The sequence below is a fragment of the Actinomycetota bacterium genome, from assembly GCA_013152275.1.
Taxonomy (GTDB): domain Bacteria; phylum Actinomycetota; class Acidimicrobiia; order Spongiisociales; family UBA4744; genus BMS3Bbin01.
In genome coordinates this window covers 57,672-108,827 of sequence record JAADGS010000090.1, presented here as the reverse complement: position 1 = coordinate 108,827, position 51,156 = coordinate 57,672, and the positions used below count along the sequence as shown (strand labels likewise).

At 62.7% G+C, this 51,156-nt stretch carries 44 protein-coding genes and 1 pseudogene (1 of these 45 cut by a window edge); 35 read left to right on the top strand and 10 right to left on the bottom strand.

Annotated elements, in window-relative coordinates; all coding sequences use genetic code 11:
- On the bottom strand, positions 1–846 hold an 846-nt coding region (locus tag GXP34_14100; GenBank protein ID NOY57098.1), incomplete at its 3' end, for a LamG domain-containing protein.
- 709 nt (positions 847–1,555) lie between these two features.
- Between GXP34_14100 and GXP34_14095 the strand changes: the two genes are divergently transcribed.
- Positions 1,556–3,292 (top strand): hypothetical protein, encoded by a 1,737-nt coding sequence (locus GXP34_14095; GenBank protein ID NOY57097.1) that lies wholly within the window; start codon positions 1,556–1,558, stop codon positions 3,290–3,292.
- A gap of 77 nt (positions 3,293–3,369) precedes the next feature.
- Here GXP34_14095 and GXP34_14090 read toward each other — a convergent pair whose 3' ends face one another.
- From GXP34_14090 to GXP34_14075, 4 genes are all read right to left on the bottom strand, one after another.
- Positions 3,370–4,218, bottom strand: coding sequence for a 3-hydroxybutyryl-CoA dehydrogenase (locus GXP34_14090; GenBank protein NOY57096.1), 849 nt, complete (start codon positions 4,216–4,218; stop codon positions 3,370–3,372).
- A gap of 83 nt (positions 4,219–4,301) precedes the next feature.
- A complete protein-coding gene (locus tag GXP34_14085) occupies positions 4,302–6,122 on the bottom strand; it encodes an ABC transporter ATP-binding protein (protein NOY57095.1) in 1,821 nt (606 codons plus the stop codon).
- Positions 6,123–6,227: 105 nt separating this feature from the next.
- Positions 6,228–8,234, bottom strand: a complete 2,007-nt coding sequence (feoB, locus tag GXP34_14080; protein ID NOY57094.1) for a ferrous iron transport protein B — start codon at positions 8,232–8,234, stop codon at positions 6,228–6,230.
- On the bottom strand, positions 8,221–8,682 hold the full coding sequence (locus GXP34_14075; protein NOY57093.1) for a ferrous iron transport protein A: 462 nt from the start codon (positions 8,680–8,682) through the stop codon (positions 8,221–8,223). Before GXP34_14075 ends, feoB begins: the two co-directional genes overlap by 14 nt.
- Before the next feature lie 159 nt (positions 8,683–8,841).
- Between GXP34_14075 and GXP34_14070 the strand changes: the two genes are divergently transcribed.
- Positions 8,842–11,286, top strand: a complete 2,445-nt coding sequence (locus GXP34_14070; GenBank protein ID NOY57092.1) for a leucine--tRNA ligase — start codon at positions 8,842–8,844, stop codon at positions 11,284–11,286.
- 22 nt (positions 11,287–11,308) lie between these two features.
- On the top strand, positions 11,309–12,292 hold the full coding sequence (gene lgt / locus GXP34_14065; GenBank protein ID NOY57091.1) for a prolipoprotein diacylglyceryl transferase: 984 nt from the start codon (positions 11,309–11,311) through the stop codon (positions 12,290–12,292).
- Here the strand turns inward: lgt and GXP34_14060 are convergent.
- Together GXP34_14060 and GXP34_14055 are read right to left on the bottom strand one after the other, a co-directional pair.
- A pseudogene (locus tag GXP34_14060) lies at positions 12,157–12,462 on the bottom strand (hypothetical protein). The gene lgt and the pseudogene GXP34_14060 overlap by 136 nt on opposite strands.
- A 15-nt stretch (positions 12,463–12,477) precedes the next feature.
- Entirely contained in the window at positions 12,478–13,281 is an 804-nt protein-coding gene (locus tag GXP34_14055) for a polyphosphate kinase 2 family protein (GenBank protein ID NOY57090.1), read from the bottom strand.
- A gap of 71 nt (positions 13,282–13,352) precedes the next feature.
- On the opposite strand from GXP34_14055, the gene GXP34_14050 reads away from it, so the two are divergent.
- Positions 13,353–13,898 carry a ComEA family DNA-binding protein gene (locus GXP34_14050; GenBank protein NOY57089.1) on the top strand — a complete coding sequence of 182 codons (546 nt, stop codon included), beginning with the start codon at positions 13,353–13,355 and terminating at the stop codon, positions 13,896–13,898.
- Complete coding sequence (locus tag GXP34_14045) at positions 13,895–16,042, top strand: ComEC/Rec2 family competence protein (GenBank protein NOY57088.1); 2,148 nt, start codon at positions 13,895–13,897, stop codon at positions 16,040–16,042. The genes GXP34_14050 and GXP34_14045 overlap by 4 nt, the downstream gene beginning before the upstream one ends.
- A 4-nt stretch (positions 16,043–16,046) precedes the next feature.
- Here GXP34_14045 and GXP34_14040 read toward each other — a convergent pair whose 3' ends face one another.
- Positions 16,047–16,865 (bottom strand): hypothetical protein, encoded by an 819-nt coding sequence (locus GXP34_14040; protein NOY57087.1) that lies wholly within the window; start codon positions 16,863–16,865, stop codon positions 16,047–16,049.
- Positions 16,866–16,985: 120 nt separating this feature from the next.
- Between GXP34_14040 and GXP34_14035 the strand changes: the two genes are divergently transcribed.
- The 3 genes from GXP34_14035 (at position 16,986) to GXP34_14025 (ending at position 19,374) form a co-directional block, all read left to right on the top strand.
- On the top strand, positions 16,986–17,441 hold the full coding sequence (locus tag GXP34_14035) for a hypothetical protein (GenBank protein ID NOY57086.1): 456 nt from the start codon (positions 16,986–16,988) through the stop codon (positions 17,439–17,441).
- A 125-nt stretch (positions 17,442–17,566) separates the two neighbouring features.
- A complete protein-coding gene (locus GXP34_14030) occupies positions 17,567–18,382 on the top strand; it encodes a dihydropteroate synthase (protein ID NOY57085.1) in 816 nt (271 codons plus the stop codon).
- Complete coding sequence (locus GXP34_14025) at positions 18,379–19,374, top strand: hypothetical protein (protein ID NOY57084.1); 996 nt, start codon at positions 18,379–18,381, stop codon at positions 19,372–19,374. Before GXP34_14030 ends, GXP34_14025 begins: the two co-directional genes overlap by 4 nt.
- Before the next feature lie 141 nt (positions 19,375–19,515).
- On the opposite strand, the gene rpsT is transcribed toward GXP34_14025, so the two are convergent.
- Positions 19,516–19,785, bottom strand: a complete 270-nt coding sequence (rpsT, locus tag GXP34_14020; protein NOY57083.1) for a 30S ribosomal protein S20 — start codon at positions 19,783–19,785, stop codon at positions 19,516–19,518.
- Positions 19,786–19,883: 98 nt separating this feature from the next.
- Here rpsT and lepA point away from each other — a divergent pair, with 98 nt between their 5' ends.
- The 23 genes from lepA to GXP34_13905 all read left to right on the top strand — a co-directional run bounded on the left by lepA (position 19,884) and on the right by GXP34_13905 (position 45,325).
- Complete coding sequence (lepA, locus tag GXP34_14015; GenBank protein NOY57082.1) at positions 19,884–21,671, top strand: elongation factor 4; 1,788 nt, start codon at positions 19,884–19,886, stop codon at positions 21,669–21,671.
- The gene (gene hemW / locus GXP34_14010; protein NOY57081.1) at positions 21,661–22,830 is read left to right on the top strand and encodes a radical SAM family heme chaperone HemW; all 1,170 of its coding nucleotides are present in this window, start codon (positions 21,661–21,663) and stop codon (positions 22,828–22,830) included. The genes lepA and hemW overlap by 11 nt, the downstream gene beginning before the upstream one ends.
- A gap of 9 nt (positions 22,831–22,839) precedes the next feature.
- A complete protein-coding gene (gene hrcA, locus GXP34_14005) occupies positions 22,840–23,838 on the top strand; it encodes a heat-inducible transcription repressor HrcA (GenBank protein ID NOY57080.1) in 999 nt (332 codons plus the stop codon).
- A 29-nt stretch (positions 23,839–23,867) separates the two neighbouring features.
- The gene (gene dnaJ, locus GXP34_14000) at positions 23,868–24,938 is read left to right on the top strand and encodes a molecular chaperone DnaJ (protein ID NOY57079.1); all 1,071 of its coding nucleotides are present in this window, start codon (positions 23,868–23,870) and stop codon (positions 24,936–24,938) included.
- Positions 24,938–25,615, top strand: coding sequence for a 16S rRNA (uracil(1498)-N(3))-methyltransferase (locus GXP34_13995; protein NOY57078.1), 678 nt, complete (start codon positions 24,938–24,940; stop codon positions 25,613–25,615). The genes dnaJ and GXP34_13995 overlap by 1 nt, the downstream gene beginning before the upstream one ends.
- Positions 25,616–25,667: 52 nt before the next feature.
- Positions 25,668–26,144 carry a transcriptional regulator gene (locus GXP34_13990; GenBank protein NOY57077.1) on the top strand — a complete coding sequence of 159 codons (477 nt, stop codon included), beginning with the start codon at positions 25,668–25,670 and terminating at the stop codon, positions 26,142–26,144.
- A 156-nt stretch (positions 26,145–26,300) separates the two neighbouring features.
- A complete protein-coding gene (locus GXP34_13985; protein NOY57076.1) occupies positions 26,301–27,581 on the top strand; it encodes a MiaB/RimO family radical SAM methylthiotransferase in 1,281 nt (426 codons plus the stop codon).
- Positions 27,550–27,888, top strand: coding sequence for a histidine triad nucleotide-binding protein (locus tag GXP34_13980; protein NOY57075.1), 339 nt, complete (start codon positions 27,550–27,552; stop codon positions 27,886–27,888). Before GXP34_13985 ends, GXP34_13980 begins: the two co-directional genes overlap by 32 nt.
- A gap of 128 nt (positions 27,889–28,016) precedes the next feature.
- Complete coding sequence (locus tag GXP34_13975) at positions 28,017–28,847, top strand: ABC transporter ATP-binding protein (GenBank protein ID NOY57074.1); 831 nt, start codon at positions 28,017–28,019, stop codon at positions 28,845–28,847.
- Positions 28,848–28,879: 32 nt separating this feature from the next.
- A complete protein-coding gene (locus GXP34_13970; GenBank protein NOY57073.1) occupies positions 28,880–30,784 on the top strand; it encodes a long-chain fatty acid--CoA ligase in 1,905 nt (634 codons plus the stop codon).
- The gene (locus GXP34_13965; GenBank protein NOY57072.1) at positions 30,781–31,653 is read left to right on the top strand and encodes a branched-chain amino acid ABC transporter permease; all 873 of its coding nucleotides are present in this window, start codon (positions 30,781–30,783) and stop codon (positions 31,651–31,653) included. Before GXP34_13970 ends, GXP34_13965 begins: the two co-directional genes overlap by 4 nt.
- Before the next feature lie 9 nt (positions 31,654–31,662).
- The gene (locus GXP34_13960; protein ID NOY57071.1) at positions 31,663–32,706 is read left to right on the top strand and encodes a branched-chain amino acid ABC transporter permease; all 1,044 of its coding nucleotides are present in this window, start codon (positions 31,663–31,665) and stop codon (positions 32,704–32,706) included.
- Between the two features lie 13 nt (positions 32,707–32,719).
- Complete coding sequence (locus GXP34_13955) at positions 32,720–33,895, top strand: ABC transporter substrate-binding protein (GenBank protein ID NOY57070.1); 1,176 nt, start codon at positions 32,720–32,722, stop codon at positions 33,893–33,895.
- Between the two features lie 59 nt (positions 33,896–33,954).
- Positions 33,955–34,749 carry an ABC transporter ATP-binding protein gene (locus GXP34_13950; GenBank protein NOY57069.1) on the top strand — a complete coding sequence of 265 codons (795 nt, stop codon included), beginning with the start codon at positions 33,955–33,957 and terminating at the stop codon, positions 34,747–34,749.
- 18 nt (positions 34,750–34,767) lie between these two features.
- Complete coding sequence (locus GXP34_13945) at positions 34,768–35,970, top strand: phenylacetate--CoA ligase (protein ID NOY57068.1); 1,203 nt, start codon at positions 34,768–34,770, stop codon at positions 35,968–35,970.
- Between the two features lie 154 nt (positions 35,971–36,124).
- Positions 36,125–37,117 (top strand): PhoH family protein, encoded by a 993-nt coding sequence (locus tag GXP34_13940; protein ID NOY57067.1) that lies wholly within the window; start codon positions 36,125–36,127, stop codon positions 37,115–37,117.
- Entirely contained in the window at positions 37,110–39,686 is a 2,577-nt protein-coding gene (locus GXP34_13935) for an HDIG domain-containing protein (GenBank protein NOY57066.1), read from the top strand. Before GXP34_13940 ends, GXP34_13935 begins: the two co-directional genes overlap by 8 nt.
- Entirely contained in the window at positions 39,686–40,150 is a 465-nt protein-coding gene (ybeY, locus tag GXP34_13930) for an rRNA maturation RNase YbeY (GenBank protein ID NOY57065.1), read from the top strand. Before GXP34_13935 ends, ybeY begins: the two co-directional genes overlap by 1 nt.
- A gap of 67 nt (positions 40,151–40,217) precedes the next feature.
- Positions 40,218–41,384: an HlyC/CorC family transporter gene (locus GXP34_13925; GenBank protein NOY57064.1), complete on the top strand. Its 1,167-nt coding sequence runs from the start codon at positions 40,218–40,220 to the stop codon at positions 41,382–41,384.
- On the top strand, positions 41,381–42,265 hold the full coding sequence (locus tag GXP34_13920; GenBank protein ID NOY57063.1) for a GTPase Era: 885 nt from the start codon (positions 41,381–41,383) through the stop codon (positions 42,263–42,265). Before GXP34_13925 ends, GXP34_13920 begins: the two co-directional genes overlap by 4 nt.
- Positions 42,266–42,390: 125 nt before the next feature.
- A complete protein-coding gene (gene recO, locus GXP34_13915) occupies positions 42,391–43,110 on the top strand; it encodes a DNA repair protein RecO (GenBank protein ID NOY57062.1) in 720 nt (239 codons plus the stop codon).
- Complete coding sequence (uppS, locus tag GXP34_13910) at positions 43,103–43,831, top strand: di-trans,poly-cis-decaprenylcistransferase (GenBank protein NOY57061.1); 729 nt, start codon at positions 43,103–43,105, stop codon at positions 43,829–43,831. The genes recO and uppS overlap by 8 nt, the downstream gene beginning before the upstream one ends.
- 171 nt (positions 43,832–44,002) lie before the next feature.
- A complete protein-coding gene (locus tag GXP34_13905) occupies positions 44,003–45,325 on the top strand; it encodes a glycine--tRNA ligase (GenBank protein ID NOY57060.1) in 1,323 nt (440 codons plus the stop codon).
- 82 nt (positions 45,326–45,407) lie between these two features.
- Here GXP34_13905 and GXP34_13900 read toward each other — a convergent pair whose 3' ends face one another.
- Positions 45,408–46,811 carry a glycosyltransferase family 1 protein gene (locus GXP34_13900; protein ID NOY57059.1) on the bottom strand — a complete coding sequence of 468 codons (1,404 nt, stop codon included), beginning with the start codon at positions 46,809–46,811 and terminating at the stop codon, positions 45,408–45,410.
- Positions 46,812–47,024: 213 nt separating this feature from the next.
- Here GXP34_13900 and GXP34_13895 point away from each other — a divergent pair, with 213 nt between their 5' ends.
- The 4 genes from GXP34_13895 to GXP34_13880 form a co-directional block, all read left to right on the top strand.
- Positions 47,025–48,755, top strand: coding sequence for an ABC transporter substrate-binding protein (locus tag GXP34_13895; GenBank protein NOY57058.1), 1,731 nt, complete (start codon positions 47,025–47,027; stop codon positions 48,753–48,755).
- A 91-nt stretch (positions 48,756–48,846) separates the two neighbouring features.
- Positions 48,847–49,770: an ABC transporter permease gene (locus GXP34_13890; protein ID NOY57057.1), complete on the top strand. Its 924-nt coding sequence runs from the start codon at positions 48,847–48,849 to the stop codon at positions 49,768–49,770.
- The gene (locus tag GXP34_13885) at positions 49,763–50,704 is read left to right on the top strand and encodes an ABC transporter permease (GenBank protein NOY57056.1); all 942 of its coding nucleotides are present in this window, start codon (positions 49,763–49,765) and stop codon (positions 50,702–50,704) included. Before GXP34_13890 ends, GXP34_13885 begins: the two co-directional genes overlap by 8 nt.
- 80 nt (positions 50,705–50,784) lie before the next feature.
- A protein-coding gene (locus GXP34_13880; protein ID NOY57055.1) for an ABC transporter ATP-binding protein crosses the window boundary here: on the top strand, positions 50,785–51,156 show its beginning. Its footprint extends 567 nt past the window's final position; the window shows 372 of its 939 coding nt (coding positions 1–372); its start codon is at positions 50,785–50,787; its stop codon lies beyond the right edge, outside the window.

Sequence of the window (51,156 nt, the reverse complement as noted above, 5' to 3'; positions counted from 1 at the left end):
GTGCAGCCTGCGTCGTAGTTTTGGGTGATCTCGGTGGGGGTGAGGGCTTTGTCGTAGAGGGCGACGAGGCAGAAGGTGCCGAGCCAGGGGCGATCTTGGGTGAACTCGTTGGCGAGGGCGAGACCATAGTTCGGGTCCCAGTTGGAGAAGTCTCCTGCCACGGTCCCGGTGGCGGTGAGGGTGCCGTCGAGGTAGACGGCGGCCGGACGCGTCGCGGGTGTAGACGACGTGAACCAACCGGTTGGGCAGTGTCGCGGTGTCGGTGCGGATGGCCGGCTGACCGCTGGCATCGGTGCTCGTGGTACGCAGGCGCGCCTCGATACGGTCCCCGGTGGTGCTCCACACACCCTGACCCAAGGTCATGTTGCGGTTGTAGAGGTCGAGGGAGATCGTCACGATGCGTGCCGGACCGTTCTGGGTGAGGTTCGCAGGGTCGACCCAGGCTTCGACCGTGATCTCGTTGGAGGCCTGCACGGCATTGATGATCTTGGTGGCCGCCCCCGGCGAGGAGATGATGGTGGCTGCATCGACGGTGAGTCCGTCCGGTCCCCAGGTCACACCGCCCGGATCCTGAATGTCCAGATCGAGGGCCGTCCCGAAGCCGGACGTGTCACCCACCGACGACCCGGACCCTTCCCCAAACTCATACAAAGCGACAAGACCATCAGCCACCCTCGGGGAGGCCGAGGCACTGAGGATGGGGGGACCGAGGAGGGCGAGGAGCGAAGCAACGAGAGAGAAGGCGACGAGGAGGATCAGGGTGCGTCGGCCACCGGAGAGAAAGGCTGCCGGCCGTTCGCTGACCCGGCGGCCTCCGGCGCGGTGCCGGCCCACGGTGCGACTCACGGTGCCGTTCCGTGATGGCGGCGCGACGCGCCAAAGCCGGTGTGTGTGACGGTGCTCATACGGGCCTCCCGAGCCCTCGTAATCCGTTCCCCCGACGGTCTAGCCAGAAACATAGTCGGTTCCATTGATACGTGCGCCGCGGATTCGACCCACTCGCGCAGAGCGGCCGGACGGCGTGATGCTGTTGCGGATCGAGAGACGTCTGAGAACACATCTGCGAACGCGTCGACGCGGCACAAGTGGCTTCTCGAGTTCCGAGGCAGTCATTGGGAGTTGAGGGCGTTCACGGTCGTTGAGTCGAAGTGCAGATGGCTCAGGTCCACAAGGTTGGCCGTCGTTGGCCAGGACCGTGCATCGGCCCATCGGCGAACAGGCATGTTTCTTCGGTTGCCCTGCTGTAAACGGGGGAGCGGCCCTCGGTGGCGAGAACGGCCGCTCAGGCCCATCCGCCGTCACCTGCTGCCCGGGTTGCCCGTCTCGAGATCGTCCGGGTATTGCAGAATCCCCTTTGTCGTTCAGGGTTCCCGCGATCGGCCCATCGTTCGGGCATGTGTGTGCGAGGCTCGGGTTGGCAGCCACTCCCGAGTGCCAAACCTCTCAGGTCTCGGACCGTGATGGTCGATAAAGGGCCATAGTGAGAAGTCGAGGCGGTTCAGGGCACGCGGGGAAGAGGCGTCTTCCCGGCTGGCGTCCGGCGATTGTGGTCTTCATGGTGGTGGCCGTCCTTTCGTTGGTCGCCACCGTTGTGACTCAACAGCTCGTGGAGCGTCAGATCGAGGCCCGGTTGGCGTTGAACGGTGAAGCGCTCGTCGCCTCGATCCAGGAAGGTGTCGAGGATGTCGAACACTACCTGGCAGCTCTCGGAGGGTTGTTCCAAGCCAGCCAGGACGTGACTGCCGACGAGTACCGACGGTTCACCTCCAACATGGGGTTGCAGGCCGGGATGGCGGGAATAGCCTATATGCCGATTCTGCATGGGGCAGATCTCGGGGCATTCGAGGAGCGGATGGCGGCGAGGGTTCCTGGCTACCGGGTGTTCGAGATCGATGCCGAGGGGAACCGGGTTCCGGTGCAATCCCGGAACGTGTACTTCCCGATCCAGTACTTTGAGCCGTCCGACGCCCTCGGGCGTCCTCAGGGTCTCGATGCAGGGTCGCCTCCCGGGCGACTTCCGTACCTGATGGAGGCGTACACGAGTGGGAGAACCGTCGCCACACCGCTCGTGCCGTTGGCGACGACCGGCCAAGAAGCGTTCATCGTTTACAAGCCGGTCGTGGGTATGTCGGGAAGGGTCGAAGCGCTGGTCGCCAGCCCGGTTGTGCTTGCCGATCTGATGTCGGATTGGGTACCGGGCGGCCTCGCCGACGTGCTCGAGTGGACGGTACGCGACATCACCGATCAGGTGCCGAACCTCACAGGGTCGGATTCGCCCGATCTGCACCTCCAACTACTGCCTCCCTTGAGGGAAGGTATGGTCCACACCGATACGATTCAGGTGGCCAGTCGCATCTGGCAAATCGACGCGACACCCGCGGCCGGCTCACCCCTCCTGGCCGACCGCTACGAGGCCCGTTGGATTCTGCTCGCCGGCCTCGCGATCGCCATGATGGCCGCCGCCGCCGTCTACGCGTTCTCGCACAGATCCGAGGCGATGCGCCAGGTGGAGGCGCTGACCGAGGTACTCGACGCCAAGGACCAGTTCATCGCCAGTGTGTCCCACGAGCTGCGCACCCCCCTCACCGGTGTGTTGGGTTTCGCCGAAGTTCTGCGTGACCAGGCGGCGAGACTCTCCCCCGACGAGCGGGCCGAGATGGCTGCGGCCATAGCCGATGAGGCGTCTGACCTGGCAGCGATCATCGATGACCTTCTCGTGATGGGGAGGGCGGAGCACGGAACGCTCACGGTGGTCGCGGTGCCGGTCGATCTACGAGCCCAGGCCACGCAGGTCCTCGAAGCGCTCAACCTGGCCGGCGAGATTCCCGTCGAGGCCACTCGCCCTGACGCTCGTGCGGTGGCCGACCCGGGGCGAGTTCGCCAGATCATCCGCAATCTCGTCACCAACGCCGTTGCCTACGGCGGCCCCAATATCAGAGTGGTCATCGAGCCGGTCGGCGGAATGCTCGCCGTCAAGGTCATCGACGACGGAGCCGGGATACCGCCCGAACACTCGGAGAAGATCTTCCAGCCGTACTATCACTCTCACGCCACTGCAGGCAGACCGGACTCGATCGGACTCGGCCTGAGCGTCTCCCGGATGCTGGCACAGCGCATGGGTGGCGATCTTTCTCACCGGCTTGTCGACGGCGAGACCATCTTCCAGCTCACCCTGCCCGTGACGGCACCGCAACGCGACGATCCGAATCCCGCCGTCACCGCGCGTGCTCCGATGATTCGCAAGCCACGAGATCGATCTGCCTCTGCGCGGCCACGAACCTATCAGTCGTGAGCCTTCCGCCGGTCCCACCACCCTCGTTTTCGTGACGTCTCGACGGGATTATTCCCGCGAAGCGTCACGAGAACGGGTCAGGAGTAGTCGTAGAAGCCCTTTCCGCTCTTCTTGCCGAGCAGGCCTGCCTCGACCATCCGTACCAGCAACGGTGGAGCTGCAAACGAGGGGTTCTTGAACTCCTCGTAGAGCACGTCCGCAACGTACTTCGTCGTATCGAGACCCACGAAGTCGGTGAGGGTCAGCGGGCCCATCGGGTGACGAAGGCCTTCGACCACACCGGTATCGATCTCTTCGGCCGTGGCGAGGCCCGACTCGACCATGCGGATGGCGTTGAGCAGCATCGGGATAAGCAGCGCATTGACGATGAACCCCGCCTGGTCCTTGGCGTGGATGACTTTCTTGCCCAGCACATCCCCGGCGAACGCGTCGGCTCCGGCAATGGTCTCCTTGGAGGTCAGAATCGAAGGGGTCACCTCGACGAGTTGCATCACCGGGACCGGGTTGAAGAAATGGATGCCGATCACCGACTCGGGTCGCTTGGTGGCCCGACCGAGTCGCGCAATCGGAATCGACGACGTGTTCGATGCCAGGATCGCGTCGGTCGCCTCGACGATCTCGTCCAGCGACGAGAAGATGCCCAGTTTTGTGGGCTCGTGTTCGGTGGCGGCCTCGATCACGATCTGTCGATCGTGCATGTCTGCCAGATCGGTAGTGAACCGGATCCTGGCCAGGACGGTATCTCGGTCCGCCGCCTCCAACTTGCCTCGCTCGACCGCTCTGTCCAGTGAGCGCTCGATGCGGGCACGACCCTTCGTGATGAGTTCGTCGCTGACCTCCGATATGACCACGTCGAGGTCTGCGCGGGCACACGCTTCCGCGATCCCGGATCCCATCAGCCCTGAACCGACGATCCCAACCTTCATGTCCTGTCCTCCTCCGTGACGTTTCCGACATTGTCGCAGGAAGTTGAGGGCCGATCATCCCTTCTCGTGACGCTCGGAAGGGATTATTCCCGTGAAGCGTCACGAGAACGGGAATCAACGTGCCAGGCGACCGCCTGTCCGGTCTGCACCTTCCACAAGGATGCGTAGAGCCCATCGATCGAGAGAAGGTCATCGTGCGAACCGTCCTCCACGACCTGCCCATGGTCGAGGAGAAAGATCCGGTCGGCGTGGCGGATCGTCGAGAGCCGATGAGCGATCGCGATCGTCGTACGGTTCCGTGTGATCAACTCGAGAGATCGCTGGATGGCCGCCTCCGTCTCATTGTCGACCGACGACGTCGCCTCGTCGAGGATGAGGATCGGCGGGTCGGCCAGGACGGCTCTGGCAATCGAGATCCGCTGACGCTGGCCACCAGACAGCTTCTGCCCGCGCTCACCGACGATCGATTCGTACCCGTCGGGGAGTTCGAGGATGAAACCATGGGCTTCCGCGATCCTGGCGGCTGCGACGATCTCATCGAATGTCGCATCCGGTTTCCCATAAGCGATGTTCTCGCGCACCGTGCCGTGGAACAGGTACACATCTTGGCTGACCAAGCCTATGGCCTGGCGCAAGGACGTCAGGGAGAGCTCGCGAATCTCGTGGCCTTCGATGCGGATCGAACCTCCGGTGACGTCGTAGAACCTGAGGAGGAGCTTGACGAGTGTCGTCTTGCCCGATCCGGTTGCACCGACGATCGCGGTCGTACGGCCGGCGGGGATCGTGATGCTCAAATCGTCGATGACCGGGAATCCGGGGTTGTAGGAGAACTCGACGTGGTCGAACTCGATGTGGCTCTCGGTCAACCCCGGCGGCAGCGACATCGGGCCATCGACGATCGACGCCCGACTGTCGAGAAGGTCGAGGATTCGGTTCGTGGATGCCATCGCTCTCTGGTAGAGGTCGAAGGTTTGTCCGAGACGGGTGAGGGGCCAGAGCAGTCGCTGGGTCAGGAACACCATCACGCTGTAGGCACCCACCTGGATTCCGCCTTGCAGGGTGAGGAAGCCGCCTGCGATCAGCGTGGCGGTGAACCCGACGAGGATGACGATCCGGATCAGAGGGGAGAACGCGGAGCTGAGCTTGATCGCCCGCTGGTTGGCCTCCTGATAACGGCGGCTGGCTTCGGCGATGCGTTCCTCCTCGCGCGTTTCTGCGGTGAAGCTCTTGATCGTGGTGATCCCGGTGAGATTGTTGGAGAGCTGCTGGTTGATCATCCCCGCGTATTCGCGCACCTCCGCGTACCGTGGTGCGATGCGTTGCTGGAATCGGAACGACCCCCAGAGGATGAACGGTATCGGCAGAAAGGCCATCCAGGCGACGGTCGGGGCGAGGGCGAAGAACATCGCGCCGATGAGAACCACCGTCGTGAGTACCTGGAGCATGTCGTTTGCACCGCCATCGAGGAACCGTTCCAGTTGGTTGACGTCGTTGTTGAGGATCGCCATGAGGCCGCCTGTCGAGTGGTCTTCGAAGTAGGCGAGGTCCAGTTTCTGCACATGCGCGTATCCGTCGACACGCAGGTCGTGCTGGATGGCTTGAGCGAGGTTGCGCCAGGTGACGGCATACGCGTACTCGAAAGCAGATTCGAGTGCCCAGATCACGAAGGTCAAGATCGCCAGCACGACCAACTGTTCCCGGGTGTCTGAGAAGCCGAATCGGGAGAGGAAGGAATCCTGACGTCGAACCACGACATCGATGGCCACACCGATCAGGACGGGAGGAGCGAGGTCGAATGCCTTGTTCAGGATCGAGAACACCGTCGCTGCGACGATGCGCGATCGGTGAGCAACGGCGTAGCGCCAAAGGCGTGTCAGCGGGCGATGATCGGCGGGATCTGTCATCGTCAGGACACTACTGCCTGGCCGGGGCCGCGATCCGGCTTGGCGGACGCGTCAGGAGCGGCGCGAAGTCACAGGGACGTGGTTCGAGCCTACCGGTCCTCCCATCTACGAGAAGCCGAGCAGACGCCCGCCCTGATAGACGAGAAATGCTGCGAGCCAAGCGATGACGAGACCCAGTCCCAGTGCGCCGGCGGCGACCTTCCACGAGCGGGCTTCGGCCCGTATGGCGGCAATCGTTGCCACACATGGTGTGTAGAGCAGCGTGAACACCATGAAGGAGATGCCCTGAAGGGCGGTGATGTTGGCGGCGATCTGTGTGGTGAGATCGCCACCGTAGATGAGGGCGAAGGCACCGATGACGATCTCCTTGGCGATGAAACCGAAGAGCAGCGCCACGGTCTCCTGCCATCCGATGCCGAGGGGATGGAAGAGGGGCTCGAATACCCGACCAAGGATGCCCGCGTAGCTCGTCGGCCCTGCGACGTCGACTCCCGGTGGAAGGTTCGTCAGCAGCCAGACGATGACGACTCCGATGGTGATCATGGTGCCGGCCCGGTACAGGAAGTCCTTGACCTCGTACCCGGCACGCAGGCCGACCGTCCGCGCCGTCGGGAGACGATACGGGGGGATCTCCATGATGAACGGTTCCGGTGGACCGGCGATCTGTAGCACCTTGAGGAGCAGCCCGACTCCGATGACCGCACCGAAGCTGCCGAGATAGAGGGCGAACACAACCCATGGAGCGACGTGCGGCGAGAACAGAATGGCGGAGAGGAACACGAAGACCTGCAGTCGGGCGCTGCACAGGGTGAACGGGATCAGCAGCATGGCCCGGATCCGGTTGTGCTTCCCCGACAGGACCCGGGTGCCCATCACCGCGGGGACGTTGCAGCCGTAGCCGAGCAGCAGGTTGATGAACCCTTTGCCGTCGAGGCCGAGACGGTGCATGAGCCGGTCCATCAAGAACGCGGCACGGGCCATGTAGCCGGAGTCCTCGATGATGGACATGAACAGAAAGAAGAGCAGGATGATCGGGAAGAAGGAGGCGACGGTCGCGAGGCCTTCCCAGAGGCCGCTGACGATGAACGAGCGCAGGAGCTGTGGGAGGCCCGACATCACTTGGGACAGTCCGTCTCCGATGAGGGAGAAGAGCGAGGCAAGCCAGGACTGCAAGGGTGTTCCCAGGGCGTAGACACCTTGGAAGACGATCAGCATGATCACCGCGAAGAGAGGGAGACCGAGCCACCGGTGCAGGAGCACCCGATCCAGTTTCTCGCTCAGAGCGTCCGGAAGCGGAGGTTTGCGCTGAGTCGCCTCGAGGACCAGGCCACGGGCCGAGTTGAAACGGCACTGTGCGCAGACCGCCGGTATCTTGGCGCCGGTGGTCTCTTCGACACGATTTCGCCACTCGGCGGCACTGGCCCGGATCTCGGCCATTGCAGGGTGATCTTCGAGAGGCGGGACGGTGTCGCCTTCCAAGACGCGCAGGGCGAGGAATCCCTCGTCGAGATCGGTCGGTCCTGCCTTGCGTTCGATCTCGCGGGCGAGATCGGCGACCGCGGCTTCCACCACCGGTGGCCACGACACGTGGGGTGGGCGGGCCTGTTCCGGATTCCGGATCGTCTCGTACAGCGCCTGCCTGAGGGAGGGGAGGCCCTCACCGGTTCTGGCGACGACCGGGATCACCGGACAGCCGAGATGCTCTCCGAGTACCTCCAGATCGAGATCGAGTCCGGCACGCCTGGCTTCATCCATCATGTTGACGGCCACGACCATCGGGAGACCGCTGTGGCTCATCTGGAGGGTGAACCCCAACCCGCGATACAGGTTGCGAGCGTCGAGAATGTTGAGGATCACTTCGGGAGGGTCACTGAGGAAGAAGTCACGGACGATGCGTTCCTCTTCCGAGGTCGGGGTGATCGAGTAGGCACCAGGAAGATCGATGAGCTTGACGTCGTATTCGCCGAGAGTGAAGTGTCCGACCGCCTTCTGAATGGACACTCCTGGCCAGTTGCCGACTTTCCGATTCGAGCCGGTCAGGCGATTGAACAGTGTTGTCTTGCCGGTGTTGGGAATTGCTGCGAGTGCAACCGATACCTCACGGTGGGCCATCGGAGGCCTCTTCGACCACGATCTTGTCCGCCTCGCCTCGACCCAGTCGAACCGGCTCTCCGGTCACCCGCACGAGGATCGCCGGGTGCGTTGCCAGCACATCGATACGGGCGCCTTCGGTCAGGCCGAGTTCCCCCATACGTCTTCGGAAACCGTTGCCTCCCGCCAGCGACATGATGCGATAGCTTCTTTGCGTGACGGCCACGGACGTGAGCGGCATGGCCACGATATCGCAGTCCATCGCCGCGATCTCATCGGATCGGAGTGCCACCAGATCACCATGATCGAGGGCGACTTCGACCGCACCGCCGAAGGGGCCGGTGCGCACGATCTGCAGTTCCACGCCAGGGAGGATTCCCATCTGGGCGAGACGGGTGGAGAGGCCATTCTCTTCGCTCAGGGACCGGATGCGACAGATGGTCAGTGGTTGTATGAGGTCGGGACTCATTGGAGCCTTCAATGGTAGAAGACCGCCGGTATGGCGGGTAATTGACGCCGTGTCAGATACCTGGGGGTCCGGGAAAAGCCAACACCGTACGTTGGCGCAGACCGGGCAGAGCGGCGGGAGGTCTGCTCACTGGTACGCTGCCTGCTCCGGAGGAGTGAGATGGCGTCGTACGATTTCGTAACAGTCGAACACAAGTGGCAGGAGCGGTGGGAGGAAGATCGGGTCTTCAGCGCAGACGATGATGATCCGAGGCCCAAGTTCTATAACGTGCAGATGTACCCCTACCCGTCGGGTGATCTCCACATGGGGCATCTGCGGAACTACACGTACACCGACCTGCTGACCCGCTACCAGAAGATGCGTGGGCGCAACGTCCTCGCCCCCATGGGTTGGGATTCGTTCGGGCTGCCGGCGGAGAACGCTGCCATCCAGACGGGGGTTCATCCGCGGGTGTTCACCGAACAGCGGATCGTAAAGATGACCGAGCAGCTCAAGCGCCTCGGCGCGGTCTACGACTGGGATCGGGAAGTCGCCGCTCACACGCCCGAGTACTACCGATGGACCCAGTGGCTGTTCCTGCGCTTTTTTGAACGGGGTCTTGCCTACAAGAAGAATGCACCGGTCAATTGGTGTCCGAAAGATCAGACGGTGCTGGCCAATGAGCAGGTCGTCGACGGGGTGTGCGAACGCTGTGGTACCCCGGTCGAGCATCGTGACCTGGATCAATGGTTCTTCAAGATCACCGACTACGCGCAGCGTCTGCTCGACGACCTGGCGACGCTCGATCGATGGCCGGAACGTGTCCGGACCATGCAGGAGAACTGGATTGGGCGGTCCGAGGGGGCCGAGTTCACCATGCAGGTCGCGGGGCGGCCCGACCTGGCGTTCTCCGTGTACACGACTCGACCGGACACCATCTTCGGGATGACGTTCGTCGTGGTCGCCCCGGAGCACCCGCTCGTCGAAGAGCTGGCGCGGGGCACGGAGCATGAAGCGGAGGTACGTGCGTTCGTCGATCTTGTGCGACGCGAAAGTGAAGTGGAGCGCCTCTCGAAGGATGGTGAGAAGCGGGGCATATTCGTGGGTGCCAACGCGATCAATCCGGCCAACGGTCAGAAGGTGCCGATCTTCATCGCCGACTACGTTCTCATGTCCTACGGCACCGGGGCGATCATGGCGGTCCCCGCCCACGACACCCGTGATTTCGCTTTCGCCAAAGTGCACGGCCTGCCGATCCCTGTCGTGATCGCACCACCAGAGTGGGACGGCTCCGATCTCGACGAGGCCTACACGGGCGACGGCGTCATGGTCAACAGCGGGCCGTTCGACGGGCTGCGTGCTCCCGAAGAGGGGAAACCGGCCGTCACCGCGTGGCTGGAAGAGCAGGGCATCGGCAAGGCGTCCGTGCAACTTCGCCTGCGCGATTGGCTGATCAGCCGGCAGCGGTACTGGGGGGCACCGATCCCGATCGTCCACTGCCCTTCCTGTGGCGCCGTACCCGTACCGGACGAGGAGCTGCCGGTGCTCCTGCCCGACATCGAGGACTACGCACCCAAAGGCCGATCGCCACTGGCTGCCGACCCCGACTTCGTGAACACGACCTGTCCGTCCTGTGGCGGTCCCGCGGAACGGGAGACGGACACGATGGACACGTTCGTCGATTCATCCTGGTATTTCCTCCGCTACACCGATCCGCACAACGACGCGCTGCCATTTGCCCGCGACAGGGTCGACTACTGGATGCCGATCGACCAGTACATCGGTGGAGTCGAGCATGCCGTGCTGCACCTGCTCTACGCCCGGTTCTTCACCAAGGTGCTGTACGACCTCGGCATGGTCGGATTCCAGGAGCCGTTCACAGCTTTGTTCACGCAGGGAATGCTCACCAAAGACGGCGCGAAGATGTCCAAATCGAAGGGGAATGTCGTCGCTCCGGACCCGTACTACGAGCGGTATGGCGCCGACGCCATCCGCCTGTACGAGCTGTTCATCGGACCGCCGACCGACGACGCGGTGTGGAACGATCGGGGTGTCGAAGGGACGGCCCGGTTCCTCGACCGGGTGTGGCGTCTCGGCACCGAGACGACTTCCTTCGAAACCAGGGAACCGGCACCGGCAGACCTCGCGATCCGTCAGACAGCCCACCGTACGCTGGCCAAGGTCACCGGTGACATCGACCGATTCGCGTTCAACACGGGTGTGGCGGCGCTCATGGAGTTCAACAACGCTCTTCTCGCCTACGTTCGCAGCGGAGCGCGGAAAGAGACCTTCGACGAGGTCTACGGACTACTGCTGCAGATGCTCGCACCGATGGCTCCGCACGCGGCCCACGAGCTGTGGGAGCTGACCGGGCATGAGACGATGCTCGCCACCGAAGCGTGGCCACAGTTCGATCCTGCCCTGATCGTCGAGGATGTCATCACCATGGTCATCCAAATCAACGGCAAGGTGCGAGACCGAGCTCGGGTGCCTGCAGACATCACCGAGGAAGAGGCAGAAAAGGTTGCCTTTGCGTCGGAGCGGATTCGTTCTTGGACAGATGGCAAGATGATTCGCAGGGTGGTTGTTCGGGCACCGAGACTCGTCAACATCGTGGTTGACTGACAAGGGCGGTAGCCTCATGTCGATGCTTGCGTCGATTCCCTCCCCATCAACCAACACGTTGTCGATCGGTCCTCTGACGATCCACTACTACGGGCTGCTCATCGGCATCGGTGTGCTCGTCGCGATCTGGGTGACGATGCGGCGGTTCGAGCGCTACGGGGGAGACCCACACCTCGCGGAGACCGTGTCCATATGGGCGGTCGTTGGAGGCTTGCTCGGGGCCAGGGCCGCGTATGTGATCCCACGCTGGGCCGAGGTGACCTCAGGAGGGTTGTGGCACGTTTTCGCCATCTGGGAAGGCGGTTTGGCGTTCTTCGGTGGACTGACCGTCGGAGCGATCGTCGGTGTTGTCCTCATGCTCGTTCACAGGACTCCGGGCAAGGGGCGGTTCTGGAACGTCGCCGCGTTCGCAGATGCGGCGGCGATCGGGTTACCCGCCGCCCAGGCGATCGGGCGGTGGGGCAACTACATGAACCAGGAGCTGTTCGGCACGCCGTCCAACCTTCCATGGGCAGTGCAGATCGCCCCGCAGTTCCGCCCCTCTCAGTATGCGGATGCGGCCACGTTTCATCCGACGTTCCTCTACGAGTCTGCGTGGAACGCGCTTCTCGTGATCCCGCTGCTGCTGCTGATCGAGAAACGGTTCAAGATCGCCAGAGGCAACATGATCATGGGGTATCTGGTGTTCTACGGTCTCGGTCGTTTTCTCCTCGAGTTCATCCGTACCGACTCCGCCACACACGTGTTCGGGTTTCGGGCCAACCAACTCGTTGCCGCACTGGTGGTCATCGGTGCGCTCACCGTATTCCTGGTTCGACAGGCATCGCTAGCGCGCAGCCACGCCAACGCGTCGGTGAGTGTCTCGGTTGCGGCCGCAGGGGCCTCCGCTCCAGGGAGCGCAGGATTCCAGGACGAGAATGAGCAGGCGAGCAGCCGGCCGGTCGACGAGATCGAGCGCAACAACGACGCCACGGCATCCAGCGACGGGCCGCCGGGCGATGGGTAGTTCACGGCCGGCATTTCGGCGGGATTGACGACGTCGACATCGATGTGCACAGAGAGCGGGATATCACCCGCTTTCTCGTCAATGCTGGCGTCGCTATCCGACGCTGCCATTGACAGAAAAACCACTCCCATTTTCTCGTCAATGCCGGCGTCGCTATCCGACGCTGCCATTGACAGGAAAACCGTTCAGGTGATGACCACCTGGTCGAGACCCTCCTCCGCCTCCGGGTATCGCATGTCGAGACGTTCGAGCGTGTCGACCAGCACCTCGGAGACCACCAGGTTGCGGTACCACTTCCGGTCTGCAGGAACCACGTACCAAGGTGCCGACGGAGTCGACGTCTTTGACAGGACGGCCTCGTACGCCTCCGCGTAGGCGTCCCACCGTTGCCGTTCGGCGAGGTCGTTCCGGGAGAACTTCCAGTGTTTCGTCGGCTCGTCCAGACGGGCCTGCAGCCGCAGTCGCTGCTCCTCCTTGGAGATGTGCAGGAAGAACTTGAGGATCGTCGTGCCCTCGTCGGCGAGTCTCTTCTCGAAGGCATTGATCTGGTCGTAGCGCCGGCTCCAGACGTCGGCCGGGACGAGGCCGTGCACCCTGACGACAAGAACGTCCTCGTAGTGGGAACGGTTGAAGATGACGATCTCGCCGTTGCCCGGTGTGTGCGGGTGGACTCGCCACAAGTAGTCGTGGGCCAGCTCTCGTGACGTGGGCTTCTTGAATGAGGCGACCTTGACACCCTGTGGGTTCGTGCCGTCGAAGACATGCCGGATCGTTCCATCCTTGCCACCGGTGTCCATCGCCTGGAGCACGACGAGGAGTCGGTGTTTTCCTTCCGCGTAGAGAAGTTCCTGGAGATTCTCCAATCTGTGATTCAACGCCTGGGCTTTCTTGCGGCCGGCCTTCTTCTTGCCGGTGAACGCCGTCGTGTCTGCCGGATCCCGTTCGGAGAGGCGGACGGCGGTTCCGGGTTCGACGCGATAGCGGTTCATGTGTCTCCTTGGTCGAGCACAACCTACTTCACCCGGCGGCGGCAGGGTGATACAAGAGCGACGAGGGATCCTTGACTCGATTCTCCACTCTCATTGCAGCAGGGGCGCTCGCGCTTGCAGCGGCTGCCGGCCTCTGGTTCGGCAGACCGAGCGCGGCCACAGCTCCTGTGGAGACCCCTCCGGCCGTTCGTCTCGAGGAGGCGATCGACACGGTGACCGTCTACGTGTCGGGGGCGGTCCTCCATCCGGGCCTCGTCGAGATCTCGGCACCGGCACGCGTGGCCGACGCCATCGCCGGAGCAGGCGGGGTCCTTCCCTATGCGCAGTTGAGCGGCGTCAATCTCGCCGCGCCGATCTCTGATGGGCAGCAGGTCGATGTACCTTCGATCGCCGCCGAGGGGTCACCGGCGGCCGTGGATGCAGGCAAGGTCGCGGTCAATCGCGCCGGCGCGCAAGAGTTGGAAGCGTTGCCGGGGGTGGGACCGGTCCTCGCCAAGCGCATATTCGACTACCGCGAACGCAACGGGCCATTTGAGACCATCGAGGATCTCTTGGATGTTCCCGGCATCGGTGAAGGAAAACTTGCGGCGCTTCGTGATTCGGTGATCGTGCCGTGACACGACTGCGACTGCCCGGCGTCGCCGGACGCTGGACTCTGGGTGCCGGAGCGCTCGTGTGGAGTGCCGTGGCCGTCGGCAGGCTCGTAGGCGTGCCCGCGGTCGCCGGGGCGGTGGTCGTCGGAGGCACGATTCTGGTGACCGTCCGTCGAGATTGGACGGTCGTGGCTGCTGCGCTGCTCGTGGCAGGCTCGCTCTCCGGCTCGCTGTCTGCGGCAAGGGAGTCGTCGGTGCTCACAGCTCCCTCGGTCGACGGCCCCGTCAAGCTCGCGGGCTGGGCAATCGACGATCTCCGTCCCGGCGGATCGGGCGACTGGTTCCTCTTCCAACCGACCCACATCGAGTATGACCACACCTGGCAGGTCTGGGATGGGGCTCCGATCCTCGTCGCGGTCGATACGGCAACCGAGATTGCCGCCCGGGATCGCGTGGTCGTGAAAGGTACCGCCCGGACGCAAGGCGGGAGAGCGCGCGGTGATCCGTATGCCGGCGTCATCCGGGGTGCGAGCGTGACGATCGTATCATCGGCCTCCGACCCTTTGTTCTCGGTTGGGAACGCCGTGCGGCGAAGGATCGCGGCAGGACTGGATGCTCACGGCGGGGGCGCCGCGGAAGCGCTGCTCTCCGGGTTTCTGATCGGTGATATTCGCCGATTGCCACCGGTGGCCTCGGACCAGCTTCGCAGGTCGGGACTGTCCCATTTCGTTGCGGTCTCGGGGTCCAACGTTGCGCTGTTCCTTCTGCTTTGGTGGGTCATCGTCGGGCCGTTCGCCTTCGGACCTCGCCGGAGGGCGGTCGCCGGCCTGGTCGGCCTTGCCGTGTTCGTGGTCATAACCCGTTGGGAGCCTTCGGTCCTTCGTGCCGCGGGCATGGCAGGCCTCCTGTTGGTGGCTCGCTCCGTCGGAATCGCCCTCACACCGTGGATCGCACTCGGCACGTCCGTTTCGGCGCTGCTGCTGGTGTCGGGCGAACTCGGCGGAGATATCGGATTCCAACTTTCCGTTGCCGCGACGATCGGGGTCATGGCGGGGGCCGACATCTTCAAGGACCGATTACCCCGCCGGCTCGGTGCACCCCTGGGAGTGACCGTTGCAGCGCAGATAGCAGTCGCTCCAGTCCTCCTTGCACACTTCGGTGCGTTGCCGCTGCTCTCACCACTGGCCAATCTCCTCGCATCGCCACTGGTGATGACCTCGACGGCATCAGGAGGAATCGGACTCCTCGCAGGCGTGCCGTTCCTGACCGAAGTGGGGGTGCGCGCCGCGGGCGCCGTGCTGTTCATCGCGAAGACGGCCTCGAGTTGGCCGCAGATCGGGCCGATGGCTGCTCTTCTGGTCGCGGCAGGCGGCTTCCTTGCCCGATCACGGAAGCTGCGTCCTCTGCTCGCCGTGGTTGCAGGGGCGATCGTGTTCGTCACGGTCGCCATCCCCGCACATCGAGTAGCCGGCCCGTCGACCGTGTTCCTGGACGTCGGACAAGGGGACTCGGAACTCATCATCGGTTCGGGCGGCCAGACGCTGCTGATCGACGGGGGGCCTGACCCCGTTCTGATCCTGCACAAGCTTGCAGAGTACGGGGTCCGCAGCATCGATCTCATGGTGCTGTCGCATCCACACGATGATCACGCGGCGGGGCTCCTGGCCGTTCTCGAGCATCTCCCCGTGGGGGCACTGTGGCACTCCGGGTATCCGCAAGGCGGGCCCGCCTCCGTCGAGTTGCTCTCGGAGGCCGAACGGCGAGGGGTCCCTGTTCTGGTGCCACCGGTCGGGCAGAGGGTCGCCATCGGGGACCTCGACATCATCGTGGCAGGGCCTCTGCGACGCTATGCATCGCCCAACGACCAGTCTCTCGTACTCGTCGTGCAGGGCTACGGGACGACGATGCTCTTTCCCGGCGACGTGGAGAAGATCGCCCAGTCCGAACTCGGACCCATCCCCACCGATGTGCTGAAAGTGCCTCATCAGGGAGCCGATACTTCGGATGTCGGGTGGCTTCTCTCGACGAGACCGACGCAGGCGATCATCAGCGTCGGGCAAAACACGTTCGGACACCCGTCTCTCGAGGTCATCGCGGCCTTTGAGTCTGCCGGCACGGTCGTGCGACGCACCGATGAAGAAGGCGACATCGTGGTCCCCTTCCGGTGAACGATCAGTCGGGGAACTCTCGTTGCGCTATCGCTCCGAGGCGCACCTCGATCTCGTCGACGGGGTCATCCGGGAACGTAACGAGATCTCCCACGATCCGATCCGGGGAGGCGCCGCGATTCCGCAAGCCCTCGGCGAGGCGGAGCTGGAGCGTGTCCAAGAAGCTCTGGGCTCCCTGACGGCCGGTCTCCGGGAGGATGACGGTGATCAGATGCCGGTCTGCCTCCAGCGCATGTCCGCAGCGATCGGCAGCCCGTATGCTTGCCGCCAGATCGCGGCCGATCTCCTTCAGCACGGTGCGACGTTTGCGCCGTCGCAACCCCTCGAACACCGATGTGGGGATTTCGACGAGCACCACCGAGAAGACTTTCTCGTATCGCCGGGCACGGCTGCGTTCCATGTCGATCGTCTGCAGGACCGCCCTGGCATTCAGCAGGCCCGTCGCATCGTCGACCTGGTCGTAGAGGCCGAGCTTGTCGATAGAAGCACGCAGCTGATCCGCCGCCCAGCCACCGATTGCCCCGAATGCCAGATATCCGGCCGCTCTGCCGAGGATCAGCCCGGTGAATCGGCCGGCACCAACGGCTGCGATCGCGGGAGACCGAATGGCGGCGTATGCGACGGCGGCAACCAGACCGACGATCACGCCTCCGCGAAGGCCCCAGAACATCAAGCCGAGAAAGACAGGGATGAAGAGCAGCGTTCCGATCACTTCGATGGGATCGACGCTGCGCACATACATGATCAAGGCGACGAGGCTGAGCACGATCAGCCCTACGCCGGTGAGGAGGATGCGTGCTCGTCGATAAGGAATGTTCGTCACAGCTCGTGATGGTAGTTCCCGGTGCCGAGTCCCTGGTGACCAGAGTCGGAGCGTGCCGTTTACGGCGGGTCGTTGCCGGATGTCGGGAGCAAGCCGGTGTCTGCGTCTTACACTGGAACCATGCCATCGATCCTCAAGTCGCGGGTTGCGATCGTGTTGATACTCGGGGTCTTCTTGATCCCGATTGCAGCATCGTCACTTCGCGGTCTCACCCACGTGCTGACCTGCGAGGAAAACGTGGCAGCACCGTTCAGTGTCATCGTCGCCGAAGACGGCAGCGCGGTCGTTACCAGTTCGGCAACGGGACAGACCGGGGAAGATAGCGGCCTTTGTGGCGGCCTAGCCGTGGATCTGAAGGCCCGGGCCGAATCGGATGGTCGGCTCAACCTGACCGTCCGGGTCACGAACAACTCGGCGTATCCGTGGCAGGGCACGGTTGATCTGTCGTTGAACCGCATGGTGATTCCTGTGGCGATCGGCCGTATCGACCCTGCGGAGACAGGAACCGATACGGTGGTGTTCCACCTCGATCCCGGGGCTCACCTGTTGACAGGCTCACTGCTCGTCGGGCCGTGAGGCAGTTTTCAGTTATCGGTCTTCAGTAATCAGTAGTTGACGTGGTGTGCTCTTGTTGGGAACGCGTCGACGACCGACGACCGACGACCGACGGCTGGTTGCAGGCCCACGCTACGCTGCGTTCCGTGAGCGCCTTCAGTCTTGAGGCCGGGAGTCGGCGCTTCGACTTCACCGGCGATCGAACCTACGTCATGGGCGTTATCAATCTCTCGCCCGAGTCCAACAACCGTCACACGGTGGCCAATTCGCCGCGGGAGGCGCTCGCGATGGCCCACCGGTATCGCGACCATGGCGCGGCGATGATCGATCTGGGAGGCCAGTCCTCTCACTTCGACAATGTGGAACTGTCACCGGAAGAGGAACTCGAACGGTTGCTGCCGGCACTCGATCTCCTCGTGGCAGAGGAGTTCGTCGTCTCGGTGGACACATGGAAGCCTCATGTCGCCCGCCGGGCCGTCGATGCCGGTGCGGCAATCGTCAATGACACGGGGGGCATGCGGAACGAAGCAATGGTCGAGGTTGTCCGGTCGACCTCGGTGCCTGTGGTCGTCACCTACGTGGAAGGGGAGGATCCCCTCTCGGTGGGTAACCTCGAGTTCGTCCAGGACAAGGCCGCTCAGGTCGCCGAACGTCTTGCTCCCCACATCTCCGACCTCCGGGCGCTGGGGGTCACCGATCTGATCCTCGATCCGGGCTTGTCCATCAACTACCGGAGCGACTACGAGGAGTACACACGTCAGCAACTGCGGGTCATCCGGCACCTGGACGTGATTCGTAAGCTCGGGTATCCGGTGCTGATTCCCATACCGCGCAAACGCGAACTGGCGAGAGTGATGGCGTATGTGACGCTCGCGCTCGAGTACGGAGCCGACATCATTCGTGTCCACGACGTCGAGCACGCGTGTGACCTCGTGCGACTCTTCGGAAGGGACGGGCCGTGAAGGCGATCATCGCCGTACAAGGTCCGTCCGGCGCGGGACCCGGTGAGCGCCAGCAAATGCTCGAACGCTCCCATCGCCTCCTCGAGCAGGCCGGTGTCTCGGATACCGTTCGCATCGATGTCCCGGCGCGAGGCGCCGAAGAAGTCGGTGAGGGGGGAATGCTCCGGGCTGGAGTCGAGCCGCTCGTCCCGGCGCTGCAGTCCGGATCGTTGTTCGGCGACCGGCTCGGAGTTGAAGTCGTCGACGCGCAGTCTTTGCAGAAGTCGGAGGCAGAAGTTGTCGTCGAGTTGCTGGACCGGATGGATCCGGAGGCAGTGACGGTCGTCTTTGTGGCGGCAGGAAGCCTGCCCAGTTTGCTGGCCAAGAAGGTGAAGGCCATCGGTGAGGTCATCACCGTCAAGAAGATTCGAGAACAGGATGCGAACGATTGGCTCTTCGCCGAGATCAAGAATCGAAGCCTGCGGGTCCGTCCCGATGCAGTGGCCGCGCTGCTCAGGAAATTCGGTTCCAATGTGGCCGCCATGGCTCAGGCACTCGATCAGCTCACCGGCCTGGATGAAGTCACCATCGACGAGGTGAACGTCAGGTTCGCCAATCGTCCAGACGAGCCGATCTGGCACTACGCCGATGCCGTCTCCGCGGGAGACGTGGGTCAGGCATTACGCCGACTATCCGACTTCCTCGTGCACGGGCATCCGCTCCAGCTCCTCGGTTTCCTCGAGAATGATCTCCGTCGTCGTGCAATGGCTGCGTCCGCGCCGAACCTCGAGACGCTCGCGGAGTGGCTCGGCCAGCCGTCGTCCTCGTTTCCGGTCAGAAAAGCCTGGCAGGGTCGTTCGAAGAGCTCCGATTCGGCTCTGCAACGAGCTCTCGGTGCGCTTGCACGGGCAGACAGGATCCTGAAAACGAGGCCGGCGGAGACACACGAACTCACGTTGGAACGGTTGACCGTTGCGCTCTGTCGTTGGTACGGAGGACCGCGAAGGGCTTGACCGAGAACTCGCACGATGCGCGACTGTGCCCTGTTTCCCTGGGCCGTCACACCCGCCCCGCGGTCTTGCATCGATGTAGCGTCGCGGTACGAAGTACTCGGTACAGCGAGCGAAGCGAGCCTGTGAGCTGGTGAGCCCGGCTCAGCCTTCCAAGCGGCGTCTGACCTGCTTGACGAGTCGTGACTTCCTGCGGGCGGCCGTGTTCTTGTGGATCAGGCCTTTTGCCGCAGCCATGTCGATACGTCTCTGGGCGTCGATGAGCGCCTCTTCCGCCGCCGCCGCGTCGCCGGTGTCGGCTGCGGATTCCGCCAGCTTCACACGAGTCTTGAGTTCGGAACGCATCGCCTTGTTGGCGATGCGACGCTTCTCGTTCTGACGGTTTCGTTTTATCTGTGACTTGATGTTGGCCATGCGTGAATCTTCGTGTTGAGGACAATGACGGGCAGAGCTGCTCCGTCGAGCGTGGGGAGCCTAGCAGCGTAGGTGCACCGGTACAATGCGGCGTTCTCGTGATTCGCAACTTCAGCATCATCGCGCACATCGACCATGGCAAGTCGACGCTCGCCGACCGTTTTCTCGAACGGACGGGGGCGTTGAGCGCGCGTGACATGCGGGAGCAGGTACTCGATTCGATGGACTTGGAGCGAGAACGCGGGATCACGATCAAGGCACAGGCGGTCCGGCTTCGATACGAGCACCCAAACGGTCAGACCTATACGCTGAATCTGATCGATACTCCGGGTCACGTCGATTTCAGCTACGAAGTCTCCCGTTCGTTGGCGGCATGTGAGGGAGCCGTCCTCCTTGTCGACGCCGCCCAAGGTGTGCAGGCACAAACGCTCGCCAACGCCTACCTGGCCATCGACGCAGGCATCGAAATCATCCCTGTGATCAACAAGATCGATCTGCCTGCCGCAGATCCGGATCGGGTGACGGGAGAGATCGTTTCGCTGTTGGGAGTCGATCCTGCTCGCATCTTGCGGGTCTCCTCCAAGACCGGTGAGGGCATCGATGAGCTTCTGGAAAGGATCGTGGAGGAGATACCGCCGCCGGCGGGCGACGTGAACGCCTCGCTGCGGGCACTGGTATTCGATTCCTACTACGACGCGTACCGAGGAGTCGTGTGCTATATCCGCGTCGTCGACGGGGAGTTGAGCGAAGGTGAGAGTGTCGTGTTCACCGCGACCCACGAACGCCACGCGGTAGCGGAAGTCGGTGTCCTTACGCCGCACGCCGAACCGGTGTCCGAACTGCACGCCGGGGAGGTGGGGTACCTGATCACCGGCGTCAAGGACATCGGTCGCATTCGTGTCGGTGACACGGTGACGCTCGATGAGAAGACCGAGCCGCTTCCCGGCTATGCGGAGCCCAAACCGATGGTGTTCTCCGGCTTGTTCCCGTCCGACGGGGAAGACTTCGAACGGCTCCGCGAGGCCCTCGACAAGCTGCGCCTGAATGACGCCGCGTTGGTGTTCGAACCCGAGACTTCGAGGGCGCTGGGTTTTGGTTTCCGCTGCGGGTTTCTCGGATTGCTCCACATGGAAATCGTGCGTGAGCGCCTCGAGCGTGAATACGGGCTCGATCTGGTGGCAACGTCTCCATCGGTCGCCTATCGGGTTCACCTCACCGACGGCTCCGCAGTCGAGATCCGATCTCCGGCCGACCTACCCGATCCAGGACTCATCGACCATCTCGACGAGCCGCTGATGAAGGCCCTGATCGTGGTTCCCGTCGAGTATGTCGGCACGGTCATGGACCTCGCGCAGAGTCGCAGGGGAACCATGCAGCACATGCACTATCTGACACCGGAGCGAGTCGAGATCACCTATGAGATCCCGCTTGCGGAGGTCGTATTCGATTTCTTCGATGCGCTCAAGTCGCGCACTCGAGGGTATGCATCCCTCGATTATGAACCGGCCGGATACTGCACCGCCGCGCTCGTCAAGGTCGATATCCTCCTCAACGGCCAGAAGGTGGACGCGTTCTCGGCCATCGTCCACAAGGACGAGGGGTACCGCTACGGACGCCGGATGGTGGCCCGGCTTCGCACGCTCATTCCCCGCCAGCTCTTCGACGTTCCCATCCAGGCCGCCATCGGAAGCAGGATCATCGCTCGTGAAACCGTGAAGGCGAAGCGTAAGGACGTGATCGCCAAGTGCTACGGCGGCGACGTCAGCCGCAAGCGAAAACTCCTCGAACGCCAAAAGGAAGGCAAGAAGCGACTGAAGATGGTCGGTAGCGTCGAAGTTCCCCCGGAGGCGTTCATCTCGGCCCTGCGGCTCGACGATGACGACTGACGAGCCGCTGCGTCCGGATTCCCCCGTGCTCGCCGATGCAGCATCCTCGTTGGCGGCAGCGTATGTGCATGTCCCGTTCTGTGCCCGTCTCTGCCCCTACTGCGATTTCAACGTCGTTGTCGGCAGAGACGATCTGATCGAGCGTTACGTCTCGGCCGTCGTCGCCGAGATCGAGAGGGAACCGGTGTGGAGGCAACTCGATGCGGTGTATGTCGGTGGTGGGACCCCGTCTCGCGTACCGCCCGTGCTGCTCGCGAGCATCGTCGATGCTCTGGAGCGGCGGTTCGGGTTCGTTCCCGGCGTCGAGATCAGCCTCGAGGCGAATCCCGAAGACTGGACCCTTGCGGTGGGGGATGGGCTTCGCGAAGCGGGGTTCACACGCGTCTCCTTCGGTGTTCAGAGCTTTGACCACGAAGTGTTGAACGCCCTGGGACGGATGCACAGTCCCGAACGGGCGGAGACGGCGGTGGGCGCTGCCCGGCTGACGGGCTTTTCGGTCAATGTCGACCTCATTTTTGGGACACCCGGCGAGCGTAAGACAGACTGGATCGCCGGAGTTGCTCGGACGTTCTCACTGGCGCCTGACCACGTGTCGGCGTACGCGCTGACGATCGAGCGGGGGACCGCCCTCGGTCGGGCGGTCGCAGCCGGAGCGCCGGCCCCCGACGAAGACCTGCAAGCCGACGACTACGAAGCGCTCGAGAAGGCGGCCAGGGCGGCCGGGTTGGTGCGCTACGAGGTCTCCAACTATGCCAGACCGGGGCACACCTGTGTCTACAACCTCGTCACCTGGGCACAAGGTGACTACCTGGCTTTCGGGGCCGGCGCCCATGGTCATCGCAACGGTGAGCGTTTCCGCAACGTTCGTCGGATCGACGCCTATCTGGACCGGGTCGAAGCGGGGATCCGGCCCGTGCAAGGTACCGAACGGCTCGATCCGTGGGGACGCGAACAGGAACGCCTCCTGCTCGGGCTTCGGAGGACCGCCGGGGTCGAGGCGGGTGACGGTGGCATCCACCTCCTCGAATCCGCATGGGGGACCCGCCTGGAACACGCCGGTGTGATCGACCTGGAGGGGAGCCGGCTACGTGTCCGTCGCCCCCTGCTGACCGATGAGGTGAGTCGAGCGGTTTTAGCACTCTCCGGGTGCGACTGCTAACCTGAGGGGATGCTCAGCGAGCGGAAGTCCGAGGTCTTGCGAGCGCTCGTCGAGGAGTACATTCGCACCGGAGAACCGGTGTCATCGAAAACCGTGCTCGACCTGTCGGGATTGAATGTCTCTTCGGCGACGATTCGCAATGATCTGTCCGCGCTCGAATCCGATGGCTTTGTCGTTCAGCCGCACACTTCTGCTGGACGTGCCCCGACCGGCAAGGGGTACCGGTACTACGTAGACCACTGTTCGCCTGCGCGCCTTCATTCACAGACTCGGCTCAGGATTCAGTCGTTCTTCTCATCGTTTCATCAGGGTCTCTCGGAGCTGCTCAAGTCCACTACGGAACTTCTGAGCGATATCACCCACTACCCGGCGATCGTGGCCGGTCCCGGTGTCGCCATGGAGCGCGTTCGCGGCGTTCACGTCGTGCCGCTCGCTCCTCAGGTGCTGCTGCTCGTGCTCGTTTCCAACCGGGGTCGTGTGACTCAGGAATTGATCAGGCTCGAGAAGCCCGTCGATCCGCGTGAGGTGATTGCAGCCGAGCGTGTGCTTGGCGACCTGTTCGAGCACGAATCTGTCGATGAAGCACTCGCCGAGGGTGTCGAGGAGTCGTTGCACTTGCGAGAGCCCGTCGCCGGATTGGTCCGCGAGGTGATGAGTGCCGTCGGAAGGATCGAACGCGGATCGAGAGAGGTGTACGTCTCCGGAACCGCGCAGATGACGAACGTTTGGGAGGATCTGGTGGCGGTTCGCAGTATCCTCGAGTTGCTCGAGCGTGAAGCGATGGTGCTCTCGATCTTGTCGAAGGGAGGCACCGGCATCCAGATCGGCGATGAACTCGACATCGGTGATGACCTGAACCTCGCCGTCGTCTCGACAACGTTCAAGCTCGGTGAATCCGGTGTGGGCAGTGTCGGAGTTCTCGGACCGATGCGTATGGACTACCGTCGGGCAATCTGCGCCGTGGAAGAAGTCGGCGAGACACTCGAGGAGAGTTTGGGCTCCTCGTGAACAACATCAAATCACCGCACTGAGATTCCATGCGTAAGGACTACTACTCCATCCTGGGTGTCTCTCAGGACGCCGACCAGGACGAGATCAAGAGGGCGTTCCGCCGGCTGGCTCGAGAGACCCATCCCGATGCCAACCCGGACGATCCGGGCGCCGACGCCCGTTTCCGAGAGGTGGCCGAGGCGTACGAGGTGCTCTCCAATCCTGATCGACGTCGGGCGTTCGACCACGGAGAAACGATCGACCTCGGCGACTTGCTGATGGGCGGATTCGACGATCTGCTTCGATCGGTGTTCGGAAACGGTGGCGCCTTCGGTTTTGGAGGACAGCGAAGGCCGGCCAGAGGCAGAGACGTTGCCGTCGAGGCACGCATCAGCCTGGCCGATGCCGCCTTTGGGACGACGTCGGAGCTGAAGTTCCGGGCGCTGTCGACGTGTAGGGAATGCGCCGGGGTCGGCGCCGCTCCCGGAACGTCGGTAGAGACGTGCCGCCAATGCCACGGCACGGGCTCGATGCAGGTCGCACGACGTTCCATCTTCGGTCAGATGATGACACTGACGACCTGCGACCTGTGCCATGGCAGCGGTCGTCTCGTGGCAGAGCCGTGTCGTGTGTGTGGCGGTCGAGGAGTCGTCCGGGAGGAACACACCGTGAGTGTCGAGATTCCCCAGGGGGTGTCGACCGGAACTCGGTTGAGGCTGGCGGGACGCGGGGAAGCTGCTCCTCATGGCGCCCAGGCAGGTGACCTCTACGTAGAGATCCGGGTCCAGGCCGACCCGAGATTCGTCAGGGATGGTGACGATCTCACCTGCGTCGTTCCCATCGACATCGCACAAGCTGCACTCGGTACCGAGGTCTCGGTTCCGCTGATCGAAGGCGAATCGATGAACGTGACGATTCCACCAGGAACGCAACCAGGGCAGACGATCACGATTTCCGGCGAGGGGATGGGGCGGCTGGGAAGACGGGGACGAGGCAACCTCAACGTTGTCGTCGAGGTCGTCGTTCCGGAGCGCCTTTCCAAAGAGGAAGAGCGGGTGCTCCGCGAATTCGCCGAGCTTCGCGGGGATGCGGTCCGCTCCAGACGGCGCTTTCGGTGATGCGACACGTGCCGCACCTGTTGCTGGAACCGCCGTGGAGCGGCTCGACGATTCCGATGTCCGAAGCGGCCAGGCACCATTTGTACGACGTCGTGCGCCTTGGCGATGGGGCAACGGTCTCCTACACCGATGGCAGGGGAAGAACCGGTGAAGGGACGCTCTCGAGCGGAGCGGTACTGCGAGGTGAAGAAGTCGGCGTCGGCTCTCCGGCTGCCGCCATCACCATTGCCGTTGCACCACCGCGTTCGAGCGAACGGACGAGATTCCTTGTCGAGAAGCTCGGTGAGCTGGGCATCGGACGGCTGGTCTGGCTTCGCACCGTGCACGGCAATACACGAGCGCCCAAAGTGGACAAGGTACGTTCGTGGGCCCGGTCCGCTCTCGAACAGAGCAGAGGAGCATGGTTGATGGAGATCCAGGACGGTCTCGTCGACGTTGAAGACCTGGAGGGCAGACTCCTTGTGGCAGATCCCGGCGGTGAACCGATTTCGCCTGCTCAGGGCGATGTGACCCTGTTGATCGGGCCCGAAGGAGGGTTCGTCGCCGGAGAGGTCCCCGGTTCGCCGGTCAGTCTGGGTGGCCGGATTCTGAGAGTCGAGACGGCAGCAATCGTCGGTGCGGCACTTCTCCGAACAAACACCACGCAGAGGGGTGACAAAAGGGTCGCCACCGGGTAGAGTGTCACTGAGAGTGACACTTCGGGGGTGTTGTTCGGAGGGAGTCTGGCTGATGACGGAGGCGACATATAACCAGTCTGTTGGTCGAAGGCTGAGGGCGATTCGACGCCAGAAGAGGCTTTCCCTACAGGATGTGGAAGAGCTGTCTGCATTCGAGTTCAAGGCATCTGTTCTCGGCGCCTACGAGCGCGGGGAGCGGAGCCTGTCGCTTCCGCGTATGCACCGGCTCGCGGCCGTCTACGGTGTTCCGATCGAGCAACTCCTGCCGGAGGCCGAGCGAACCGGAGCGACATCGTGGAGTAGTGGGGGCGTCACGATCGACCTGGAGAAGGTCGAGCACTCGGACGGGCAGACCGGAGACATCGTCGAGCGTTTTCTTCGTGCCATTCAGTTGATGCGCCAGGACTTCAATGGACGCGTCTTGACCCTGCGTCGCAGCGATCTTCAGATCCTCGGAGGGCTTCTCGAGAACACCGAAGACGGTATCACGAGCGTCCTCAGCGAGCTCGGATTGGGAGACTCGGCCTAGCTTCCAGCGGCCGGTTTCCGACTGCGAGCTATCAGTGACCGGCAAGAGCCGTGACGCTCGCCCCCTCGGCATCGGGTCCACATAGGGGCCGCGTTACGAAATACGCAACGCCAGGCGGGCTCGCGAAGCGAGCCACGCGTGTACCCTCACCACCTCATGGGACGAACTGGAGTGCTCAGAACGCTCGGGTGCCGGCTCAACCAGGCCGAGAGTGATCAGATCCTTCTCGCTCTCGCCGATCGTGGTATCGGCACCGGTGGCTCGACACCGGACGTCGTCGTGGTCAACACGTGCACCGTCACCTCGGAGGCATCGTCCGCATCTCGCAAACTGATCCGGCGGTCCGTACGAGAGTTCCCGGATGCCACCGTGGTCGTCACCGGTTGCTATGCGGTCGCCCGATCGGCAGATGTTGCCGCCATGGAGGGCGTTGATGCGGTGCTGCCGGTCAAAGACGGCCTCGCCGGCCGTGTCGCCGAGTACATCGGTGCCGGTGCGCCTGTCCCGGTCCTCTTTCCGAGTCCGCGCAGGAACCTCAAGGTGCAAACGGGATGCGACGAGCACTGCACGTTCTGCATCGTTCCCCGGACCAGGGGAACGTTGCACAGCACGGACGGTGACGAGGTGTTGTCACGCGCCCGCAGGCTGGTGAACCTCGGAGTTCGGGAACTGACTCTCACGGGCGTACATCTGGGAAAGTACGGGTACGACGTCGGCAAGCGGGGCGCGCTGCGTGCGCTCCTCGGCGACCTCGCGGCGCTCACGGGACTGAAGCGGATCCGTCTCTCCTCCATCGAGGCCTCACAGGTGGACGATTCCCTTCTCGACATGATCGCTTCCGAGCCGAAACTCTGCCGGCATCTTCACATCCCCTTGCAGACAGGGGATCCAGACCTGTGGCAGGCGATGCGACGGCCAGGAACGCTGGATCTCTTCCTGGAGGTTGTGGAAGCGGCACGATCCCAAATCGACGGTGTGGCGATCACCACCGATGTGATGGTCGGCTTTCCGGGCGAAGATGATGCGGCTTTCTCCAGGACTCTCCAGGTCGTCGAGGCCGTAGGGTTCGAGAAGCTGCACGTCTTCCGTTTCTCGCCGAGAGAGGGGACACCTGCGGCGGACGACCCCCGGCAGGTCGATGCTTCGGTCAAGCGAGAACGATCCCGCACGCTACGGGCACTCGGCGCCGGCATCCGACGGCGTTGGCTCGCGCGTCACCAAGGTCGGACCGTGCACGTGCTTGTCGAGAAGGCCGTGCCGGAGGCAACGACCGGGGAGGCCCGCTTGAGTGGATACACCGACACCTATGCGCGAGTGACGTTCCGAGGCGCTGCGAGCCTCGTCGGTGGCGTGGCGCCCGTGTTGGTAGCCTCGACGGGGAAGGAACACCTGAAAGGAGCGCTCGTTGAAGGACTGCCTCTTCTGCAAGATCGTTGAAGGCTCGATCCCTGCGGATGTTGTCGCGGAGACCGACCATGTTCTCGCCTTCAACGACATCAATCCCGTGGCCCCGACCCACGTTCTGATCATCCCCAAGCGGCACGTTGCCGACTCTGCGGGGGAGATCACGAGTGCCGAAGGTGGTCTGCTGGCGGAGATCTTCATCACGGCGGCAGGTATCGCTCGCGAGAGGCAGCTCGATCAGGGGTGGCGCGTTGTCACGAACGTCGGTCCCGCAGCGGGGCAGACGGTCTTCCATCTGCATTTCCATCTCATGGGCGGATGGGCCGAGCCGCAACGTTGAGTGGTCCAGGGTCCTGGTACGAGGCACCGGGTACGGGCGGGGTACCAGGTACCTTCTCAGGTATCGACCTTTTTCGCGGTTCCCACGACATCGGTGGTCGTCGCCTTGGTACGCTCTCCAACATCGTCATGTCGAGAGAGTACCGATTCACACTGAATGGCAGCCGGCTGTCACCGGGAACGCCGCAGCTCGAGATCAAAGATGTGAGCCTCGCGTTTGGTGGTGTGCAGGCTCTACGCGACGTCTCGGACGGCGTCCGTCAGGGAGAGATTCATGCCATCATCGGACCCAACGGTGCAGGCAAGACGTCGCTGCTGAACTGCATCAGTGGTCTGTATCGGCCGCAGCGGGGGAGCATCACTCTCAACGACGGCGAGACGCTACACGAGTTGACCAAAGCTGCTCCGAGTGAGACGGCACGCTGGGGTGTTGCCCGCACCTTCCAGAACATCGAGCTCTTTCAGCACATGACGGTGCTCGACAACCTCATGCTCGGACGCCATGTGCACATGCGTCATCGTGTCTGGCGGTCCATGCTGTTCGTCGGACCTGCCCGGCGTCAGGAGATCGAACACAGGGAACTCGTCGAAGAGGTCATCGATCTCCTCGAGATTCAATCGGTGCGGTCCCAGGCTGTCGGCTCCCTTGCCTACGGTTTTCAGAAGCGTGTCGAGTTGGGACGCGCGCTGGCCATGCAGCCTGCGCTCCTGTTGCTGGACGAGCCGATGGCCGGCATGAACGCCGAGGAGAAGGAGGACATGGCGCGCTACATCCTCGATGTGAATCAGCTTGCCGGTATCAGCACTATTCTCATCGAGCACGACATGGGCGTCGTCATGGACATTTCGGACTCGGTCAGTGTTCTCGATTTCGGCCAGCTCGTGGCCTCCGGGTCTCCGGCGGAGGTGTCGAGGAATCCGGCGGTGATCGAGGCGTACCTCGGGGAGGATCAGAGTTGACGCCGGACACGTTCCCCAAGGTGCTTCGGCACATGGCAGCAACCATGGGTGATCGAATCGCCTTGCAGGAGAAACGCTATGGGATCTGGCAGGCGGAGAACTGGGCGGAGTTCAACGGGCGGGTTCGAGCCTTTGCTCAGGGCATCTCGACGATGGGGGTCGGTCGAGGAGACGTCATCGCCGTTCTCGGCGACAACCGTCCCGAGTGGCTGATCGCCGAGCTCGGTGTCCAGGCGCTTGGGGGCATGTCGGTGGGGATCTACCCGACCTCTATCGGCGAGGAGATCGTCCACATCATCACACATGCCGGAATCAGGCTGATCGTTGCAGAAGATCAGGAGCAGGTGGACAAGCTGATCGATCTTCCTTCGACGATCGAGAAGATCATCTACTACGACCCGCAGGGTCTGGAACTCTACGACGATCCGAAACTGATCGAGTTCACCAAGGTCGAAGAACTCGGGCGGGTGTTCGAGGCCGAGCACCCGGACTGGATCGACGAACAGATCGACCTGGGCTCGGGTGAGGACACCGCCGTGCTGTGTACGACCAGCGGCACGACCGGCCTGCCCAAGCTGGCGATGCTGAGTCACCGCAACCTCCTTTCCATGGGGAGGAACCTCATGGAGGCAGATCCGCTCGACGCCGAGGACCGCTTCGTGAGTTTTCTTCCGTTTGCGTGGGTGGGGGAGCAGATGATGGCGTTGGCCTGTGGATTCCAGGCGGGGTTCACCATCAGCTTTCCTGAAGAGGCCGAAACGGTCCAGTCCGACATGCGTGAGATAGGGCCGAACGTCATGTTTGCGCCGCCGAGGATCTGGGAGTCGATGCTGTCAACGGTGCAGGTGCGCATTGGTGAAGCCGGTTGGCTCAAGAAACACGTCTTCTCGTGGGGATTCGACGTCGGGGAGGAAGCCGCGGATCTCCTCGTGCGAGGCGAGCAGCTTCCGCCGGGTTTGCGGTACCGGCTGGCGATCGCGGATGTGGTCGCGTTGAGACCGGTACGCGATCAGCTCGGCCTCACTCGCATCAAACGCGCCTACACAGGGGGTGCACCGCTCGGACCCGACGTGTTTCGTTTCTTCCACTCGATCGGAGTGAACCTCAAACAGATCTATGGGCAGACGGAGATCTGTGGCATCGCCGTCGTTCACCGGGATGGAGACATCAAGTTCAACACGGTGGGTACCCCGATTGCCGGAACCGAGATGCGCATCGCAGACGATGGAGAGATCCTGTTGCGCTCTCCGGCTGTGTTCCAGGGCTACTACCGCAATCCGGAAGCAACGGAGAGTGCTCTCGAAGCCGACGGATGGTTGCATACGGGCGACGCCGGTTTCATCGACGAGGACGGACAACTTGTCGTCATCGACCGGGCCAAAGACGTCATGCACCTTCCTGACGGTACGGCATTCTCTCCCGCATTCATCGAGAACAAGATGAAGTTCTCACAGTTCGTCGAAGAGGCCGTGACTTTCGGCGGAGACCATCCGTACATCGCTGCCATCATCACCATCGACGGCCAGACCGTCGGTGCATGGGCGGAGCGAGAGCATCTCGCATACACGACCTACACGGACTTGTCACAGATGGACGAGGTGTACACACTGGTCGCGGAGGACATTGCCAAGGCGAATCAGGACCTGCCGCCCGGCGCTCGCGTGCGGCGGTTCCTCATCCTGCACAAGCAGTTCGATCCGGATGACGACGAAATCACCAGGACCCGCAAGGTCCGCCGGGGAACGATTGCCACCCGGTATGCGGACCTCATCGAGGCTCTCTACACGCCCGAGAGAGAGGCAGTCACGATTACCAGTACGATCACCTATCAAGACGGGACGACGGTTGATCGTGAGGTTCGTCTGAGGATCTTCGACATGGAGACGTTCACACCCTCGGGCAAGCGTCGTCGCTACGCATGGAGCACCGGACGATGAGCACCTTTATCCAGCTGACGGTCAACGGTCTGGCAAACGGGGCGATTCTCGCCCTTGCGGCACTCGGGTTCGTCCTGATCTTCAAAGCGACCGGCGTCATCAACTTCGCGCAAGGAGAGTTCCTCCTCATCGGCGCCTATGTGGTCTGGGCCGGGATGGTGACCTTTGGGCTGGCGTGGCCTCTGGCCGTGCTCCTGGGAATCGTCGTCGCCATCGGTATGGGGGTGGCCATCGAACGATCCGTGCTTCGGCCGATGGTCGGGGAGTCCGCGATTGCGGTGATCATGGTCACGATCGGCCTCTCGGCGGTGCTCAGGTCACTCGTGCAGGGGATCTGGGGGACGAACCTACGCAAGATGCCGACGATCATTCCGGATGTCTCTGTCGTCCTCTTCGGCGCGCCGCTTCCAGAGAACCGGCTGTGGGCGATCGGTATCGCTCTCGTCGCGTTGGCGGCCTTCGCTCTCTTCTTCCGAAAGTCCCACTTCGGTGTGGCGATGCGGGCGGTGGCAGACGATCAGCAGGCCGCCATGGTGATGGGGATCAGTGTTCGCAGAATCTTCGCATTGTCCTGGGCGCTGGCTGCCGTCAGCGCCGTCTTTGGCGGTGTCCTCGTGGCGATCATGATCGGCGTTTCCATCGGTGTGGCTTCGTTCGGCTTGCTCGTCTTCGCGGTCGTGATCGTCGGAGGGCTGGATTCGATCGCGGGCGCTCTCATCGGAGGGCTGATCATCGGGCTGACTCGTCAGTACGTTGCCGGCTACGTGAGCGCCGGACTCGGCGAAGTCGTCCCCTACCTGGTGCTCGTCCTCGTGCTGCTCATCAAGCCGTACGGAATGTTCGGCGAAGTGCGGATCGAGAGGGTGTAGGCGATGGCGATAGCAACGGGTATCTATCACACCAAATACAGTCAAGATCTGGCACTTCGCCAGACCAAGGCGGACTGGATCCGGCTGTCGGTGCTCCTCGTGTTCCTCGGTGTCGTTCCGTTCGTTGCCTCTTCGTACTGGCTCACAATCCTCAATATGGTCGGCATTGCCGCAATCGGAGCCATCGGGCTGAACATCCTCACCGGTTTCACGGGATTGATCAGTCTCGGGCAGGGAGGCTTCCTTGCCGTCGGCGCGTATACGGCCGGCATTCTGATCGCACGATTGCACTGGCCGACGCCACTGGGGATCGCTGCCGCCGTGCTCGTCACCGCGGCCGTCGGAGCGGTGATCGGGCTTCCGGCAGTCCGCCTCAAGGGGCTCTACCTGGCGATCGCCACGTTGGCCGCGCAAGTGATCATCATCTATGTCGTTCGGACGTGGGACGTGGTCACCGGTGGCGTGGAGTCGCTCGTGGTTCCCCGACCGGTTGCCTTCAAGACGGAGATCAGGTCCGAGTTCATCTGGTATTGGATCATCCTGGCGCTCGTCGTCCTCGCGACACTTGCGGCGCTCAATCTGTTCCGGACGGGTCTCGGCAGGTCCTTCGTGGCCATTCGAGATCAGGACATCGCCGCGGATGTGATCGGGGTCACCGTCTGGAAGTACAAGCTGTGGTCCTTCGCGATATCTTCGGGGTTCGTAGGTCTTGCCGGAGCCCTGCTCGCCTCCTATCGGAGCATCGTCACCTGGGAGCGCTTCACCTTCGACGTGTCGATCACCTACCTGGCGATGATCATCGTCGGTGGGCTCGGCAGTGTCGCCGGGGCCATCTATGGGGCCGGATTCATGACGGTGGTCCCCGCACTGATCCAGCGTGCGGGGCAGTCGATCCAGGGCGTGCTGCCGGCCCTGTCCCAACAGCTCCCCGCGATCCAGCTTGGTGTATTCGGGCTTGTCATCATTCTGTTTCTGATTTTCGAGCCTCGAGGGCTTGCACGGATATGGGAACGCATCCGTGACTACTTCCGACTGTGGCCATTCAGATATTGAGAGGAGGAAGGCCATGAAGAGAACCGCAATCTATCTTGCCTTGGGAATGGTGCTGGCCCTGCTGGTAGCCGCCTGTGGAGGTGGTGGTTCGAGCAGCAGCGAGCCGATCAAGGTGGGCGCGATCTTCGACCTGACGGGACCAACCGGAGACGTGGGGACGCCGTATGCCGACGGCGTTCGCGGCTACGTCGACTGGTTGAACGCGAAGGGTGGGATCGACGGACGCCAGATCGACCTCAAGTGGCAGGACTATCAGTACAAGGTGGACACCGCCGAGCAGCTGTACTCTCAGTATGTCTCTGAGGGAATCGTCGCGTTCATGGGCTGGGGCACCGGTGACACGGAGGCTTTGAGGACTCGGATCACCGAAGACAAGATCCCGTTCATGTCGGCTTCCTACTCGGAAGCGCTCACGAACCCCGCCGACACGCCGTACAACTTCGTCGTGGCGACGAGCTACTCGGATCAGATGCGGATCGCGTTGAAATGGATCAGTGAGAACTACAGCGGTCGTGCAGAGATCGCCGTGTTCCACCATGACAGCCCGTTCGGGCTCTCACCGGTTGCCGACGGTGCCGCGTACATCCAGTCCAAGGGACTGGACATGGGATACGCGGACTATGCGATGCCTGGTGGTGCCACCGATTATCTGGCCGAGTTGACGAAGGCGAAGGCTCAGGGTGTGACGCACATCATCGTGCAGAACGTGTCGAGTCCTGCCGCCTTGCTGGCTCGTGATGTCAAGGGTCAGGGTCTCGACGTCACGATGATCTGTCTGAACTGGTGTGCGGACGAAGGCTTCGTGAACCTGGCCGGTGACGCGGCCGAAGGCGTCATGGGTGTGTTGCCGTGGGCGTCGGTGCAGTCGGATGATCCCGGTTTCAAGGCACCGAGCGAGTTCCTGAAGTCGCAGGGTAAGACCCTGACGGACGAGGGCCTGCATTACACGCAGGGCTGGTACACGATGGCTGTGATGGCCCAGGCCATCAAGAATGTCGTCGATGCCGGCGACGACGTGACGGGTCCGGCGATCAAGAGCGCCCTCGAGTCGATATCGAACTTCGATACGGGAGGCGTCAGCGTTCCCATCGGGTTCTCGAAAACCAGTCACAAAGGTATGGCAGGTGCCGGTATCTACAAGGTGGAGAACGGAGTCTGGACGCGTGTCATATCGGAGATGACTCCGTAGTGACGACGACGGCCACGGGCGACTGGGCAGGGGCGGCGGGAACCGCCCCTGCCACCGGCGTGCTTCTCGATGTCAACAACGTCGAGGTGATCTACGACGAGGTGATCCTCGTGCTACGCGGCCTCTCCCTGCAGGTGAAACGTGGCGATCTCATCGCCCTGCTCGGTGCGAACGGGGCCGGCAAGTCCACGACCCTCAAAGCGATCATGGGCTTGCTGCCGTCCGAAGACGGCGAGATCAGCGAAGGGCACATCAGCTTCGACGGCATGGAGATCACCGAGTTCGATCCGGCCCATATCGTTCGGTCGGGGATCTCGCTCGTCATGGAGGGAAGGAGGGTCTTCGAGCACTTGACCGTGCACGAAAACCTGATCGCCGCGGCGTATTCGCGCTGGCGGGAAGGCAACGTGTCCGATGAGTTCCGGCTGGTGTACGAGTACTTTCCACAGCTCGAGGAGCGATCCAATCAGGTGGCCGGTTACCTGTCGGGAGGTGAGCAGCAGATGCTGGCGATGGGACGTGCCCTCATGCAGCGGCCGAAGCTGCTCATGCTCGACGAGCCGTCGCTCGGACTCGCTCCGATCCTCGTGCGAGAGATCTTCGCCATCATCCAGAGGCTGCATCGAGATCTCGGGACGACGGTTCTTCTCGTCGAGCAGAACGCCAGGCTGGCATTGAACATTGCCGACCATGGCTACATCATGGAGAACGGCCGAATCGTGCTCGAGGGACCGGCAGGCGAATTGGCGGAGAACCCCGACGTGCAGGAGTTCTATCTGGGAATCAGCGAGTCGGGTGAACGCAAGAGCTACCGCGACGTCAAGCACTACAAGCGACGGAAACGCTGGCTCTGAGGCTCGAGGAGACAAGCGATGACACCTGAAGAATACGGCCGCGGTCTCGATAGCGTGGTCGGCGCATTCGTGGAAGCTGCGGCGGCGAAATCGACGGCGTTTTTCGAGCGGCTCGAGAGCGCAGGCCTGGTAGCCGCAGAGATGCGAACCGTCCAGGACCTGAGCCGGCTGCCCGTGCTCTCCAAGGACGATCTCCTTCAATTACAGATCATGGAACGTCCCTTCGGGGGCTTGCTCGCCGAAGGCGCCGCGGTGCGACGCCTCTTCCAGTCGCCGGGGCCTCTCTACGAACCGGAACTGGATCGGACCGACCCGTGGAGGTGGGCGCCGGCGCTTCGTGCCGCCGGTTTCGAATCCAACGACATCGTGCTCAACGCGTTCGGCTACCACCTGTCTCCGGCGGGAGCGATGTTCGAAGAGGGCGCCCGCGCCGTTGGATGCGCGGTTCTGCCCGGGGGAGTCGGAAACATGGACCTGCAGGTGCAGGCATGTGCCGACCTGGGGATCACGGCATTCATAGGACTTCCGAGCTACCTCAAGGCACTGCTCGAGAAAGCCGAGGCGATCGGTGTCGATCTGCAGATTCACCACGCGTTCGTAACCGCCGAGCCGCTCCCTCCCTCTCTGCGGTCCTGGCTCGAGGAACGCGTGTCGTCCGTGCGGCAGGGATATGGAACGGCCGAGACGGGAAACCTCGGTTACGAGTGTGAACGGGCCGAAGGTCTCCACGTTCCCGACGACGCGCTCGTGCAGGTCTGCGATCCGGTCGGCGGCGAGCCGCTTTGGAATGGAGAAGAGGGACAGGTCGTTGTCACGCTCTTCGAGGAAGACTATCCGCTGGTTCGATTCGGGACGGGAGACCTCTCCAGGTTCATCGTCGAGCCCTGTGGCTGTCGGCGTGCGACACCGCGTCTCGCCGGATGGCTGGGTCGTGTCGGTGATGCCGTGAAGGTTCGGGGAATGTTCCTCCATCCGGCTCAGGCCGAGCGGGCGCTCGCGGAGACTCCCGGGCTGGACTCATTCAGGTTCGTGATCGACCGGGTCGAGCATCGTGATGAGTTGCGCTGCGAAATCGTTGCCGAGGAAGGAATCGACGAATCGGCCCTCTCCGAGGCAGTCGAGCAGAAGATCAGATCGGCGCTGCGGTTTCGCGTCGATGTGCAGGTCGTCGGTGATCTGCCCGGCGATGGCATCATCGACGATCGGCGCACCTGGGAGTAGAGAGTTCTCAGTTTTCGGTCGTCAGTTCTCGGTTATCAGTTCTCAGTCATCAGTTTTCGGTAAGACACGCGACGACGTGCAGTTCGTAGCTGATGACCGGCCGTCGACCGACGGTTCCCCTCAGGTCACGCTCGCATCTATACTCTTATGGCCTATGCCTCTGAATGAGGACTCTCTGCTCAGTACCCCTGATGCTCGCGTGCACCTTCGCGTTCCGTCCAACCACTTGATGCTCGAACTGGTGGGTGAGCGAGACGCGCACTTGCGATCCCTGGAGAGCGCCTATCCGAACGTCCAGGTGATCGCCCGAGGGAACGAATTCATGCTCGCCGGCGACGGGGCCGAAGAGGTGCGTACCGTCCTCGAAGAGCTTCTGATCCTGGTCCAAGAGGGCCAAACCCTCGACGCAGACCGCGTTCGCCGGGTCATCCAGATGGTCGGAGAGGATGTCCCGAGTCCCTCCGGAATACTCACCGAAGGAGTTCCTGTCGGGCGTGGCAAGGTGGTGAGACCGAAGACGGTCGGCCAGAGCAGATACATCGCCGCGATCCGTGAGAACACCATGGTCTTCGCCGTCGGACCCGCTGGGACAGGGAAGACCTATCTTGCCATGGCTGCCGCCGTCGAATCGTTGAAGACCGGTGCGGTCAGCAGAATCTTGTTGACGAGGCCCGCCGTGGAGGCCGGCGAGCGCCTGGGGTTCCTTCCCGGCGATCTCGCGGCCAAGATCGACCCCTACCTGCGACCGCTCAACGACGCCCTCTATGAGATGCTCGGACCCGAAGAGACCGGCAGGTTGATGGATCGGGGAACCATAGAGATCGCTCCGCTGGCGTACATGCGCGGGCGAACATTGAACGACGCATGCGTGGTCCTCGACGAGGCGCAGAACACATCACCGGAGCAGATGAAGATGTTTCTCACTCGACTCGGGTTCAATTCGAAGATGATCGTCACCGGAGACATCACCCAGGTCGACCTGCCGACGGGGAGAGGCTCAGGCCTTCGGATAGCCCGCCACGTTCTCCGGGGAATCCCCGGTGTCGCGTTCGTGGAACTCACCTCGAGGGATGTCGTCCGTCATCGCATCGTTGCGGCGATCGTGGACGCGTACCAGCGGTATGAGGACCAGCGCTCCCATGAGTAGATACCTGACAAGGGCCACCGTAGTGCGCCTGCTGATCGTCGTCGCCACCGTCGCACTGACGTGGGGGGCGCTGATGATCGGACAGCAGACCGCCGCCGTGACGGTCACCGTCGGGGAGCCGTCACCACAAGACTTCTTCGCCGATCGGTCCGTCACGGTCGTCGATCCTGTCACGACGGCCGAGGATAAGAATGCGGCGGCCGACAAGATCGAAACGGTGTATTCACCGGATCCTGAACGAAGCCAGGAGGTGCTCGTCGGGATCGGACAGCTCTTCGATACCGTCGCGGCAGCCGTGTTCCTGCCTGAGCCCGAACCTGTGACTTCCACGACGACGACGGTCACGGAGCCCGAGATCACGACTACGGCCCCGACCACGACGGTGGCCGGCGGCGAAGGATCGACGACCACGACGACGCAGGCTCCCGCGACCACCGAGGTCACAGGGATCGTCTTTCTCGATGCGGACGGGAACGGCGTGTTCGACACCGAGGCAGGGGATTACCCGAAAGCCGGTGCGACGGTCGTGATCACGGGCAATGACGGAGCCGTTCAAGAGGTGGAGACCGATCAGGAAGGCCGGTATCGGGCCACGGGCGTGGAAGTCGGGACCGTCGTCGTCGATGTCGATACTTCGACGATTCCCAAACACTTCGCGCTCTCGACGATCGGTAATCCTCAGTCGTTCACTGCTCGAGAGGGCAAGGTGCTCGAGGTGGATCCGATCGGCTTCGCGCCGCAGCTGAGCGACATCGAAACGCAGATCCAGTTGCTCGAAGCAGAGTATCCGACGTTGCAGCCCGAGACCCGAAAGCTCCTCGTCTCGGTGGCCACCGGAGACGTGATGCGCCTTGTCACCGGCCGTGTTCCATACCTTGCCGAGATCCGTGCGGCAGCGCTCGATCGCGCAACAACGTTGCTGCAGCAGGGCCTGGCGAATGCCGACGACCTCGCCACCGCTCGGGCGGGTCTCGCGCAGATGCCACCCACCGTCAGCTTGGACGGAAGTCTCGACTTCGACGCGAGCAAGGCGGCCGGCGATGTCGTTTCCGCGTTGCTCCAGATCAACAAGTTCAAAGACGAGGCCAAGACCGAACAACTCAAGCAAGAGGCCAGGGACGCGGTGGCCGATACCGAGGTGGAGTACAAGCAGGGCGAGAAGATCGTGGGCGTCGGCACCCCGGTGACCGAGGTTCAACTCGCCGCCATCGAACAACTCAGTCTGTTGCGCCAAACGGTGCCCGAGCAGGCAGCCATGTTGCTCGTCGTCGTCCTGGTTGTCGGCATGTTGATCTTCTACCTGGCTCGGTTCCGCGCCCAGTTCTGGGCGCACACGCGAAGAGTGCTCTTGTTCGGGCTTCTCATCGTGCTGGCGGCGCTGGTCGCTCGCGGCGTGGCGATCCTGACACCTGCGGATCAGCCTGCGGTCGGATTCCTGCTTCCGGCGGCGATGTTCGGATTCATGGCCGCGATCCTGTTCGATGCGCGAATCGGTGTCGTCATGGCGATGGCGGTCGGGGCGCTGACCGGTCTCGCAACTCGCGACGCCGGCCTCACCCTCTTCGCCCTGCTCTCCGCGATGACACCCATCCCCTTCGTCTCCTCCATTTCTGCCCGAGGAGACCTGCGCAAGGCGATCGTGTACACCGCCCTGGTGATGTTCCCCATGGCCGCGGGAATCGCTTGGTTCTTCAACGGCTGGGACGGTGCGGTTACGGCAGGACTGTACGGGTTCGCAAACGGGTTGTTCCTGTCCGGGTTGATTGGCGTGGCCGCCGTTTCGTTCCTCGAGATCATGTTCGACGTGACGACGACGCTCCGACTTCTGGACCTGACGGATCGCAACCATCCGGCACTCCAGATGATGGAAGAGGAGGCCCGGGGTACGTTCAACCATTCGTTGATGGTCGGGACGCTCGCCGACAAGGCCGCGAAGGCGATCGGCGCCAACAACCTGCTCGCAAGGGCAGCCGCGTACTATCACGACCTCGGCAAGACACAGAATCCTCAGTTCTTCATCGAGAACCAGTTCGGTATCTCCAACCCGCATGACAGTCTTCCGCCGGAGGAATCTGCCGCGATCATTCGCGATCACGTTTCCAAGGGTGTCGAGTTGGCGAAACGGTATCGGATACCGACGGCGGTGGCGGACGGAATAGTGTCTCACCACGGTGACGGAATCATGCGGTACTTCTATCACAAGGCGTGTGAGCGTTATGGCGTCGACAACGTCGACGTGGACGACTATCGCCATTACGGGCACAAGCCCCAGTCGAAGGAGATGGCGATCCTCATGATGGCCGATGCCCTGGAGAGTGCGGCGAGGGCGGTGTTTGCCGACAAGGACCCGACGCCGGATCGGATCGAGGAGATCGTGGAACAGGTCGTCGGTGAGAAGGTCGCCGATGGGCAACTGGGGGAGAGCGACCTCACGCTTGGCGAGCTCACGAGGGTCAAGGCCGCATTCGTCGATTCGCTCGTTGGCTATTACCACCAACGGATTCCCTACCCGGGCTTCCCGGATTCGCCTGCCGAATCACCGCCGATCACGACACCCAAGGCGATCTGATGAGCGTCTTCCTGGCCGACGAACAGGATGATCCGGTCGAAGCCGAGCCGCTCCGGCGGCTTGCCGCGACCGTGCTCGAGGAAGAAGGCCTTCCGCGTCAAGCCGACCTGACGCTGATGCTCGTCGGTCTCGACCAGATGACCGAGTACAACGATCGCTTCATGGAACGAAAGGGACCGACCGACGTCCTGGCGTTTCCTCTCGAGCACCTCTCTCCAGGGGAGTATCCCAATCCCGGTCCGGGAGAGCCGCCGTTGAATCTGGGGGACGTCGTGATCGCTCCCAAGTATGTGCGAGAACAGGCCGACCAGATGGGGGTGTCGTTCGAAGATGAACTGGCGCTCATGGTCGTGCATGGCATCCTCCACCTGCTCGGGTACGACCACATGAATGACGAGGACGCAGAGCGAATGGAAGCCCGCGAGAGGGCGCTCTTGAAGAAAGCCGGAAGGCGATGGCCATGACCAGCCCGTGCTTCTTCGCTCTTCGTAGCGGGCACGTCGGGTCGGGCTCCTGGTTCGGGGGCCACACATGATCCTCGGTTTCGCGGCGTCGCTGCTGTTTCTGGTGCTTGCCGGCGTTGTCCGTGCAGCCGCCGTCTCGTTGATGTTGACGGCGCGTGCGGACGCCATGAGAGATGGAGCGGAGGACGTAGGGGGCGCCGGCACCGTCGCGGTTCTCCTCGAAGATCGGGTGGGGCTCCAGCCGTCCATCGGGATGGTCCATTCAGGGATCCTGGTGGCCGCTGCGGTCCCGGCCACGTGGGCGCTCACGATCTCCCTGTCAGGTTGGGCGCTCTTGGGCGCGCTCGTCGGTCTTGCGGCCGTGATCCTCCTCGTGGGGGACATACTCCCGCGAGCTTATGGACGGGGGCATCCGGCCACACTCGCGTACCGTTTCTCAGGACTGCTCTCCTTCGTGGCCGGGCTTGGCCGGCGGACGGGTGACCTGCTGATCGAAGAGCCGGAAGAAGACGATGTGCCCGACGAGGACGAGGAAGAGGAGCTGAAGCTGATCAGTTCCGTCCTCGAGTTCTCGGACACGCTCGTACGCGAGGTGATGGTTCCTCGTCCTGACATGGTGACGATCGACCGGGAAGAGACGACAGACAAGGCGCTCGACATCGTGATCGAGGAGGGTTTCTCGAGGATTCCCGTCGTGGGGGAGAGTCCCGATGACATCGTCGGTTTCGTGTACGCCAAAGACCTGCTGATCATCATGGATCGCGGCGGTGGTTCGGAGCCCGTGACGCGCATCATGCGGCCGGTCTATTTCGTACCCGAGACCAAGCGTATCTCCGACTTGCTTCGGGACATGCAGGCACGACAGCAGCACATGGCGATCGTGGTGGACGAGTTCGGGGGGACGGCCGGTCTGGTGACCATCGAGGATCTTCTGGAGGAACTCGTCGGGGAGATCATCGACGAATACGACACGGAGGACCCGCTCTTCATCGAAGAGGAGAGCGGTACCTATCTCGTCGACGGCCGGTTCCCTGTCGAGGACCTGGAAGACGCGCTCGATGTCGAGTTGGCGCACGACGAATGGGACACGGTCGGCGGCCTGCTCCTGGACCTCGCCGGCCGGGTTCCGTATGAGGGGGAGGCCTTCGAGGGATACGGTGTCCGCTTCGTCGTCGTCAAAGTACAGGGGCGGAGGGTGATCCAGGTTCGTGCGACCCGCCTGACGACCACATGAGGTCGGGGTTCGTGCCGGTCGTTGGACGTCCGAATGTGGGCAAGTCGACGCTGGTCAACGCACTGGTCGGGCACAAGGTGGTGATCACGTCTCCTCGTCCGCAGACGACACGCAACGTCGTGCGCGGCGTCGTGACCGTGACCGAAGAGCCCGAGTTCCAGGCAGTTCTGGTCGACACTCCGGGCCTTCACAAACCACGCAACGCCTTGGGTGAACGACTCAATCGGCTCGTCTACGGAACGCTTGCCGAGGCAGACGCGGTCCTCTTTCTCCTCGACGCGACCGCCGCGGTCGGTCCCGGCGACCGCCTGATCGCGCAGCGGCTCACGAAGGCGGGATCGCCCGTGATCGTCGTTGTCAACAAGACCGACGCTGCGAGGAGAGGGCAGATACCCGAACGTCTGGCCGAGGCGGCGGTGTGGGAGTTTGCCGCATATGTGCCGGTGAGCGCGCTGCGCGGGGAGGGCTTGGACTCGATCCTGAGCGAGTTGGGCAAACTCCTGCCCGAAGGTCCGCAGTATTTTCCGGCGGATGCGGTCACCGATCAGCCGGAGTCCTTTCTCGCGGGCGAATTGATCAGAGAGAAGTTCCTTGCCCGCCTCCGAGATGAGCTTCCTCATTCACTCGTCGTCGACGTTCGCGACATCGAGCAGCGTCCCGACGGTTCGGTGTACGTCGACGCCCGCATCATCGTGGAGCGCACTTCGCAGAAGGGCATCGTCATCGGCAAGGGCGGGATTCTGCTTCGCGACGCAGGATCTGAGGCTCGCACGGATTTGGAGCGGCTGTTCGGAACGCGGGTCTATCTCGATCTGCGTGTCCGGGTCGAGAAGAACTGGCAGCGCAAACCTCAGATGCTGGATCGATTCGGATTTCATTAGGACGTACTTGGCAGCTCTCGGGACTTGGTAGCGTGGCCTTGCAGCGATTCCGGCTGCAGTACGAAGTACGGAATACGAAGTACGAAGTACCGTCAGGTCGCAGTCCGACCGTTACCATCTCACCCATGGGTCTTCGCAGCGATCAGGGGATCGTGCTCCGCAGCTTTCCGTTCGGGGAAGCGGACCGCGTCGTGGTCATCCTGAGCCCCAACAACGGCAAGCTCAGGACGGTCGCAAAAGGAGTCCGCAAAACGAAGAGCCGCTTCGGCGGCCGGCTCGAACCATTCACGCACGTCGATCTGGTCCTGTACGAGGGGCGTAACCTGGATACGATTACCCAGGCTTCGGCGATCGAAGCATTCCCAAATGTCCGGTTGGATCTGGATCGGGTACTCGCAGCCGGCACGATGGTCGAGGTCGTCGATGCGGTGGCGAGGGAGGGCGATCCTTCGCTCCGACTCTTCCTGCTGCTCCAGCGAGGTCTCAGGGCTCTCGATCGACACGGTGAAGGACCTGATCTCGTGACCTCCTTCTTGCTGAAACTCACCGACGTCGTCGGGTTCGCTCCGGCGCTCGATCATTGTGCCGGCTGTGGAAGAGCAGATGTTCCCCTCCGATTCAGTCTTTCGGCAGGCGGGGCCGTGTGCACCTCGTGCCGGCCGAGTGGGACGATCCTGCTGCGTCCGGGCCTGACCGGCTACCTGGTGGGCCTCGCCACTTCGGATCTCGACAAGCTTCCTCCAGAGGACCGCGCCTTCTCGGGCGAAGCGCTCGGGCTCACGAGGAGATTCCTCGAATACCATCTGGAGCGGAGGCTGTCCTCCCTGGCGGTGATGCATGAGTGAGCCGCACCTCGACCCGGATCGGATCCCAACGCACGTCGGACTCATCCTCGACGGCAACGGACGTTGGGCCGAGCAGCGAGATCTCCCGCGTACCGCAGGACATGCTGCAGGGGAGGCCGCGTTGTTTGCCACCATCGAGTCGGCTCGGAAACTCGGGGTGGCGTGGCTCAGTGCCTTCACGTTCTCGACCGAGAACTGGTCCCGGTCCGAGGACGAGGTGGAGTTTCTCATGTTCTTCAACGAGGACCTCCTGCTGCGGCGGCGCGACGAACTCGACGCGCAAGGGATTCGCATCTATTTCGCCGGTGATCTGGACGACCCCCGCATTCCCGAGCGGAACCGGGCCCGAATGGTGGAGACATCGGCAATGACGGCTGCGAACGACGGCATGCGTCTCGTGTTCGCCTTCAACTACGGAAGCAGGGTAGAGATCGCCGACGCCGCCAGACGCCTCGCTCTGCTCGTTCGGCGTGGCGAGCTGGATCCTGAGCGGATCGATCCGTCGGTGTTCGCAGGACAGCTCTACGTGCCGGAGATGCCCGATGTGGACCTTGTCATCAGAACTTCGGGCGAGATGCGCCTGTCGAACTTTCTGCTGTGGCAGGCGGCCTATGCCGAGTTCGTATTCCCGGAAGTTCTCTGGCCCGACTTCTCCCGGGAGGATCTCGTCGCAGCGATCGCCGAGTATCAACGTCGCAAGCGGCGCTTCGGGAGTGCGTAGCCGGGCTCGCTTCGCTCGCCCTATCTTGTGCCTTGTACTTCGTACTGTGACGCGACCCTCCAGTGGGCCGGCTGTCGCTTTGCTGCCAAGTCCGAATACGAAGTACGAAATACGAGATACGGTCTCCTAGTATCTGCGCGTTCCCATCACGACCAGAGGACGCAGCCAATCATGCCCGCCACGCTCGACACCATCGTCAACCTCGCAAAGCGGCGGGGCTTCGTATTCCCTTCCTCGGAGATCTACGGGGGTCTGCGCTCGGCCTACGACTACGGTCCGCTGGGTGTCCAGGTGCTGCGGAACGTCAAGGACGAGTGGTGGCGTTCGATGGTGCAGCTACGCGGGGACATCGTCGGACTCGACTCGGCGATCCTTCAGGCACGCCAAGTCTGGGCCGCCTCGGGACATGAGGCTTCGTTCACGGACCCGCTGGTCGAGTGTTCGAGCTGTCATACCCGCTACCGGCTGGACAAGCTCGAAGACCAGGATCTGTGTCCGCACTGCGGTCAGCGGGGCACGTTTGGTGAGCCGCGTCAGTTCAACCTGATGTTCAAGACGTTCATGGGCCCGGTGGAGAACGATGCGGGTCTCGTGTATCTGCGCCCGGAGACGGCGCAGGGAATCTTCATCAACTACGAGAACGTGCGCCGTACGGCACGAATGAAGCTTCCGTTCGGCATTGCCCAGATCGGTAAGACGTTTCGCAACGAAATCACCCCGGGGCAGTTCGTGTTTCGGACTCGCGAGTTCGAGCAAATGGAGATGGAGTTCTTCTGCCGTCCAGAGGAGGCGGACGAGTGGTACCGCTACTGGTCGCGCGAACGTCACCGCTGGTATCTGGATCTCGGCTTGTCCGAAGAGAACATCCGTCTTCGGCCACACGGCCACGACGAGTTGGCGCACTACGCCGCGGCGTGCTCGGACGTCGAGTATCGGTATCCGTGGGGTTGGGACGAACTCGAGGGGATCGCCAACCGGACCGACTTCGACCTGCGGGCGCATACCGAGGCCAGCGGCCAGGACCTCAGCTACTTCGACGACGAGTCCGGGGAACGGTTCTTTCCCTACGTCATCGAGCCGGCGGCGGGTGCAACCAGAACCACGTTCGCGTTTCTCATGGACGCATACCATGAGGAGGAGGTCCGGGGGGAGAAACGGGTGGTCTTACGACTGGACCCGAGGCTGGCTCCCTATCAGGTTGCAGTACTGCCGCTGTCCAAGAAACCGCACCTTGTGGCGGAGGCCGAGAAGGTTGCCGACATGCTCCGTCCTCACTTCATGTTGGAACTCGACATCACCCAGTCGATCGGCCGCAGGTATCGGCGCCACGACGAGATCGGTACTCCATACGCGATCACGTTCGACTTCGAGTCACTCGAAGATCGTGCCGTCACGGTGCGTGATCGCGACTCCATGGAGCAGGATCGCGTGTCCATTGATCAGCTGGTCACCTATCTGACGGATCGGCTTCAAGGGCAAGAACACGCAATCTGAAATGCGTCGTCGTTCCGGCCACTCCTTCCGCTGTTCGCCGTCGGTGTGGCGGACCTGTTCACCGAGCGGAGGCGCAGGATCGTCAGCTCCTGAGAGAGCACCACGCCGGGATGGGCTCCGTGGGGTGGACCGGAACCGTGAGGGCCCGTTCGATGGCGGCGACGTATCCCTGTGCGGTGCGGTCCCACGTGTAGCGTTCGAGGACGCGGCGCCTGCCTTCTCGGGCGAAGTGGTGCCATTGGTCGAGCGCCCTCAGGAGACCGCTCGCGACGTCGTCCGGATCGGATGGGTCGACCAGAACTCCATACTCCCCGCGTTCGTCACGCAAACTCTCGGCGGGTCCACCGTTGCGGGTCACCACGACAGGGAGTCCGGTCGACGCGGCCTCGAGGGGGGCAAGTCCGAACGGTTCGTACAGCGCCGTGAGAGCGAAGACGGATGTTCGGGCGGCAAAGAATCGATATGCGTCGGCGAGAGATCGTTGGTTGCCGATGGCGAAACCCGACACGGCTCCGCCCAGATCGTACGCGGTGATTGCTTCACGCAAGCCGGCGAGGACACGCCGCTCGGATCGTGAGGCGGGACCGTCGTCGTGCAGGGGATCTTCGATCGCTCCCGTGATGAGTACCAGATTCGCACGAGATCGGAGCTCCTCACTGTGACCGAAGGCATCGATGAGGACGCGATGGTTCTTCTTCGGGTCGAGTCTGCTCGACGACACAACGGCGGGGAGCTCGATCCGAGACGTTTCGAGATCTCTCTTCAGGAAAGCACGAATCTGTCGAGCAGTGCTGTCGTCGGCGTCCCCCGGGTAGAAGACGGTTTGGTCGACCCCTGGTGGGACGACGGCGAATCGTCGGTCGTCATTCGGGTCGATGGCCCCTGCGTAGGCGGAATGGCCGTACTGGGCGTAGCGCTCTTGGTTCGTCGAGGTGATCACGATGCCGGCGTGGTTCATGGCGACGCGTTCGGCCTCGAGGCGTCGTGTGAAGTGGTACCGGTCTTCGTCGATGGATTCGCCGGCGGCGAGGAGGCCGTCGCGTTTCTGGGCACCGAGCGAATGTGCCGTGAACGTGTACGGAATGCCCGTTATCGATCGAAGGAGTGCGGCACTGATGCCGCCGTCGCCGTAGTGCGCCGTGAACACGTGGGGGAGGTCTCCACCATAGAAGGCGAGGATGTCGGGCACCCAGTCCGAGCCGAGCAGAGGCCAAAGGTCCTCCTTGGGTACGAACCGGTCGTTCGGTCCCGCGTGGAGCCGCACGATTCGGGCGCCGGCGGGGTAGGCGTCCTGCCTGCTTTCGAAGCCGGGCCATCGGGGATCGACGATGCGGCGAGTGAGGATATCGACGGTATGTCCTTGGGCGGTGAGCGCGTTGGCCACCTGCTTGACGTACACGAGCTGACCACCGAAGTCGGGGTGCTGGGTCCAGTACCGATCCTGTGGATCGAAATTCCCTTGCGGGTTGAGAAACGCGATGTGCATGCCGGTGATTGTACGGAGGTGTCACTCGTCAAGGGCTGTTCGGAGGGAAGATCCGGGCCTGACTCGGAGGGCTTGAGGGAGCGCCGCGTGTTCCCGGCCACGTTGCTTGCGGATGCCTCGTAGTTCTCGCTCGTCACTAAAATCGATGGGTCTGGCTCAGATTTCTGAGAGACGTCGGTCTGATTGGCCGGCATGACAAAGGAGGAACCGACCATGCGATCACGCTGGTCCAGGGGCAAGGCCCCACGGTTCGCCGCCCTCGTGGTTTTTGCGATGGTGCTCGCTGCTTGCGGGACCGGAGCAACCACGACCACGAGTGGCACTGCAACTACCAGTACCACTCTGACGACGACATCCACGACCACACCTGGAGGTAGCTCCAGCACGACGACGCAGGCCCCACCGGCCGCGCCGACCGGAGTGGTCTCCACGTACATAACAGAGCCGAAGAGCCTGACGACACTCGACGACAACGAGTCCGAAGGCATCGCAGTGCTCGACGCTCTGTATACACCACTGATCACCTATGACCCGAAAACCTCGAAGCCGGCCCCAGGTGTTGCCGAATCGATCAAGTCGACCGATGGTGGCACGACCTGGGTCATCAAGCTGAAGCCGGGATGGACGTTCCACGACGGCACACCGGTGACCGCGCAGTCGTTCGTCGACGCGTGGAACTACGGCGCCTACGGTCCGAACGCCCAGAAGAACGCCGGTTTCTTCGCCGAGATCGCCGGCTACGACGCCGTCAACCCGGCGAGTGGGACCCCAACGGCGAAGACGCTGTCCGGTCTGGTCGTCGACAACGATCTCCAGTTCACCGTGACGCTGTCACAGCCGGAGACGTTCTTCTCCGAGAAGCTCGGCTACCCGGCCTATGCGCCGCTACCGGAAGCGTTCTTCAAGGATCCGAAGGCGTTCAACGAGGCGCCGATCGGCAACGGGCCGTTCATGATGGACGGCACGTGGAACCATGATGTGGCAATCAAGGTCAAGGCGTATCCGAACTATGCGGGTGCCAAGAAGGCACAGATTGCGGGCATCGAGTTTCGGATCTACGCGGATGTCAACACGGCCGTCTCGGATCTCGAAGCAGGGAACCTGGATATTGTCGACGCCGTTCCGCCGGAGCGCTGGGCCGAAGTCAAGAAGCAGGTTCCAAACTACGATCAGTCGCCGAGTTCGGGCATCAACTACATCGGTTTCCCGATGTACGATCCGGCACTCGGTGGGGCCGCCAACAAGAACCTCCGGGCAGCGCTGTCGATGGCCATCGATCGCAAGGCCATCACGGACAAGATCTTCAACGGCACGCGGGCGCCGGCAGGCGATCTGCTCTCACCGGTGATTCCAGGGCATCAGGACACCGTCTGTGACAATTGGACGTACAACCCGACCAAGGCGAAGGAGCTGTTCGACGCCGCCGGAGGTTGGACCGGGACGCTCAACGTCTGGTTCAACGAGGGTGCCGCGCACCAGGCGTGGATCGAAGCCGTGACCAACCAGTGGGTGAACAACCTCGGTATTCCGGCCGACAGCATCAAGTTCCAGCAGTTGCCATGGGCCCAGTACCTGCAGAAGCTCGACGGAGCGAAGGTCGACGGACCGTTCCGACTCGGCTGGGGTATGGACTATCCGCACCCACAGGACTACCTCGAGTTGATCCTGGCAGGTTGGATGAAGCCTGAGATGGGTGGAGCGAACGACACGTTCTTCGACAATGCCGATTTCAATGCGGCTTTGAAGAAGGCGCTGGCCGAGTCTGATCTACAGACTGCCATCCCGTTGTATCAGGCCGCCGACAAGATCGCCTGCGAGAACGTCCCGTTGACGCCGATCTTCTACGGTCAGAACCAGTATGCCTGGAACAGCCCCGTCAGCGGAGTCTACGTGGATGCCTTTGCGAACCTCGTCTACACCGACTTGACCAAGAGCAGCAAGTAGAAGTCTCGACTACCCGAGCCAGACTACTATGCAGGGGCGGCGCGAGCCGCCCCTGCATGGCGTCGGGGGAAAGGATCGGCAAGGAAGGATCGTGGGTAGATACCTGATCAGGCGGCTGCTCCAGTTCATCCCGGTCTTTCTCGGGGCGACGTTCCTGATCTTCGCCCTCGTGTTCATGATTCCCGGAGATCCCATCCGTGCCCTTTCCGGCGAACGTCCCATGCCTCCCAGCGTCGTGCACGAACTGCGTGCCCGTTATCACCTCGACGACCCGTTGCCGAAGCAGTACCTGATCTACATGGAGAACATCTTTCGGGGCAACTTCGGTGAGACGTTCCAGGGTCGACCCGTCTCCGACATCATGAAGCAGCGCCTGCCGGTGACCGTCCGGCTGGCGCTCTACGCGTTCATCTTCGAGACGATCATCGGAGTTCTCGCAGGAGTCCTTGCCGGGCTTCGACGAGAAGGGTTCATGGACACACTCGTGCTCATCTCCACGATCGTGGTGATCTCCATTCCCATCTTTGTGCTCGGGTTCATTGCCCAGATCGTCCTGGGACTGAAGATCCACCTGTTTCCGATCGCCGGTATCCGGCAGGGGTTCTATAGCTATATCCTCCCGGCGCTCGTGTTGGGGTCCGTCTCGCTCGCGTACGTTGCCAGGTTGACGCGGACCAGTCTCGTCGAGAACCTGCGGGCCGACTATGTGCGTACGGCGACCGCCAAGGGCCTGAGCCGGGCACGAGTAGTCGGCGTGCATACGCTGCGCAACTCGCTCATACCCGTGGTGACCTTCCTGGGTGTGGACCTGGGTGCGCTGATGGGGGGTGCGATCATTACCGAGACGATCTTCAACCTGCCAGGGATCGGCAGGGCCGTGTACCAGGCCGTGATGAATCAAGAGGGACCGGTGGTCGTCGGGATCGTCACGTTCCTCGTGGTCGTGTACATGACCTCCAACCTGTTGGTCGACCTGTTGTATGCCGTCCTGGATCCCAGGATCCGCTATGAGTGACGAGGGGTTCGACCGCGATCCGGCCGAGGGAGAGAGTGGTGGTCGGCTTCTCGACGGGAAACCGACCAACGGAGAAGAGGATCGAGGTCGGCCGGCGAGCCTCTGGAGGGACGCGTGGCGGCAGCTCAGGAAGAGCCCGATGTTCATCATCTCGTCTCTGCTCATCATCGTCTTTCTCGTGATGTCGTTCTTTCCGACGCTGTTCACCCATGCAGATCCGTATGCGTGTGATCTTGCGCACTCACTCGAAGGCCCCAGTGCACAACACATCTTCGGGTATGACCTACAGGGATGCGACTATTACGCAAGGACCATCTACGGCGCTCGGATCTCGATCTTCATCGGGGTCGTGGTGACCGCAGCAGCTGTGGTGATCGCCGTCGTGCTGGGTTCGATCGCCGGGTTCTACGGCAAGGCGCTCGACGCGATCATCGCTCGGGTCACCGATGTCTGGTTCGCCATTCCGTTCATCCTTGGAGCGATCGTGGTTCTCAGCCTGCTCGGATCGAAAGGGTTCTTCGAGGTGGCTCTGGTGCTCACGATTCTGGGATGGCCGACGATGCTTCGCCTGCTGCGAAGCACGGTGCTCTCGGTGAAAGAGCAGGACTATGTGGACGCTGCTCGTGCGCTCGGCGCCAGTGACTTTCGGATCATCACCCGCCACATCCTGCCCAACGCGATCGCACCGGTCATCGTCTACGCCACGATCACCGTTGGTGCCGTCATTGCGGCGGAAGCCAGCCTTTCGTTTCTCGGTGTCGGCATCCAGTTGCCGGCGATTTCTTGGGGGCTGATGATCACTGTCGCCCAGAACTACATTCTCGAGCATCCCTACCTGCTGCTGTTCCCGGGTGCGTTTCTGAGCGCCGCCGTTTTCAGCTTCATCCTGATGGGCGACGCGCTCCGGGACGCAATCGACCCGAAGTTGCGCTGACCGTGGCCAACGACCAGGAGTTCGCATTCGATGTGACTGCCCCGCTGCTGGAGGTCACCGGTCTCAAGGTCGAGTTCCGCATGCGGGACGGGATCGTGAAAGCCGTGGACGGGGTGAGTTACATGCTCGAGCACCATGAGACGCTTGCGATCGTCGGCGAGTCGGGTTCCGGGAAGACCGTGAGCTCTCAGGCGATCATGGGCATCCTCGATACGCCGCCCGGATTCATCACCGGCGGCAGCGTCAAGTTCCGCGGCGTCGACCTGCTCGGACTTCCCGAGGGTGAGCGCCGCAAGTTTCGCGGGACGAAGATTGCCATGGTGTTTCAGGACGCCCTGACGGCCTTGAACCCGGTCTTCACGGTCGGCTGGCAGATCGCCGAGATGTTCCGGGTGCATGAAGGCCTGTCGAAGAAGGAGGCCCGGAAGCGGACGATCGAGATCATGGAGCGG

Excerpts from the sequence above, each read along its gene's own strand:
- GXP34_14095 (NOY57097.1), top strand. The coding sequence starts at position 1,556 with ATGGTGGTGGCCGTCCTTTCGTTGGTCGCCACCGTTGTGACTCAACAG.
- GXP34_14090 (NOY57096.1), bottom strand. The coding sequence starts at position 4,218 with ATGAAGGTTGGGATCGTCGGTTCAGGGCTGATGGGATCCGGGATCGCG.
- GXP34_14085 (NOY57095.1), bottom strand. The coding sequence starts at position 6,122 with ATGACAGATCCCGCCGATCATCGCCCGCTGACACGCCTTTGGCGCTAC.
- feoB (NOY57094.1), bottom strand. The coding sequence starts at position 8,234 with ATGGCCCACCGTGAGGTATCGGTTGCACTCGCAGCAATTCCCAACACC.
- GXP34_14075 (NOY57093.1), bottom strand. The coding sequence starts at position 8,682 with ATGAGTCCCGACCTCATACAACCACTGACCATCTGTCGCATCCGGTCC.
- GXP34_14070 (NOY57092.1), top strand. The coding sequence starts at position 8,842 with ATGGCGTCGTACGATTTCGTAACAGTCGAACACAAGTGGCAGGAGCGG.
- lgt (NOY57091.1), top strand. The coding sequence starts at position 11,309 with ATGCTTGCGTCGATTCCCTCCCCATCAACCAACACGTTGTCGATCGGT.
- GXP34_14055 (NOY57090.1), bottom strand. The coding sequence starts at position 13,281 with ATGAACCGCTATCGCGTCGAACCCGGAACCGCCGTCCGCCTCTCCGAA.
- GXP34_14035 (NOY57086.1), top strand. The coding sequence starts at position 16,986 with ATGCCATCGATCCTCAAGTCGCGGGTTGCGATCGTGTTGATACTCGGG.
- rpsT (NOY57083.1), bottom strand. The coding sequence starts at position 19,785 with ATGGCCAACATCAAGTCACAGATAAAACGAAACCGTCAGAACGAGAAG.
- hemW (NOY57081.1), top strand. The coding sequence starts at position 21,661 with ATGACGACTGACGAGCCGCTGCGTCCGGATTCCCCCGTGCTCGCCGAT.
- hrcA (NOY57080.1), top strand. The coding sequence starts at position 22,840 with ATGCTCAGCGAGCGGAAGTCCGAGGTCTTGCGAGCGCTCGTCGAGGAG.
- dnaJ (NOY57079.1), top strand. The coding sequence starts at position 23,868 with ATGCGTAAGGACTACTACTCCATCCTGGGTGTCTCTCAGGACGCCGAC.
- GXP34_13995 (NOY57078.1), top strand. The coding sequence starts at position 24,938 with ATGCGACACGTGCCGCACCTGTTGCTGGAACCGCCGTGGAGCGGCTCG.
- GXP34_13990 (NOY57077.1), top strand. The coding sequence starts at position 25,668 with ATGACGGAGGCGACATATAACCAGTCTGTTGGTCGAAGGCTGAGGGCG.
- GXP34_13985 (NOY57076.1), top strand. The coding sequence starts at position 26,301 with ATGGGACGAACTGGAGTGCTCAGAACGCTCGGGTGCCGGCTCAACCAG.
- GXP34_13975 (NOY57074.1), top strand. The coding sequence starts at position 28,017 with ATGTCGAGAGAGTACCGATTCACACTGAATGGCAGCCGGCTGTCACCG.
- GXP34_13970 (NOY57073.1), top strand. The coding sequence starts at position 28,880 with ATGGCAGCAACCATGGGTGATCGAATCGCCTTGCAGGAGAAACGCTAT.
- GXP34_13965 (NOY57072.1), top strand. The coding sequence starts at position 30,781 with ATGAGCACCTTTATCCAGCTGACGGTCAACGGTCTGGCAAACGGGGCG.
- GXP34_13955 (NOY57070.1), top strand. The coding sequence starts at position 32,720 with ATGAAGAGAACCGCAATCTATCTTGCCTTGGGAATGGTGCTGGCCCTG.
- GXP34_13945 (NOY57068.1), top strand. The coding sequence starts at position 34,768 with ATGACACCTGAAGAATACGGCCGCGGTCTCGATAGCGTGGTCGGCGCA.
- GXP34_13940 (NOY57067.1), top strand. The coding sequence starts at position 36,125 with ATGCCTCTGAATGAGGACTCTCTGCTCAGTACCCCTGATGCTCGCGTG.
- GXP34_13935 (NOY57066.1), top strand. The coding sequence starts at position 37,110 with ATGAGTAGATACCTGACAAGGGCCACCGTAGTGCGCCTGCTGATCGTC.
- ybeY (NOY57065.1), top strand. The coding sequence starts at position 39,686 with ATGAGCGTCTTCCTGGCCGACGAACAGGATGATCCGGTCGAAGCCGAG.
- GXP34_13925 (NOY57064.1), top strand. The coding sequence starts at position 40,218 with ATGATCCTCGGTTTCGCGGCGTCGCTGCTGTTTCTGGTGCTTGCCGGC.
- GXP34_13920 (NOY57063.1), top strand. The coding sequence starts at position 41,381 with ATGAGGTCGGGGTTCGTGCCGGTCGTTGGACGTCCGAATGTGGGCAAG.
- recO (NOY57062.1), top strand. The coding sequence starts at position 42,391 with ATGGGTCTTCGCAGCGATCAGGGGATCGTGCTCCGCAGCTTTCCGTTC.
- uppS (NOY57061.1), top strand. The coding sequence starts at position 43,103 with ATGAGTGAGCCGCACCTCGACCCGGATCGGATCCCAACGCACGTCGGA.
- GXP34_13905 (NOY57060.1), top strand. The coding sequence starts at position 44,003 with ATGCCCGCCACGCTCGACACCATCGTCAACCTCGCAAAGCGGCGGGGC.
- GXP34_13900 (NOY57059.1), bottom strand. The coding sequence starts at position 46,811 with ATGCACATCGCGTTTCTCAACCCGCAAGGGAATTTCGATCCACAGGAT.
- GXP34_13895 (NOY57058.1), top strand. The coding sequence starts at position 47,025 with ATGCGATCACGCTGGTCCAGGGGCAAGGCCCCACGGTTCGCCGCCCTC.
- GXP34_13885 (NOY57056.1), top strand. The coding sequence starts at position 49,763 with ATGAGTGACGAGGGGTTCGACCGCGATCCGGCCGAGGGAGAGAGTGGT.